The organism is Hydrogenophaga palleronii NBRC 102513 (assembly GCF_001571225.1).
Classification (GTDB): Bacteria; Pseudomonadota; Gammaproteobacteria; order Burkholderiales; family Burkholderiaceae_C; genus Hydrogenophaga; species Hydrogenophaga palleronii.
In genome coordinates this window covers 1-56,679 of sequence record NZ_BCTJ01000008.1, presented here as the reverse complement: position 1 = coordinate 56,679, position 56,679 = coordinate 1, and the positions used below count along the sequence as shown (strand labels likewise).

The 56,679-nt window shown below is 66.7% G+C and carries 51 protein-coding genes and 2 pseudogenes (1 of these 53 only partly in view); 26 read left to right on the top strand and 27 right to left on the bottom strand.

Annotation, left to right across the window (positions count from 1 at the left end; all coding sequences use genetic code 11):
- Nucleotides 1–64 carry the beginning of a UvrD-helicase domain-containing protein gene (locus HPA01S_RS08055; protein WP_066268623.1) on the bottom strand. 2,366 nt of this gene lie to the left of the window's left edge, so 64 of the gene's 2,430 nt are visible here — the first part of the coding sequence; the start codon lies at nt 62–64; its stop codon lies off the left edge, out of view.
- Nucleotides 65–308: 244 nt separating this feature from the next.
- Between HPA01S_RS08055 and HPA01S_RS08050 the strand changes: the two genes are divergently transcribed.
- On the top strand, nt 309–1,286 hold the full coding sequence (locus HPA01S_RS08050) for a GMP reductase (protein ID WP_066268620.1): 978 nt from the start codon (nt 309–311) through the stop codon (nt 1,284–1,286).
- A 258-nt stretch (nt 1,287–1,544) separates the two neighbouring features.
- Here HPA01S_RS08050 and HPA01S_RS08045 read toward each other — a convergent pair whose 3' ends face one another.
- Nucleotides 1,545–2,432, bottom strand: coding sequence for an alpha/beta hydrolase (locus HPA01S_RS08045; RefSeq protein WP_066268618.1), 888 nt, complete (start codon nt 2,430–2,432; stop codon nt 1,545–1,547).
- A gap of 116 nt (nt 2,433–2,548) precedes the next feature.
- On the opposite strand from HPA01S_RS08045, the gene HPA01S_RS08040 reads away from it, so the two are divergent.
- From HPA01S_RS08040 to HPA01S_RS08010, 7 genes are all read left to right on the top strand, one after another.
- On the top strand, nt 2,549–3,448 hold the full coding sequence (locus HPA01S_RS08040) for an NAD(P)-dependent oxidoreductase (RefSeq protein WP_066268616.1): 900 nt from the start codon (nt 2,549–2,551) through the stop codon (nt 3,446–3,448).
- Between the two features lie 156 nt (nt 3,449–3,604).
- Nucleotides 3,605–4,063, top strand: a complete 459-nt coding sequence (locus tag HPA01S_RS08035) for a hemerythrin domain-containing protein (protein WP_066268615.1) — start codon at nt 3,605–3,607, stop codon at nt 4,061–4,063.
- Nucleotides 4,064–4,107: 44 nt separating this feature from the next.
- Nucleotides 4,108–5,472 carry a putative DNA modification/repair radical SAM protein gene (locus tag HPA01S_RS08030; RefSeq protein ID WP_084360542.1) on the top strand — a complete coding sequence of 455 codons (1,365 nt, stop codon included), beginning with the start codon at nt 4,108–4,110 and terminating at the stop codon, nt 5,470–5,472.
- Nucleotides 5,473–5,483: 11 nt separating this feature from the next.
- Complete coding sequence (locus tag HPA01S_RS08025) at nt 5,484–6,977, top strand: UdgX family uracil-DNA binding protein (RefSeq protein ID WP_066268614.1); 1,494 nt, start codon at nt 5,484–5,486, stop codon at nt 6,975–6,977.
- A complete protein-coding gene (locus HPA01S_RS08020) occupies nt 6,974–9,481 on the top strand; it encodes a ligase-associated DNA damage response DEXH box helicase (protein ID WP_066268612.1) in 2,508 nt (835 codons plus the stop codon). Before HPA01S_RS08025 ends, HPA01S_RS08020 begins: the two co-directional genes overlap by 4 nt.
- Nucleotides 9,474–10,148: a ligase-associated DNA damage response endonuclease PdeM gene (gene pdeM / locus HPA01S_RS08015; protein ID WP_066268609.1), complete on the top strand. Its 675-nt coding sequence runs from the start codon at nt 9,474–9,476 to the stop codon at nt 10,146–10,148. The genes HPA01S_RS08020 and pdeM overlap by 8 nt, the downstream gene beginning before the upstream one ends.
- Before the next feature lie 84 nt (nt 10,149–10,232).
- A complete protein-coding gene (locus tag HPA01S_RS08010; protein ID WP_066268607.1) occupies nt 10,233–11,006 on the top strand; it encodes an SDR family oxidoreductase in 774 nt (257 codons plus the stop codon).
- Here the strand turns inward: HPA01S_RS08010 and HPA01S_RS08005 are convergent.
- The 7 genes from HPA01S_RS08005 to HPA01S_RS07975 form a co-directional block, all read right to left on the bottom strand.
- Nucleotides 10,979–12,007: a lysylphosphatidylglycerol synthase domain-containing protein gene (locus HPA01S_RS08005; protein ID WP_084360541.1), complete on the bottom strand. Its 1,029-nt coding sequence runs from the start codon at nt 12,005–12,007 to the stop codon at nt 10,979–10,981. The two genes, HPA01S_RS08010 and HPA01S_RS08005, sit on opposite strands and share 28 nt — an antisense overlap.
- Complete coding sequence (gene clsB, locus HPA01S_RS08000) at nt 12,004–13,224, bottom strand: cardiolipin synthase ClsB (RefSeq protein WP_066268606.1); 1,221 nt, start codon at nt 13,222–13,224, stop codon at nt 12,004–12,006. The genes HPA01S_RS08005 and clsB overlap by 4 nt, the downstream gene beginning before the upstream one ends.
- Nucleotides 13,221–13,937, bottom strand: a complete 717-nt coding sequence (locus HPA01S_RS07995; protein WP_066268604.1) for an endonuclease/exonuclease/phosphatase family protein — start codon at nt 13,935–13,937, stop codon at nt 13,221–13,223. Before HPA01S_RS07995 ends, clsB begins: the two co-directional genes overlap by 4 nt.
- 117 nt (nt 13,938–14,054) lie before the next feature.
- Nucleotides 14,055–15,317: an Hsp70 family protein gene (locus HPA01S_RS07990; protein ID WP_066268601.1), complete on the bottom strand. Its 1,263-nt coding sequence runs from the start codon at nt 15,315–15,317 to the stop codon at nt 14,055–14,057.
- Nucleotides 15,318–15,454: 137 nt separating this feature from the next.
- On the bottom strand, nt 15,455–15,886 hold the full coding sequence (locus HPA01S_RS07985; RefSeq protein ID WP_066268600.1) for an ankyrin repeat domain-containing protein: 432 nt from the start codon (nt 15,884–15,886) through the stop codon (nt 15,455–15,457).
- Nucleotides 15,887–16,025: 139 nt separating this feature from the next.
- On the bottom strand, nt 16,026–16,982 hold the full coding sequence (locus HPA01S_RS07980) for a helix-turn-helix transcriptional regulator (RefSeq protein WP_066268597.1): 957 nt from the start codon (nt 16,980–16,982) through the stop codon (nt 16,026–16,028).
- A gap of 23 nt (nt 16,983–17,005) precedes the next feature.
- Nucleotides 17,006–18,466 (bottom strand): DUF2779 domain-containing protein, encoded by a 1,461-nt coding sequence (locus tag HPA01S_RS07975; RefSeq protein WP_245638597.1) that lies wholly within the window; start codon nt 18,464–18,466, stop codon nt 17,006–17,008.
- Between the two features lie 127 nt (nt 18,467–18,593).
- On the opposite strand from HPA01S_RS07975, the gene HPA01S_RS07970 reads away from it, so the two are divergent.
- From HPA01S_RS07970 to HPA01S_RS07940, 8 genes and pseudogenes are all read left to right on the top strand, one after another.
- A complete protein-coding gene (locus HPA01S_RS07970) occupies nt 18,594–18,875 on the top strand; it encodes a DNA translocase FtsK (protein ID WP_169801513.1) in 282 nt (93 codons plus the stop codon).
- An 88-nt stretch (nt 18,876–18,963) separates the two neighbouring features.
- On the top strand, nt 18,964–20,754 hold the full coding sequence (locus HPA01S_RS07965; protein WP_066268592.1) for a GmrSD restriction endonuclease domain-containing protein: 1,791 nt from the start codon (nt 18,964–18,966) through the stop codon (nt 20,752–20,754).
- A complete protein-coding gene (locus tag HPA01S_RS07960) occupies nt 20,751–23,021 on the top strand; it encodes a DUF262 domain-containing protein (RefSeq protein WP_084360540.1) in 2,271 nt (756 codons plus the stop codon). The genes HPA01S_RS07965 and HPA01S_RS07960 overlap by 4 nt, the downstream gene beginning before the upstream one ends.
- Nucleotides 23,022–23,147: 126 nt before the next feature.
- Nucleotides 23,148–23,922, top strand: a pseudogene (locus tag HPA01S_RS07955) (IS5 family transposase).
- A gap of 165 nt (nt 23,923–24,087) precedes the next feature.
- Nucleotides 24,088–24,501 carry a hypothetical protein gene (locus tag HPA01S_RS23030; RefSeq protein ID WP_157084929.1) on the top strand — a complete coding sequence of 138 codons (414 nt, stop codon included), beginning with the start codon at nt 24,088–24,090 and terminating at the stop codon, nt 24,499–24,501.
- Between the two features lie 497 nt (nt 24,502–24,998).
- Nucleotides 24,999–26,282, top strand: coding sequence for an efflux RND transporter periplasmic adaptor subunit (locus HPA01S_RS07950; protein WP_245638596.1), 1,284 nt, complete (start codon nt 24,999–25,001; stop codon nt 26,280–26,282).
- A 70-nt stretch (nt 26,283–26,352) separates the two neighbouring features.
- Nucleotides 26,353–29,541: an efflux RND transporter permease subunit gene (locus tag HPA01S_RS07945; protein ID WP_066268590.1), complete on the top strand. Its 3,189-nt coding sequence runs from the start codon at nt 26,353–26,355 to the stop codon at nt 29,539–29,541.
- Nucleotides 29,541–30,986, top strand: a complete 1,446-nt coding sequence (locus HPA01S_RS07940) for an efflux transporter outer membrane subunit (protein WP_066268588.1) — start codon at nt 29,541–29,543, stop codon at nt 30,984–30,986. Before HPA01S_RS07945 ends, HPA01S_RS07940 begins: the two co-directional genes overlap by 1 nt.
- A gap of 28 nt (nt 30,987–31,014) precedes the next feature.
- On the opposite strand, the gene HPA01S_RS07935 is transcribed toward HPA01S_RS07940, so the two are convergent.
- The 4 genes from HPA01S_RS07935 to orn form a co-directional block, all read right to left on the bottom strand.
- Complete coding sequence (locus HPA01S_RS07935) at nt 31,015–31,644, bottom strand: LysE family translocator (RefSeq protein ID WP_066268587.1); 630 nt, start codon at nt 31,642–31,644, stop codon at nt 31,015–31,017.
- Between the two features lie 187 nt (nt 31,645–31,831).
- Entirely contained in the window at nt 31,832–33,793 is a 1,962-nt protein-coding gene (locus tag HPA01S_RS07930; RefSeq protein ID WP_084360538.1) for a DEAD/DEAH box helicase, read from the bottom strand.
- 341 nt (nt 33,794–34,134) lie between these two features.
- The gene (locus HPA01S_RS07925; protein WP_066268584.1) at nt 34,135–35,721 is read right to left on the bottom strand and encodes an inorganic phosphate transporter; all 1,587 of its coding nucleotides are present in this window, start codon (nt 35,719–35,721) and stop codon (nt 34,135–34,137) included.
- Nucleotides 35,722–35,815: 94 nt separating this feature from the next.
- A complete protein-coding gene (orn, locus tag HPA01S_RS07920) occupies nt 35,816–36,415 on the bottom strand; it encodes an oligoribonuclease (RefSeq protein ID WP_066268583.1) in 600 nt (199 codons plus the stop codon).
- Nucleotides 36,416–36,498: 83 nt separating this feature from the next.
- Here orn and HPA01S_RS07915 point away from each other — a divergent pair, with 83 nt between their 5' ends.
- The 3 genes from HPA01S_RS07915 to rsgA are packed head-to-tail and all read left to right on the top strand — an operon-like array spanning nt 36,499 to nt 39,032.
- Nucleotides 36,499–37,761 (top strand): M48 family metallopeptidase, encoded by a 1,263-nt coding sequence (locus HPA01S_RS07915; RefSeq protein ID WP_066268582.1) that lies wholly within the window; start codon nt 36,499–36,501, stop codon nt 37,759–37,761.
- A gap of 12 nt (nt 37,762–37,773) precedes the next feature.
- Nucleotides 37,774–38,094 (top strand): 4a-hydroxytetrahydrobiopterin dehydratase, encoded by a 321-nt coding sequence (locus HPA01S_RS07910; protein ID WP_066268581.1) that lies wholly within the window; start codon nt 37,774–37,776, stop codon nt 38,092–38,094.
- The gene (rsgA, locus tag HPA01S_RS07905; protein WP_066268580.1) at nt 38,094–39,032 is read left to right on the top strand and encodes a ribosome small subunit-dependent GTPase A; all 939 of its coding nucleotides are present in this window, start codon (nt 38,094–38,096) and stop codon (nt 39,030–39,032) included. The genes HPA01S_RS07910 and rsgA overlap by 1 nt, the downstream gene beginning before the upstream one ends.
- A 136-nt stretch (nt 39,033–39,168) precedes the next feature.
- Here the strand turns inward: rsgA and HPA01S_RS07900 are convergent, their stop codons facing one another.
- The 6 genes from HPA01S_RS07900 to rpsP form a co-directional block, all read right to left on the bottom strand.
- The gene (locus HPA01S_RS07900) at nt 39,169–40,098 is read right to left on the bottom strand and encodes a CobD/CbiB family protein (protein WP_066268576.1); all 930 of its coding nucleotides are present in this window, start codon (nt 40,096–40,098) and stop codon (nt 39,169–39,171) included.
- Nucleotides 40,099–40,178: 80 nt separating this feature from the next.
- On the bottom strand, nt 40,179–40,862 hold the full coding sequence (locus tag HPA01S_RS07895) for a CoA pyrophosphatase (protein WP_066268575.1): 684 nt from the start codon (nt 40,860–40,862) through the stop codon (nt 40,179–40,181).
- A gap of 158 nt (nt 40,863–41,020) precedes the next feature.
- Nucleotides 41,021–41,377 carry a 50S ribosomal protein L19 gene (rplS, locus tag HPA01S_RS07890; RefSeq protein WP_066268749.1) on the bottom strand — a complete coding sequence of 119 codons (357 nt, stop codon included), beginning with the start codon at nt 41,375–41,377 and terminating at the stop codon, nt 41,021–41,023.
- Nucleotides 41,378–41,509: 132 nt separating this feature from the next.
- Complete coding sequence (gene trmD / locus HPA01S_RS07885) at nt 41,510–42,286, bottom strand: tRNA (guanosine(37)-N1)-methyltransferase TrmD (RefSeq protein WP_066268574.1); 777 nt, start codon at nt 42,284–42,286, stop codon at nt 41,510–41,512.
- A 188-nt stretch (nt 42,287–42,474) separates the two neighbouring features.
- Nucleotides 42,475–43,080: a ribosome maturation factor RimM gene (rimM, locus tag HPA01S_RS07880; protein ID WP_370670985.1), complete on the bottom strand. Its 606-nt coding sequence runs from the start codon at nt 43,078–43,080 to the stop codon at nt 42,475–42,477.
- A gap of 13 nt (nt 43,081–43,093) precedes the next feature.
- Complete coding sequence (gene rpsP, locus HPA01S_RS07875) at nt 43,094–43,354, bottom strand: 30S ribosomal protein S16 (protein WP_066268570.1); 261 nt, start codon at nt 43,352–43,354, stop codon at nt 43,094–43,096.
- 176 nt (nt 43,355–43,530) lie between these two features.
- On the opposite strand from rpsP, the gene HPA01S_RS07870 reads away from it, so the two are divergent.
- The gene (locus HPA01S_RS07870) at nt 43,531–44,061 is read left to right on the top strand and encodes a GNAT family N-acetyltransferase (RefSeq protein WP_066268569.1); all 531 of its coding nucleotides are present in this window, start codon (nt 43,531–43,533) and stop codon (nt 44,059–44,061) included.
- On the top strand, nt 44,058–44,516 hold the full coding sequence (locus HPA01S_RS07865) for a TM2 domain-containing protein (RefSeq protein ID WP_066268568.1): 459 nt from the start codon (nt 44,058–44,060) through the stop codon (nt 44,514–44,516). Before HPA01S_RS07870 ends, HPA01S_RS07865 begins: the two co-directional genes overlap by 4 nt.
- Before the next feature lie 117 nt (nt 44,517–44,633).
- On the opposite strand, the gene HPA01S_RS07860 is transcribed toward HPA01S_RS07865, so the two are convergent.
- From HPA01S_RS07860 to HPA01S_RS07835, 6 genes are read right to left on the bottom strand one after another with little or no spacing between them, the layout of a single operon-like run.
- Complete coding sequence (locus HPA01S_RS07860; protein WP_066268566.1) at nt 44,634–45,590, bottom strand: AEC family transporter; 957 nt, start codon at nt 45,588–45,590, stop codon at nt 44,634–44,636.
- 30 nt (nt 45,591–45,620) lie between these two features.
- The gene (locus HPA01S_RS07855; RefSeq protein WP_066268564.1) at nt 45,621–46,172 is read right to left on the bottom strand and encodes a DUF3299 domain-containing protein; all 552 of its coding nucleotides are present in this window, start codon (nt 46,170–46,172) and stop codon (nt 45,621–45,623) included.
- A 28-nt stretch (nt 46,173–46,200) separates the two neighbouring features.
- Nucleotides 46,201–46,455, bottom strand: coding sequence for a hypothetical protein (locus HPA01S_RS07850; RefSeq protein WP_066268562.1), 255 nt, complete (start codon nt 46,453–46,455; stop codon nt 46,201–46,203).
- A 5-nt stretch (nt 46,456–46,460) separates the two neighbouring features.
- Entirely contained in the window at nt 46,461–47,684 is a 1,224-nt protein-coding gene (locus tag HPA01S_RS07845) for an FtsX-like permease family protein (protein WP_066268558.1), read from the bottom strand.
- Complete coding sequence (locus tag HPA01S_RS07840; RefSeq protein WP_066268556.1) at nt 47,681–48,340, bottom strand: ABC transporter ATP-binding protein; 660 nt, start codon at nt 48,338–48,340, stop codon at nt 47,681–47,683. The genes HPA01S_RS07845 and HPA01S_RS07840 overlap by 4 nt, the downstream gene beginning before the upstream one ends.
- Nucleotides 48,337–48,837 carry a hypothetical protein gene (locus tag HPA01S_RS07835; RefSeq protein ID WP_084360536.1) on the bottom strand — a complete coding sequence of 167 codons (501 nt, stop codon included), beginning with the start codon at nt 48,835–48,837 and terminating at the stop codon, nt 48,337–48,339. The genes HPA01S_RS07840 and HPA01S_RS07835 overlap by 4 nt, the downstream gene beginning before the upstream one ends.
- A 189-nt stretch (nt 48,838–49,026) precedes the next feature.
- Here HPA01S_RS07835 and HPA01S_RS07830 point away from each other — a divergent pair.
- The 5 genes and pseudogenes from HPA01S_RS07830 to HPA01S_RS07810 form a co-directional block, all read left to right on the top strand.
- Nucleotides 49,027–49,725: pseudogene (locus HPA01S_RS07830) on the top strand (metal ABC transporter ATP-binding protein); the annotation flags it as partial.
- Nucleotides 49,722–50,588, top strand: a complete 867-nt coding sequence (locus tag HPA01S_RS07825; protein ID WP_066268555.1) for a metal ABC transporter permease — start codon at nt 49,722–49,724, stop codon at nt 50,586–50,588. The pseudogene HPA01S_RS07830 and the gene HPA01S_RS07825, both read left to right, overlap by 4 nt.
- A 17-nt stretch (nt 50,589–50,605) precedes the next feature.
- The gene (locus tag HPA01S_RS07820; protein WP_066268554.1) at nt 50,606–51,577 is read left to right on the top strand and encodes a metal ABC transporter substrate-binding protein; all 972 of its coding nucleotides are present in this window, start codon (nt 50,606–50,608) and stop codon (nt 51,575–51,577) included.
- A 117-nt stretch (nt 51,578–51,694) separates the two neighbouring features.
- On the top strand, nt 51,695–52,567 hold the full coding sequence (locus tag HPA01S_RS07815; protein WP_066268552.1) for an EamA family transporter: 873 nt from the start codon (nt 51,695–51,697) through the stop codon (nt 52,565–52,567).
- A 161-nt stretch (nt 52,568–52,728) separates the two neighbouring features.
- Nucleotides 52,729–54,909, top strand: coding sequence for a M66 family metalloprotease (locus HPA01S_RS07810; protein ID WP_157084927.1), 2,181 nt, complete (start codon nt 52,729–52,731; stop codon nt 54,907–54,909).
- Between the two features lie 69 nt (nt 54,910–54,978).
- On the opposite strand, the gene msrA is transcribed toward HPA01S_RS07810, so the two are convergent.
- Nucleotides 54,979–55,515, bottom strand: coding sequence for a peptide-methionine (S)-S-oxide reductase MsrA (gene msrA, locus HPA01S_RS07805; RefSeq protein ID WP_066268549.1), 537 nt, complete (start codon nt 55,513–55,515; stop codon nt 54,979–54,981).
- Between the two features lie 49 nt (nt 55,516–55,564).
- Nucleotides 55,565–56,446 (bottom strand): LysR family transcriptional regulator, encoded by an 882-nt coding sequence (locus HPA01S_RS07800; protein WP_066268547.1) that lies wholly within the window; start codon nt 56,444–56,446, stop codon nt 55,565–55,567.
- Nucleotides 56,447–56,679: the final 233 nt, after the last annotated feature.

Here is a 56,679-nt window from a genome sequence, read left to right as displayed (position 1 = left end):
GTTCGGCATTGAGGCCCGCGAGCAGCGGGGAGGACGGCGGGGCAACGGGATCTTCAAACAACATGCAGCGATTGTAGAAAGCGCCCCGGCCGCCCGGTTTTTATACGGGCATGCGTATACACCTCATAAAAAAGGGACTTGGGCGCGGTACCGGTTCGTGCCGGCGTGCATGGCTACAATCGGGCACCGGGCCCAAGCTTCTTGCGCCCGGTTTCTTTTTGGCCACGGCAATACTGCCCGGCGCCAGAGAACCGGCCAGACCAAGCGCTCACCTGTTCAACAACAGCTTTCTGGAGCTTGGTAATCAAATGGAAATCTTCGACTACGACAACATCCTGCTGCTGCCGCGCAAGTGCCGCGTGGAAAGCCGCTCGGAATGCGACGCCGGTGTGGAACTGGGCGGGCGCAAGTTCCGCCTGCCCGTGGTGCCGGCCAACATGAAGACGGTGGTGGACGAATCGATCTGCCTCTGGCTGGCGCAGAACGGTTACTTCTACGTGATGCACCGCTTCGACCTGGACAACGTGCAGTTCGTGCGCGACATGCACGCCAAGGGCGTGTTCGCCTCGATCTCGCTCGGCGTGAAGGCCCCCGACTACGCCACGGTGGACACGCTGGTGGCCGCGGGCCTGGTGCCCGAGTACATCACCATCGACATCGCGCACGGCCATGCCGACAGCGTGAAGAACATGATCGGCTACCTCAAGGACAAGCTGCCGGCTTCGTTCGTGATTGCCGGCAACGTGGCCACGCCCGAAGCGGTGATCGACCTGGAGAACTGGGGCGCGGACGCGACCAAGGTGGGCGTGGGCCCGGGCAAGGTCTGCATCACCAAGCTCAAGACCGGTTTCGGCACGGGCGGCTGGCAGCTCTCGGCGCTGAAGTGGTGCGCGCGCGTGGCCACCAAGCCCATCATTGCCGACGGCGGCATCCGCAGCCATGGCGACATCGCCAAGAGCATCCGCTTCGGCGCGTCGATGGTGATGATCGGTTCGCTGTTCGCCGGCCACGAGGAATCGCCCGGCCTGACGGTGGAAGAAAACGGCCAGCGCTTCAAGGAGTACTACGGCTCGGCCAGCGACTTCAACAAGGGCGAGTACAAGCACGTTGAAGGCAAGCGCATCCTCGAACCGATCAAGGGCAAGCTGGCGGACACGCTGATCGAGATGGAGCAGGACGTGCAGAGCTCGATCAGCTATTCCGGCGGCACCAAGCTGATGGACGTGCGCAAGGTGAACTACGTGATCCTGGGTGGCGACAACGCGGGTGAACACCTGCTGATGTGATTTGGCCTAGTGCGGGGCGTTTCGCACGCCCTGCTTTCGCGGACCCATGAGCGCACGGCGCTCTGCTCCGCGAATGTCCCCCGGTGGCTGGTGCTCGCACACCACCGACCGAGCGCCCACAAGGTCATCGGTGATCGGGGTGGCCGGCGCAGCGGCATAAATGAGGAGAACCGGCTCAGCCGGTTCGGGGGACAGCCGCGGAGCCGGTCGCCCGGGTCGCCGATGGCCGGTCCCGTCGGAGCAAGCCCAAACAAAAAACTAGATACCCAGAAGCGACCGCACCATCTTGTGCAGCCGCTGCCGCGGGTCGGCCAACGCGTCGACGATGCTGAAGTGGTTCAGCCCCTTGAGGCCTTCGCAAACCGGCACCACGTCCGTGCCCCAGGACTGCTGGATCAGGCGGTTATGGCGCAGGAACTCGCTGCTTTCATCGGCCCCCACCACGGCGCTCAACTCGCCACGGCCTTCGCGCAAACGCGGTGCCGGCAGGCGCGCCGGGCTGGCCCGGGACACGTCCGCGGGCGTGAGGTGCAGCGACGTCTGCACCGACGGCGTGTGCATCACCGGCTCCAGGTCGTACAGGCCCGACATGCCCAGGGCATTCTTCACCAGCGACAGCGGCAGGTCGTCCCCCACCAGCGACCAGTCGCAGGCCAGCATCATGCTCGCCAGGTGCCCACCCGCCGAATGCCCCACCACCGTGATGCGCTGCGGGTCACCGCCGTGCGCGCCGATGTGGCGGTACACCCAGGCCAGCGCCTGCACCATCTGCAGCGTGATCTGCGGCACCGTCACCGCCGGGCACAGCGCGTAGTTCGGCAGCACCACACAAGCACCGCGCTGCACGAACGGCGGCGCGATGAAGGAATGGTCGGCCTTGTCCAGGCTGCGCCACCAGCCGCCATGGATGAACACCAGCACCGGCGCGGGCGGCTTGCCCGCCTTGCGCGGCGCGGGAAAGATGTCCAGCGTTTCACCCTCGCCATGGCCGTAGCGCACGTCGAGCAGGCTCCGGCCGTTGGCGCGTGCGGCTGCCGAGTCGCGCGCCCAGCGGTCGAAGTGCGACTGGAATTCCGGCACGCGAGCGCGGTTGTTGTGCTCGACTTCGAGCCAGGCGGGATCGAGGTTGGGGCTGGTGTGTTTCATCGGGCGCATTGTGTCACGGGGTTTTTGCGGGCCGCTCACAACCGCCGGCGGCAGCAGGCACGTATGCTCCCGACATCGACTGCCGCCCCATACAGATACACAGACCCCCGACACCCGTGAACACCAGCAACACCACTCCCCTGCCCCAACGCATCGCCGTGCTCGGCATCGGCATGATGGGTTTCCCGATGGCGCGCCGCCTGTGCGAAGCCGGCTGCGCGGTCAACGTGTGGAACCGCTCGCGCAGCAAGGCAGAACGCCTGCTGTCCTTCGGCGCCACGGTGGCCGACACCCCGGGCGAGGCCGTGGCCGATGCCGACCTGGTGATCCTGCTGCTGGAACACGGTGGCATCGTGCAGGACGTGTTGTTCGAGCAAGGTGCGGCCGCCGCACTGCGGCCCGGCACGCTGGTGGTGGACATGTCCTCGATCCAGCCGCGCGAAGCACGCGAACACGCGGCCCGCCTCGAAGCGCAGGGCCAGCGTCACCTGGACGCGCCGGTCTCCGGCGGCACGGTGGGCGCCGAGCAAGGCACGCTGGCCATCATGGCCGGCGGTGCACAGGCCGATTTCGAGCGCGCGCGCCCGGTGCTGGAGCTGCTCGGCAAACCGGTGCACGTGGGACCACACGGCACCGGCCAGCTCACCAAATTGGCCAACCAGATGATCGTGGGCATCACCATCGGCGCGGTGGCCGAGGCGCTGCTGCTGTGCGAAAAAGGCGGCGCCGACATGGCGCGCGTCAAGCAGGCCATCAGCGGTGGCTTTGCCGACAGCCGCATCCTGCAGGTGCACGGCCAGCGCATGGTCGAGCGCGACTTCACCAAACGCGCCGCCATCACGGTGCAGCTCAAGGACATGCGCAACGCACTCGGCACCGCGCAGGAGATCGGCTTCGACGCGCCCATCACCGGCCTGTTCGAACAACTCTTTGCCGACGCCACCGAACACGGCCTGGCCGACCTCGACCACTCGGCCCTGTTCGTCGAACTCGCACGCCGCAACGGCATGCAGTGAACGCGCGGCACTGAGGGCGGCTCGCACTGTCGGACATTTCCGACGCGGCAGCGAGCGCCCTCCTACGCCGCGCGCGGCATGTGGCCTGCATCATGAGACCCTGAGCCGGCGCCACCCACGGCGCCTCGTTTCAAGGCCCCCACGATGGACCGACACATGACCGACAACATCTACGAAGCCCTGCGCGAAAGCCACGAAATCCAACGTTCCCTGTGCCGCAAACTGCTGCGCGCCAAACCCGCCGGCGATGACCGCCAGGCTTTGTTCACCGCATTGCGCATCGAGCTGGCCGCGCACGCCGCGGCCGAAGAGCGCTTTCTCTACGCCCCGATGCTGATGGACGACATGGGGCTGGATTCGTCGCGCCACGCGCTGGCAGAGCACCACACCATGGACGAGATGGTGGAAAAACTGCAGTCGCTCGAGACCAGCGGCGACGCCTGGCTGGAGCACGCGAAGAAACTCTCGGAGAAGGTGCACCACCACCTGCGCGAAGAAGAAAAGAAGTTCTTCCAGGTCTCGGGAAAAATCCTCACCGACACGCAGAAGCACCGCCTGGCCCTGCGCTACCGGCGCGACTACGCGCGCATGCAGAAGAAGCTGGAGGCCGCGTAAGGGCAAAGGCAGGGCTGCTGCAAAATACTGTATATACTTACAGTGTGAGCCCGGTAGCCCGCAAGATCCGTATCCTCGCGGACGCCGCCAAGTACGACGCGTCCTGCGCCTCCAGCGGTGGCACGCGCCGCGACTCTCTCGACCGCCAGGGCCTGGGCTCCAACGAGGGCATGGGCATCTGCCACAGCTACGCGCCCGATGGCCGCTGCATCTCGCTGCTGAAAATCCTGCTCACCAACTGGTGCCTGTACGATTGCCTGTACTGCGTCAACCGCGTCTCCAGCGACGTCGAGCGGGCGCGCTTCACGGTGGAAGAGGTGGTCAACCTCACGCTCGACTTCTACCGCCGCAACCTGATCGAAGGCCTGTTCCTCAGCTCGGGCATCATCCGCTCGCCCGACTACACCATGGAGCAGATGGTGGAGGTGGCGCGCCAGCTGCGTGAGGTGCACGGCTTTCGTGGCTACATCCACCTCAAGACCATCCCTGACGCCGACGAGGCCCTGCTCGCGCGCGCCGGTCGCCACGCCGACCGGTTGAGCATCAACATCGAGCTGCCCAGCCAAGCCGCACTGGACGCACTGGCGCCGGAGAAGAACGGCCAGCAGATCCGCCAGAGCATGGCGCGCATGCGCCTCAAGCTGGACGAAGCGCGCGAGCAGAAGAGCCAAGCCTTGCAGATCCGCTCGCTGCCCGGCCAGCAGGGCACCGGCGCCGTGCCGCCGCGGTTTGCGCCGGCCGGCCAGAGCACGCAGATGATCGTTGGCGCCGACGACTCGGACGACCGCAGCATCCTGCAGACCAGCGCCGGGCTCTACGCGGGGTACCGCCTCAAGCGCGTGTATTACTCGGCCTTCAGCCCGATCCCGCACGCCAGCGCGCGCCTGCCCGGCCAGGCCGCACCGCTGGTGCGTGAACACCGGCTCTACCAGGCCGACTGGCTGATGCGCTTCTACGGTTTCGACGCCGCCGAACTGGTGTTGCCCGGCGGCATGTTGTCGATGGACATGGACCCCAAACTCGCCTGGGCGCTGGCCCACCCCGAGCTGTTCCCGGTGGACGTCAACCGCGCACCGCGCGAAACCCTGCTGCGCGTGCCCGGCCTGGGCGTGCACTCGGTGCAGCGCCTGCTGCACGCGCGCCGCGTGCGCGTGCTGCGCCACGCCGACATGGAACGCCTGGGCACGGCCGGTCGCAAGGCACTCGACTTCGTGCACCTGCCCGACCACCGGCCCGGTGCCGTGCGGCTGGGTACCACGCAGACCGCCGCGCTGCGCCCACGGCAACGTGCGCCCTTCGCGGCCCGCGCGGTGCAACAACATCAAGCCGATCTGTTCGACACGCCCCCAACCACGCCCATCATCACGCAACACAACGCGGTGCTGGCCGGCGTGGCGGCCGGGCACTGAGCCACATCGCCATGCGCTGGCGGGTGCAGCACCAGGCCGACGATGTGCAGGTGGCGCTGCGCGCGCTCTCGGCCCTGCTGGCCTGCGGCGCCGCGCCTGGCGAGGTGTTGTGGAGCGGCGGCGCGGGCGGTGAGGCGCAGGCCGATCTGCTGGAAGCCTTGGCACCCGCCCCCACCATCGCGCCACCCGAAGAAGCCCCGCCGCTGCACGCCCTGCGCCGCCTGCCCGCCGGCTTCATCAGCCTGGCCGAAGCGGTGCTGATGCATGCCGACCCGCAGCGCTTCCAGCGCCTGCACGCCTACGCACTCGATGTGGCGGCCGAACCGCAGCGCTGGCAAGACGCACTGGACCCGCGCCGGCTGGCGCTCGAAGGGCTGGCGCGCGAGGTGCGGCGCGAGATCCACAAGATGCACGCCTTCGTGCGCTTCCGGCCGCTGCAGGACGCCGTGGATGACAACGCGGCAGACAGCGTGCAATACGTCGCCTGGTTCGAGCCCGAGCACCACATCGTGCGCGCCGCCGTTCCCCTGTTCGAGCGCCGCTTTGCCAGCATGCGCTGGGCCATCCTCACGCCGCGCCTGTGCGCTCACTGGAACGGCAGCGACGGCCTGCGCTTCTCGCCCGGCGTGGACCGCTCGAAGGCGCCACCACCCGATGCCGGCGAAGCGCTCTGGCTCGATTACTACCGCAGCATCTTCAACCCGGCGCGGCTCAAGGTCTCGGCCATGCTGCGCGAGATGCCGCGGCGCTACTGGCCCAACCTGCCCGAGGCGAGCACCATCACCGGCCTCATCCAGTCCGCGCCCGAACGCAGCGCGCGCATGCAGCAGGCCGTGGCCGCACCGCTGCGCCGCATGCCGACCGCACAGCCCGCAACGCCCTCACGCTCTCCACAAAGTGCGGCCGAACGGCTGGCCGACCTGGGCCGGCGCGCGCGCCATTGTTCGGACTGCACGCTGGCCGCCCACGCCACCCAGATGGTGTGGGGCCAGGGGCCGGTGGGCGCGCCGCTGATGATCGTGGGCGAACAGCCGGATGACCAGGAAGACCTGGCGGGCCGCCCTTTCGTGGGCCCGGCAGGCCAGTTGCTGCGCGAGGCCCTGGCCGAACTCGGCTGGCCTGTCGAGCGGCTCTACCTCACCAACGCGGTCAAACACTTCCGCTTCGAACCGCGTGGCAAGCGCCGCATCCACAAGACCCCGGGCCAGCGCGAAGCCCTGGCCTGCCAGCAGTGGCTGGAGGCAGAGGTCCGCCTGGTCGCGCCGCAGGCATTGCTGGCGCTGGGCGCCACCGCCGCCGCCAGCCTGCTCGGGCGGCCGGTCAGCGTGCAGGACAGCCTGGGCCAGTGGTGGCCACGCGCCGACGGCCTGCCGGTCTGGGTGGTGCACCACCCGGCGGCGGTGCTGCGGCACGCCGAATCCGGCGCACCCACATACGGCGACTGGGTGCAGGCCCTGCGGCCGGCGATGCAGCCGCCGCTGCACCTGAAAGAACCCGCCGGGTGAGCACCACGCCGCGCAAGGCCGACGCCGCACTGCTGGCGTGGTTCACCACCCGGGGCTGGACCGCCGCGCCGTTCCAGCGCGCGGTGTGGCGGCATTGGTTGCGTGGCGAATCGGGCCTGCTGGTCACGCCCACCGGCAGCGGCAAGACCCTGGCAGCCTTTGGTGGTGCGCTGCTCGAAGGGCTGCGCGAGGCCGGCACATCCACCACCAAAACCAACACCACGAACACCGGCAAAAAAACAGGCACGAAAGAAAAGCCCGCCCGCCTGCGCCTGTTGTGGATCACGCCGCTGCGCGCGCTCGCCAGCGACACCCAATACGCGCTGCAACACGCCGTGGCCTCACTCGGCCTGCCATGGACGGTGGCCAAACGCACGGGAGACGCGTCCTCGCGCGACCGCCGCCTGGCGCGCCAGGGCCAGGCCGAGGTGCTGGTGATCACACCCGAATCGCTGGCGCTGTTGCTGTCCTACCCCGAGACCGCCGGCCTGCTCAGCGGCCTGCGCGGCGTGGTGGTGGACGAGTGGCACGAACTGCTCGACAACAAACGCGGCGTGCTGCTGCAGCTCGGGCTGGCGCGCCTGCGTGCGCTGGCACCGGCCGCGGTCACCTGGGGCCTGTCGGCCACGCTGGGCAACCTGGAGGAAGCGCGCGACGCGCTGCTGCCGCACCGGCCGGGCGCGCCCATCGTGCGCCAGGCCCGCGCGCGCAGCACCACCATCAAGACCCTGCTGCCCGCGCCGGGCGAACGTTTCCCCTGGGCCGGCAACCTCGGCCTGTCGCAGCTGGACCGCGTGAGCCAGCTCATCGCCGGCACACGCAGCGCCATCCTGTTCACCAACACCCGCGCCCAGGCCGAGCTGTGGCACCGCGCGCTGGCCTCTATCTGGCTGGAGCCACCCGAAACCCTGTCCCTGCACCACGGCTCGCTCGACACCGCGCTGCGCCAAGCCGCCGAACAAGGCCTGCGCGACGGCACGGTGCGCTGCGTGGTGGCCACCTCCAGCCTCGACCTGGGCGTGGACTTTCCCAGTGTCGATCTGGTGCTGCAGGTCGGCAGCCCGAAAGGCGTGGCGCGCCTGCTGCAGCGCGCCGGCCGCGCCGGCCACCGGCCCGGCGCGGCCAGCACCATCCACTGCGTGCCGACGCACGCCATGGAACTCGCGGAGTACGCGGCCGCGCGCCGCGCCATCGAGGCCGGCCGCATCGAAGCGCGCACACCACCGCGCCTGTCGCTAGACGTGTTGTCGCAGCACTGCGTCACGCTGGCGCTGGGTGGCGGCTTCGAGGCCGATGCCCTGCTGGCCGAGGTGCGTGGCACCCACGCGTTTGCGGCCCTGAGTGACAGCGCCTGGGCAGCCGTGTTGCGCTTCATCGAACACGGCGGCCAGGCGCTGGAGCACTACCCCGATTTCCACCGCGTGCAACGCGACGACGCCGGCATCTACCGCGTGCCGAGCCGGCGCATCGCGCTGCACCACCGCCTGTCCATCGGCACCATCAGCGCCGACGGCGCCATGCAGGTGCGCTTCCTGCGGGGCGCCTCGCTCGGCTCGGTGGAAGAAAGCTTCATCAGCCGCCTGCGCCCGCACGACCGTTTCCAGTTCGCCGGCCGCACGCTGGAGCTGGTGACGGTGGACAACATGACGGCCTATGTGCGCAAGGCCAGCGGCATCAGCGCCAACGTGCCGCGCTGGCAGGGTGGCCGCCTGTCCCTTTCCACCGAGCTGGGCGCCGGCGTGGAAGCGGCGCTGAGCGGCCCGCGCGACAGCCCCGAGCTGCGCGCGCTCGCACCGCTGCTCGATCTGCAAGCCCGCCTCTCGGCCCTGCCGACGCCGCAAAGCCTGCTGGTGGAAACCGTGCACGCGCGCGGCGGGCGCCACGGTGGTTCGCTGTTCGTGTACCCCTTCGCCGGCCGCGCGGTGCACGAAGGCATGGCCGCGCTGTTCGCGCTGCGCTGGGGCCGGCTGGCGCCCAACACCTTCGTCTACGCGGTCAACGACCACGGCTTCGTGCTCAGCGCACAACAGGCGCTGGCCGCGCTGGACGCGCCCACTCTGCAAGGCCTGCTCTCGCCCGAGGGCCTCATGGCCGACCTGCAGGAAAGCCTGAACCTGAGCGAGATGGCACGGCGCCAGTTCCGCGAGATCGCACGCGTGGCCGGCATGCTCACGCCCTCGCTGCCGGGCGCGGCCCAGCGCAGCCAGCGCCAGCTGCAAGCCTCCAGTGGCCTGCTGTACGACGTGCTGCGGCGCTACGACCCGACGCACCTGCTGCTGGCGCAGGCCGAGCGCGAGGTGTTCGAGCAGCAGATGGACGTGTCGGCCCTCTCGGCCACGCTGGCGCGCTGCGCCGCACGCCGGCTCGACCTGCAACAACCGCCCACGCTCACGCCCCTGGCCTTCCCGCTCTGGGCCGAAGCGGTGCGCGGCGAACTCAGCACCGAAGACTGGACCACCCGCGTGCGCCGCGCGGCCGAACAACTGCAGGCCCGCCATGGCTGAACACATCGGCATCGAACTGGCCGGTGAGCCGCTGCATCTGTACGCCGACCGCGCGCTCTACTGGCCGGCGCGCCAGCGCCTGCTGGTGGCCGACGTGCACCTGGGCAAGGACGACGCCTTCCGCAGCGCCGGCATCGCCCTGCCCCGCGGTGGCGCCGCGCACGACCTGGCGCGCCTGAGCGCGCTGCTGCAGCACAGTGGCGCACGCGGTTTGTGGTTCCTGGGCGATCTGCTGCACGGCGCGCACACAGACAGCGGCTGGCGCGACGCCTGGACGGCCTTCCTGGCACGCCACGCCGGGCTGGAACTGCTGCTGATCGAAGGCAACCACGACCGCACGGCGGCGCGGGCCGGCCTGGGCATTGCACGCCAGGCGCAGGCGGTGGAAGACGGACCCTTCGTGTTCGACCACATGCCGCGCGCCACGCAGGCGAGCGATGGGCTCATGGGTGTCTGCGGCCATGTGCATCCGGTGGTGAGCGTGCCCGGTTTCCGTGGCCGCTTCCCGGCGTTCGTGGTGCAGCAAGGGCAGCTGATCCTGCCCGCCTTCTCGCGCTTCACCGGCGGTGTGCGGCCACCACGCGCACAGGCGCGTTACGCCTGCATGGGTGAACACCTGCTGGCGCTGGGGCCGGGCAGCGAGGCCGCCCGAGCGTTGCACAGGTGACCGGCCCCGCCGGGCACGCCGATTACCATGGGCCTGCACCTTCCACCCACGCCCCCTCACAGGGCACACACACGAGGAACGCACATGGCATCTGCTCCATCTGAACCATCCACACGGGTTGCACTGGTCACCGGCGCGGGCAGCGGCATCGGCCGCGCCGTCGCCCAGGGTTTGTTGCAGGACGGCTTTCACGTCGTGCTCACCGGCCGCCGGCCCGAGCCGCTGGCCGAGCTGGCCGCCGCCGCACAGGCCGCCGGCCAGCAGGCCAGCGCAATCCCGGCCGACGTGCGCGACGAGCACAGCGTGCAGGCCCTGTTCGACACCATCGAGCAGCGCTTCGGCCGGCTCGACGTGCTGTTCAACAACGCCGGCGTGAACGCCCCCGCGGTGCCGATGGACGAGCTGCCGGTGGAACGCTGGAAGGACGTGATCGACACCAACGTCACCGGCGTCTTCCTCTGCGCACGCGCCGCCTTCGGCCTGATGAAGCGGCAGAACCCGCAGGGCGGACGCATCATCAACAACGGATCGATTTCGGCCCACGCGCCGCGTCCTTTCAGTTGCCCCTACACCGCGAGCAAACACGCGGTGCTGGGCCTGACCAAGACCATCGCGCTCGATGGCCGTGAGCACAACATCGCCTGCGGCCAGATCGACATCGGCAACGCGCTCACCGAGCTGTCTTCGCGCATGACCCAGGGCGTGCGCCAGGCCAACGGCAGCATGGCCACCGAACCCATGATGGACGTGTTGCACGTGGCCGAGGCCGTGCGCTACATGGCCGGGCTGCCGCTCTCGACCAATGTGCTCAACATGACGGTGATGGCCAGTCAGATGCCCTTCGTGGGCCGCGGCTGAAGCCTGGCGCGCGGCGCCTCACGTGCACCGTCTTGCGCGCCGGTTGTCGCAACCATTGCGGCACCACCACCCCGGCGCGCCACCGCTTCGCTCCACAGGTAGGCCGGCAAAGCCAGCATCAGTGGCAGCAGGTAATAGGCTGCGCGGTAGGCCAGCACCACCGCCAGCACCTCGGTGGCTGGCACCGTGCCGCTGAGGGTGGCGACGAACACCGCCTCCAGCACGCCCAGGCCGGCCGGCACGTGGGTGATGACGCCGGCCACCGCCGCCATCAGCAACGCACCCAGCACCACCGCATAAGCCACATGGCCGTCGAACAGCACCCAGACGATGCTGGCAATGAGCAGCCAGCTCGCGCCGCCGGTGGTCAGTTGCAGCAGCGCCAGGCGGCCACCCGGCAAGGGCAGTGCGTGGCTGCGCCAGCGCAGCGTGCGTTCTTTCGAGCGCGCGCACAACACCAGATACATCAGGGCCAGCGCCAGCATCACGGCACCGATGGCGCGCAGGCTGCCGTCGCCGGGCAACCAGTCGCTGGCCGGCAGGCGCGGTGGTGACCACAGCAGCACCGCACCGGCCACCCACAGGTAACCCAGCCAGTTGGTCGCCATGCTCAGCGCGATCACCTTGGCCACGGTGGCCGCCTGCAGGCCCCAGCGCGTGTACAGGCGCAGGCGCATCGCAAAGCCGCCCACCAGCGCACCGAAGTTGAGGTTGAAGGCGTAGCTGATGGCCGCGGTGCCCAGCGTGCGCGGCACCGAGAGGCCATGCTGCGTGAGCCGGCGGCCCACCAGGTCAAAACCCGCGTACACCGCATAGCTCAGCACCGCAATGGCCACGGCCAGCGCCAGCCGTTGCACCGGCATCTGCTGCAGCGAAGCCCACACCGCCGGCCACTCCACCGTGCGCGCCTGCTGCGCCACCAGCGCCAGCACCAGGGCCGCCAGCGCCCAGGGCGCGATGCGTTTCGCCCAAAGCCAGATGCGTTGGGCGCGTGGGCTCATGCCTGGGTGTCCAGGGTGTCGATGGTCAGCGGCACCACGCGCGGCGCGCGTGGCGTGGTCTGGCGCGTCCAGTCGGGGAAACGGCGCAGCGCATGGAACACCACCATGCTGCGCACCGCGATCCAGGCCGAGCGCAGGCGCCCCGGCGTGGGCAGCTCCACGCGCTGGCAGCAGCTTTGCAGCAGCGTGTCGATGTGCTCGCGCAAGTGGCGGGCAAAGACCTCGTCGCGCACCACCACGTTGGCCTCCAGGTTCAGGCTCAGGCTGGTCGGGTCGAGGTTGCTGGAGCCGACCGTGGCCCAGCGGTCGTCCACTACCGCCACCTTGCCGTGCAGCGGGCGCTCGGTGTATTCGTGGATGCGCACGCCGGCGCGCATCAGGTGCTGGTACAGCAGCTCGCTGGCGCGCTTCACCCACACCATGTCGGGCTCTCCCTGCAGCAGCAGATCCACCTGCACACCGCGGCGCGCGGCGCGGCGCAGATCGCGCAGGAAGCGGTAGCCGGGAAAGAAGTAGGCGTTGGCGATCACGATGCGGTGCTGCGCGCTGCGGATGGCGGCGCGGTAGTGGCGCTCGATGTCGCTGCGGTGCTGGTGGTTGTCGCGCGTGACGAAGGCGGCCAGCGCGCCGTCGTCGAGCAGCGTGGCTTCGCCCTTGCGTTGCTGGCGGAGGCGCCAGCGCTGCAGCCACTGGCCGCGTGCCGGCTCCGGTGCATCCAGGTTGGCGCGGCAGAAAGCCTGGATCTGGCCCACCAGCGGGCCTTGCACCTCCACCGCGTAATCCTGCTTGGCCTGGGCGCCGAACTCGGCCAGGTGGTCGATGGAGTAATTGATGCCGCCGACGAAGGCGCGCTGGCCGTCCACCACCACCAGCTTGTGGTGCATGCGGCGCAGCAGGTTCACACGCGTGCCCAGCACGCGCTGCGCTGGCTCGAAGGCGCGCAGCTGCACGCCGGCTTCCAGCAGCGGCTGGGTGAACGAGGGCGGCAGGTCGGGTGAGCCCCAGCCGTCCACCAGCACATGCACCCGCGCGCCGCGTTGCGCGGCGCTCAGCAGCGCGGCGTGCAGGCCGCGGCCCACCTTGTCGTCGAACAGGATGAAGGTTTCCAGCAGCACTTCTTTTTCGGCCGCGGCGATGGCTTCGAACACACGCGGGTAATAAGCCTCACCGTTTTCAAGCAGGGTGATGTGGTTGCCGGGCACCCAATGCGAGTTCATTCGGAGGCCTCCAGGGCGATGTCGGCCGCCAGCGGCGCGTGGTCTGACAACTGCGCCCAGGGGCGGCGCGGCAGCGGCACCGGCAGGGCCATGGCCACGCCGCGCACGTAGATGCGGTCGAGCCGCAGCACGGGCCAGCCGGCAGGAAAACTGCGCGCGTGGTGGCCGTGGCTCAGGCGGAACACCTCGCGCACGCCGCTGGGCGCCAGCAGTTCGTCGGCGCGCTGGCGCCAGTCGTTGAAATCACCCGCGAGCACCAGCGGCGCGTGTTCGGGCACGTGGCGGCTGACGATGTCGCAGATCTGCGCCAGTTGCAGGCGGCGGTGTTTTTCGCGCAGGCCGAGGTGGGTGCACATCACGTGCAGCTCGGGCCCGTCGGGCACGGCCAGCACGCAGTGCAGCAGGCCACGCGGTTCGGCGCCGGGCACGGAGAGGTCGTGGTTTTCATCGTGCAGCACCGGGTAACGCGAGAGCACGGCGTTGCCGTGGTCCTGCCCTTCGGCCACGGCGTTGCGGCCGTAGGCGTGCTGCGGCCAGATCTGGTCGGCCAGGTATTCGTACTGCGCGGCGCTGGGGCCGCTGCCGCCCTGCACTTCCTGCAGGAACACGACGTCGCTGCGCACGGCGCGCACCGCGTGGCGCAAACCTTCCAGCACGGAGCGGCTGTTGAACACGTCGTAACCCTTGTGGATGTTCACTGTCAAAACCTGCATGGACCATGCTAGGCCTGCGCCGCCAGGCGCCTTTGTCAGACAACACCGCGATCACGCGCGGGCGGTGGTGCCGACCGCACCGACGACGCCCGCCACCTTCCGCCCTCTCGCCGTTGTTCAGGCGCGCGAGTAAGCCAACCCCGAGGCCACGCCGCCGAACAGATCACCTTCCACCAGCGGCACGCCCTTGAACTCGGCTTGCAGCGCGCGCTGGAACGGCAGCAGGGCCGAAGAACCGCCGGTGAGGTAGATCGCGTCCAGCGACGCGTTGCCCAGCTCGGCGCGTTGCACGCATTCGCGCGCACAGGCCACGGTGCGTGCCAGCAGCGCCTCCAGGTGCTGCGCCATGTCGGCCGGGGCCAGCTGGGCCGCCAGGTCGCGCTCCACGCCCGACAGGTCCACCGTGGTGTCGGTGTCCTGCAGTGAGCAGCGGATCTTGGCCTGCTCCACCTCGTGGGCAATGCGGTGGCCGTCGCGCTGCGCCAGCACACGCATCAGGCGTTCGTGCAGGCGCACGTCGCTGTAGTTGCTGCGCAGGTTCTGCGCCTGGGCAATGGCGCGCGGCAGGTAGAGCCACTGGATCAGGTGCCAGGTGGACAAATCCATGAACACGCGGTTGGGCACCTCGCGCCCCTGCGGGCCGTGGTGGCGGTAACCCAGCAGCGGCATCACCTGGCCCAGGCTCAGGCGCTGGTCGAAGTCGGTGCCGCCGATGTGCACGCCGGTGGTGGCCAGCACGTCGGCACTGCGGTCGGCCAGCAGCATGCGCTGCGGGCCCAGGCGCACCACGGTGAAATCCGACGTGCCGCCGCCCAGGTCAACCACCAGCACCAGGCTTTCGCGCGTGAGGCGGCGCTCGTGGTCGAGCGCGGCCGCAATCGGCTCGAACTGGAAAGACACGTCTGCAAAGCCCACGGCCTGCGCCGCGTCTTGCAGCGACTGCTGGGCCTGGGCATCGCGCGCCGGGTCGTCGTCCACAAAGTGCACCGGCCGCCCCATCACCACGCGGGTGGGCGCAGCACCCAACACCTGCGCGGCGCGCTCGCGCAACTCGTTGAGGAAAATTTCCACGATCTGCTGGAAGCTGATCTGCTGGTGGTTCACCACCGTGGATTCGTTCAGCAGAGGGCTGCCCAGCAGGCTCTTGAGCGAACGCAGCAGGCGCCCCTCGGTGCCGCCGAGGTACTGGCCCACGGCGTCGCGCCCGAAGTGCGTGCACCGGTCTTCGGCGTTGAAGAACACCGCCGTCGGCATGGCCGTGGCCTCACCCTCCAGCGGAATCAGCCGCGAGGTGCCACCGCCCGGCGCGGCCCAGGACATGGCGGAGTTGGACGTGCCGAAATCAATGCCGAGCATGCCGGCGGGCGGCGAGGATTGCATGGGGAACCAGAAGGGAGAGAAACGGGGTGGGCACGGCGGGTGCGCAGGCCGGGCGGCGAGCGGGCGCCGTGGCCGACGATGAGGACCGGGGATTCTGCCACCGAGCCGTAACGGTGGCGGGCCGGTGCCTCAGCCCGTCAAGCGCCCTTGGCCGTCGGTGCGGGAGCAGATGCAGGTGCCTTGCGCTCCCAATCCTTCAGCGTCTGCTGCAGGCGGTTCTTGGCATCGGCATGGCTGGCGCGGAACACATGCGCCAGGCGCTTCTTCAAGGCCTCATCGGGCGGTGGTGCGCCCAGCGCCTTGAGCCGGTCGATCACCATCATCACCACCTGAAAACTGCCCGAGTGCACCGCCATGTACAGCGGCGTGCGCCCCGCGACGCTGACCGCACCGTCCGCCACGTCGAGCACATTGGCGCCGCGCTCCAGCATGTACTTCAAAACCCCGGCCTTGCCCTCCGCGCAAGCCCAGTGCAGCGGCACCAGGCCGCCTTCAAGGCGCGCATTGAAATCGGCATCGGGCGCGGTCAACAGCTCCGGGGCCAGGGGCCAGCCGGAGGCTTTGATCATTTGTTGGGTTTTCCAGTCGGGCACTTGGGTTCTTTGCGGCAGTCAGTGGAAGACCGAGTGTACGCAGGGGTGCAGCGTCTCCACCCGTGCACCGGTCCAGCAGCCGCGGCCCCAATGCTCAGCCCGTGCGCAGCGGATTTCACACAGGCCGCTTCAACACCGAGTGAACCGAATCACCGAACCCACGCAGCCACCAGTCGAGCATGCTGCTGTCCACCAGAGTGGCGGAGACCAGATAGTCATCGCCTTCCTCTACAACGCGCTGGTCGACTGACAGTGGCGTTTCCAGCAAGTGATGCCCCGCATCTTTGTCAATCTTGAAGGTCAGCTGTATGCGCTCTCCGCTTCCGAAGCCAAAACGACCATCGTTGTCGTACTGGCTCAGGTCGAACTCCTCGGGTGGATCAAAGCGAAAACTGCTTGCCCGCGCCGAGCGCATGCGGTGCACCGCAAGGCTTCGTTCGTTGTCGTACCCCTCAAAGCGACAGACCAGGTACATGCGTGGACCTTGTTGCGCCAGTCCCAGTGGCATCACCCGATGGTGCGCGGCGTTGCCGTTGGCGTTCTTGTAATCCACATCAAGCCACAGGTTTTCATACAGCGCGTGGCTCACCTGCTCGAGAACGCCTGGCGCGATGGTGGGCGGCAGCAAGGGTTGGCTGGTGCTGACCACCCGAACCTTCTTGAGCCAAGCGCTTTCAATGGATTTGTCACCGGCATCACCCAGCTTTTCGCGCGCCTGCACAAAAAACCCCCGAAGGGAGCTCATCAACCGAGGAGGAAGCAAGGCATGCAACTGCTGCTCTGCCAGCGTGAGCAACAAGCTCTCCTGCGCACTCAGGCCGGGCAGACTCAATCCCTTGGCGCCCTCTTTCCAGCTGTACCGAAATGGTTTTCTGCTGTCGTCCCGGTCAAGTTCGAAGTACTCCGACAAGGTCTCCAGCTGGCGCTGTACGGTGCGCACATCGCGCTCGAATCCGGCATCTGCCAGTTGCTGCTGCAACTCCGCGGCGGTGACAGTACGGCCTCTGGGTATGCGGCGCAGCATCTCAATCGCCATTTGCAGCGTCTCCAGGCTTTCTGGGCGTTTTGGCATGGGTCTACAGTCCTCCGCCCGAGTCAAGCGTGCCCATTGAAAACCTGCCACAACCTGACCATCGCGTAGGTGTCAAGCTGGCAATAAGCCAGCAGTTGGCGCCTGATGATCTCGACACGCTCCAAGCTTGTTACCGGGTGAATGGCTTCCAGATAAGCGTCCATGGCCATGCCGCCGTCCTGTACGCCCGCCAGGTCGCTGTAGCGCAATGCAGGCACCGCGGCCGGCAGCACGGCCTTGATACTCCAACTGCCCTTCTGCGAGGGGTGGTAATAACGCTCACGTGCGATGGGCAGCAAGTCCACCACACGGTCAACGATAGCCAGCAACGGAGCCGCATGTTCAGGGAAACGCAACGCCAACTCTCGCAACCGGCTTTTCTCAAAACCAGCGTTGTAGGCAAAGATGGGCCAGGCACGGTCGCCACAATCGGCAACAAGGGCCATGGCAAGCCGGCGTGACGGATCCTCACCATCCAGCGTCAGGAAATCCCCATGCAAAACCTCACCGTTCTCCATCAAGGTGTGCAGGCTGTACTGGAACGGTATCTGCTGATAGGGACGCGTTCCAGCCCAGATGGGAACCGCGAACTGGATGGTTTCAAAGTCCAGAAACTGCGCGGGCAAAGGATGCGCAGCAAGGTCTTCGGCCGCGCCTGTTGAGTCGAAGTAAACGGTGTCCGTCAAGGTGTGGTGCTTCACCCGTTGCTGCACTGGGTTGAGCAGATCATCAGGTACGTCGCGCATGTCGGTGATTTGACGGGCATCAAGCGCCTGCTTGAGCCGAGCACCCCGCCGCGGAAGCCAATGAATCGGATAGGTGGCCTGCGACTCATGCTGGTTGCAATGCCCGTAAAAACCGCATTCGAACGGATCATCACAATGCGGGCCCACCGCCATCTCTGGAGCCTGATCGAGAGCAGACACGGTCTGCGCACGATCAATCCAGCACTTGACCTCTTCTTCACGCGCCAACGCCTCCTGCGTCAGATCGTTCTCATGCAGAAGACCTCTGTAATCACCGCCTCCCGGGTACGTCCACGAACTGTCGATACAAGCCACGGCAACGCCTGACAGCCGAACGCCCGCAGTCCGTGCAACGTAGGCTTGCACCGCCACATCATCGCAGTGGTAAGGCTTGACTCTGGTGGACGATTTCACCTCCACCATGCGCCATTCAAGCGGCTGCTCGCCAGACGGCAGCATCACGTCGGCAAAGGCAAGCGCACCACCGGCAGCGAAGCCCGCCTCAAACACCGGCTGCTGCGCCTGAAGCAAGTCGGACGTGTGCTGAATCGCCGCTGCGAATCCTTGTCCTTCAACGTCCACCATGACGGCTTCACCCATCGGGTCGTAAAGGCGCCGCGCGATTTCACCAACGTGGTGTCCGGCTTCAAACCGCGCCTCTGCAGCTGTCGACTCGATGCGCAACGCTGGGCGATGAATTTCCAGCCAGAACCGTTTCGGGCATTGGCGCAGAGCCATCAACTTCGATTTAGAGAAGTTCCGCATTGTTTTCCTGAAACTTGAACACCTCGCCAGTATGGGATGGGTTGCGACACATGGTGTCGCACACATCGGCAAACTGGTGCACTTTCACACAAGGGCAATCATGGAAATCAAAAAAAACACAGCGACGGTTGATCTGCAAAAAACCTCAACCTACACAGCAGCCCTCCAGGTCGTCGCAAGAGAGCAGCAGGCAAGCATCAGCCTTATTCAACGCAGACTCAAGCTTCAATACAGCGTCGCCCTGAAACTCGTCAACCGGATGGTTCAGGAGGGGGTGATTGCGGACACAGCGGAGGACTCGGGAAATCGCGCAATCTTCTGGAGCGACGCACGATTTCAAGCATTTTTTAATCAGCAATGTACTCAACGGTCGGTCGAGTAGCATTGCTTCAGCTCCTGTGCGGCGCCCCATATCTCTTCATGAAGCCATACAACGGCCTGGTTTCACTGTTCGTATTCCCCACAATGCCATGCAATCCAACAACCTGACACTGCGCGCAATAGACGACCTGAAGGACGAAATTTTTCGTGTGCCCTCCTACCAACGGGGTTACCGCTGGACGCCCGAACAAGTCACGGCGCTGTTAGACGATGTGCAGGAGTTCGTTTCTTCACCAGAATGGACCCCCTCCAGTTTCTATTGCCTTCAGCCTGTCGTGGTGTCGAAGAATTCAGGGGTGGGCAGGGAGCTCATTGATGGGCAGCAACGCCTCACCACGCTGTACTTGATTTTGAATTTCTTCAACAGCCGTTATGTAGAAAGCGGGCAAAGGCGACATTTCACGCTGCATTACGCGACACGCGAGGACAGTGCAGCCTATCTACAGGATCCCAGTGCACAACGGAAAGACGACAACATCGATTTTTTCCACATTCACGAGAGTCACCTGGCGATTGCAAGGTGGTTTGCCAACGAAAACCTGGACTTGGCCAAACTTGAGTCAGCATTCCGAAAGCAAGTGAAGGTGATCTGGTACGAAGTATCAGACCAGGTCAAGCCGGTCGATGTCTTCGCCCGTCTCAATATGGGGAAAATTCCTCTGACCAGCGCTGAGCTCGTCAAGGCGCTGTTCCTGCGTGCGCGCAACTTCGAGGGTGACGACACCAAGTCCCTTCAAGCAAACCAGTTGCGCATCGCCCAAGAATGGGACCATATCGAGCGGCGTCTGCAAGACGATGCGTTCTGGTACTTCCTGAGCAATGCCAACGTCGCCTCCAACCGAATCGAACTCGTGTTGCGACTGCGTGCCGAGGAAGTGAAGTCTGGTGACGCCCTGGAACGGGACAACCCCAACACCTTTGTTTTTTTTGCGTTCAACGATTTGCTTTCGCGTCCTGACGTTGACGTGCTGAACGAGTGGGAACACGTGAAGCGCATCTTCCTGCAGCTCGATGAGTGGTTTTCAGACCACCTGCTCTATCACCTCATCGGATTTCGCATTTTTCAGCTACGTGATCACGCGAGAAACATCTTCCAGATTCAGCACTTGTCGAACGCCTGCTCGTCCAAGACCATGTTCCGAGAACGTTTGAAGTCCGACATTTTCAAACAGATCTTCTCGGCAAAGGGCTCTCACGCGCACGGTGTTGCCACGCCAGCAGAGCAGATTCAAAACACCCTGTCGGACCTCGTCTATGGGTCCGAATCTAAAGTCGTGCGAAACGTGCTGCTGTTGTTCAATGTGGTGTCGTTGGTGCAAGCCTCGAGCGCACGGTTCCCGTTCAACCTCTTCAAGACCGAAGAATGGGACATCGAACACATCCACTCGGTAACTTCCGAGATGCCCGATCGAGTGGATTTGCAGAAACAGTGGCTCAACAACTTCATTGAGCACCTGCGCTCCGACCCAGACAACGCACTGCGGATCAGGGCGGTTCAGATCGTGGACGCGGAAAAGCTGGATTCACAAGCGTTCAGCAAACTCTTCGGCGAAATCGTGTCGCACTACGGGCGGGAAGGCGAAACGGGTAGAGGCACCGATCCAACGGCTGACCATGGTCTGGGCAATCTGACGCTGCTGGACGCTGCCACCAACCGCAGTTACAAGAATGCCATTTTTCCGATCAAGCGCAAGAAGTTGTTTGGTCTGGACAAACGAGGACAGTTTGTTCCGCTCTGCACGAAAAATGCATTCATGAAGTACTACAGCGAAGACATCGACAAGATGTTGTTCTGGACCAAGGAAGACTCTCATGCCCACCTCACGGCCATGATCGACACATTCACACGCTTTTTTGCCGGCCAAGAGGTTCACCCATGACGACATCCGCCTCCCCAGAAAACAGGTTGTCGCTTGCAAGCTTGATTTCCGGTCTCGATTGGATCGAAATCCCCATCATCCAGCGGGACTATGCCCAGGGCCGTCCAGAAGCGGGCGACATTCGTTCAATTTTTCTGGCCTCACTGAAGACAGCCTTGCAACGCAGCACACCTCACGCATTGGACCTGGACTTCGTGTACGGCAGTGTGATTCGCTCCGAGAACCGCAGAGAGCTTGGAACTCTGTCGGTACTGGACGGACAGCAACGCCTGACGACATTGTTTCTGTTGCACTGGTATCTCGCTCTGCGAGACGGACAGCAAGCGCACTTTCAGACGCTGTTCTTGGCACCAGAAAGGCGCAGCAAATTCCGGTACGCCACGCGAATCAGCTCCACCGAATTCTTCAATGCCTTGGTGCGCCAGCATGAAAATGTTCCCTTGGCGTCCATCGACGCACAGGGGACTTCGCTCTCGGCCTCGTTGACGGATGGGCAATGGTTCTTCTCCAGTTGGAAGAAAGACCCCACGGTGGATTCTTGCCTGACGATGCTGGACGCCATTCATCAGGCTTTCAAGGACGAAGATGGGCTCTACCGTCGTTTGGTTGACGCAGACGCACCACCCATCACCTTTCACTTTCTGGAGTTGACCAACTTCGATTTGTCTGACGACCTGTACATCAAGATGAACGCGCGGGGCAAGCCACTGACCGCCTTTGAGAACTTCAAAGCCTGGCTGGTGACAAGGGAAAAGACGGGCAATGCCGCCGGGATCGATGAAAAGATGGACATGCAGTGGATGCACTTCTTCTGGTTGCAGGCACGCGCGGCGCCCGAGTCACGCCAGGAAAAGAACGTGCAGGATTCGACCCCGACGAGCGCACCGCACGACGCGATGTTCCTTCGGTTCTTGTACCTGATCGCACTGTTCGAGGCATGCGAACGGTTTGAACCAACCAAAGGCCGGCCTGAAGAAAAAGCGCAACAGGCGGACTGGATCAAACGGCTGCAGGAGGCCCATGAATACGTCTCTCTGCGGGCGTTTGAAGAGCGGTCAGCCTATGCGGTCGACACTGTGCGCTCGATGGAGATCCTGCTGGACTACTTCTGCGGCAACCCCGACCCGTCGGACCTCGCGGTGCTGCAACGCTGCTTGTCGCCGAAGGCCCGTGTCGACGACCTTGCCAAGCTCTATGCCGTGCTGTGCTTCCAGCGCGCAACATGGCAACAAACAGACGTGGATGCGGTCAACGAAGCGCGTCGTCGTTGGCAACGGGTGACCGGAAACCTGATCAACAACTCTCACTTCCAACTGGACACGTTGCCCAGCAGCGTGCGTGGACTGAAGTCTCTGGCTCTGCACGCAATGGCCCTGTACGAAGAAATCTCGTCCGAGTCGCATCCCTCGGGCTTGTCGCAAGAGCAGTTCAAAGAGGAACAAGACAAAGCGGCGTTGATTCTTGGCGATGAACGCTGGGGTCCGGTGCTGCAACAGGTGGAGCGGCACAGCTATCTTCAAGGGCGTGTCGGTTTTTTGCTCGAGTTCAGCACGCCGACAGAGAGCACGGAGCCGCAACTTGAACGTTTTTTCCGTTACGCACGCAGCACAGAGATCTTGCTCAGCGACGAAGTGCTGCTCTCCACAGAGTTCCTGCTGCAGCGCGCATTGCTGTCCTTGCAAGACTACAGAATCCCGAGTGGCAAGTACCTTTCCTTTTGTGCGCCACTCAACGGGTCTTTCCGCGAACGGGATGAGAACTGGCTGAAGGTCGTCAAAAAACCGGTGTTCAAGTTACTTCTAGACCGTCTGGGGGACGATGTAGAAAACTCGTTGCGTGAGCTTGTGGGTGCGGCCATTCAGAGTTGCTCAGACTGGCGAGCGCATGTGATCGCCGATCCTGAGCTCATTGGATTCTGCAAAGCACACTACCTGACGATGCAGCGCGAGGGGCCGGGCGACGGAACGATCTTCCTGCTTGAGAAGTCGACCACGAACGGCTACTACGTGGAGTTGCAGTCTTACGCCCTTTATCTAAAGCTAAAGAGCATGGACGCGAGCGCACCTCAGTCGTTGCCAGGCCGCCCGAGTTACGAGTTCGCCCGCCACGGTGATTTGCCCGCATTGAAAATTTTAGAAGAGCCTCAACTGACCATCACATTCGACGGCGAGTGGCGTTGCACGCAGAACGATCAGCCTCGTGACATGCCGGAGTGGCTCCTCACCATGACTCACGCACATTCCGCGGGCTCAAGCACGCCGGTTTGATTGGCCGTGCCAAGCGCCCACGGTGCTTGGCGCCAATCTTGGGGCCATGTCGGGTATGAACTCGTTCCGTTAGGGACGGTCTGCACAACCTCGGCCCCACATTGCCTAGTGTGAGACATTGCCGAGATGAAGCAAATGAGCCTTGGCGAGAGCGGATACGAGCGCAAGACCTAGAGGACGCGCAAGCGCGAGTTCCTCGATGAGATGAACTTGGTGGTGCCGTGGGCCGAGCTGGTCTCGCTGATTGCCCCCGGCGTTTGCAGTGCAGACGATGCTGCGCATCCACTTTCTTCAAGAGTGGTTCCACCTGTCGGACCCGGCGATGGAAGAAGCGCTGTACGACACGCCGATGTTTCGCGAATTCAGTGGGCTGGACTCGACCAAGAACAGCAGTGGCGAGTGCGCCCCCGAGATGCACCAGACCAAGAAGGGCAATCAATGGCACTTCGGCATGAAGGTGCACATTGGCGTGGATGCAGACTCGGGGCTGGTGCTCAGCGTGGTGGGCACGGCGGCCAACGTGAATGACGTGACGAAGGCCAGCGCACTGGTGCATGGAGAGGAGAGCGATGTGTTCGCTGACGCGGGCTACCAGGGTGTTGCCAAGCGTGAAGAGACGCAGAACATCGAAGTCAACTGGCATGTGGCCATGCGCCCGGGCAAGCGCCGTGCGCTGGACAAGGCCACGCCGATGGGCGCTGTGCTCGACCAGCTCGAACACGTAAAGGCGAGCATCCGCGCCAAGGTGGAGCACCCGTTCCGGGTTATCAAGTGCCAGTTCGGGCATGTGAGGGTGCGCTATAGCGGCTTGACGAAGAACACCGCGCAGTTGCACACGCTGTTCGCATTGAGCAATCTGTGGATGGTGCGGCGAACGCTCTTAACAGAGGCCCGAGGATGAGTGCGCCCAAAGCGCCCCGAGGTACCGGCAAGAGGCCGAAAATCGGCCCCGAAATCTCCCGAATCGCGCCGCGGCTGTCGCTATCTGAAACATCGCGCATTAACGCCTATTGCTGTGAGTGTTGTGCAGACCGTCCCTAGCTTAAAATCCAACAAGGAGAATACATTGATCACCCTTGATACTCGCATATCGAATTTTCTATCCAGCGTTGCGTTTTTTACAGACCTTGATGTTCAACGCGCAGTTTGGGTTGATGGCGCCAAAGGGGTTACATCGGTGATTTGCCCCAGCGAATTGTATTGCCAATTTTTTGATGACAACGACATCGATGACTTTATTGACAATGAGATGTCGACGGCTGCCATCACCGATTCTCAGAAGATGGCAATTCGTACTTTCCGAGACAAATTGAATGAGTTTGACATAGCATTCGATGACCCAATGAACCCGAAAACAGACGCTGAATTGATTGAAACCAAGGAGTGGGCGGACATACGAAAGCTCGCCGAACTAACGCTTGAAAAATTCGGGAAAACTGCGGATTCCTGGAACCACCTACGACCGTCCAACCGAGTTTGATCAATTCGTTAAAAAGCATCCATGAACCGAGCTTTTGAGTGAGTTCGCGGGGTCGAAGAAAGCAATTAAATATCCGCTTCGATAGCCAGCGACCCCGGCTGCGCGCAGCGGTATCGGCAAAGGCCCCATCTCCAACCGGAAGCCTCACGGCTTGATGACTGCCGCAGTACCGTCTGCTCCAGAAACAGTCGGCGCAGATCATGGGAGTCAACCACGCCGTGCTGATCGAAGCTGCGAAGGCCTTGACTTCGACGGCCCCAAATATCACTGCGATCTGCAGCCGGCGCACCACACTGGGTCGCGCTAAACCACAGCAACCACAAAGCCCGCCCGCGCCAGCAGCCCCGCCGCGTGAAAAACCACCCGCGCCAGCCGCTGGCAAGTGCCGCTTTGCGCCACAGACCGTTATGTAAGGTCACAATGCGCGCTGTTCGCAGTGAACTCCCCCCACGAATGCTGCTCTGAAATCCATGCCATCGACACCCAGCCCACGCCTCATGCCCGCCCCGTCCGCCATCGAGCGCTGCGCGCACTCTGCCCCTCGACGGGCCCGGCGCGGTGCCAGTGGTCTGGCGGTGGCGCTGGCTGTGCTGGCCCTGGTGGCGGCCTGCGGTGGCAAGGACGGTGCGGCCAAGCCGGCGCCCACGCCGCCCTCGGTGGGCTACATCACGGTGACGACGCAGGCCCAGGGCCTGCACACCGAGCTGGCGGGGCGCACCCGGCCTTCGCAGAGCGCGGAGGTGCGGCCCCAGGTGTCGGGCATTTTGCAGAAGCGCCTGTTCACCGAGGGCTCGCAGGTGAAGGCCGGCCAGCCGCTGTACCAGATTGACGCCCGCATGCTGGAGGCTTCGGTCAGCAGCGCCACGGCGGCGCTTGCCAAGGCGCGTGCCTCGGCCCAGACCACCAAGGCCAACGCGGCACGCAATACGGAGCTGGTGAAGATCGACGCCATCAGCCGCCAAGCCTACGACGAGAGCCAGGCACAGGCTGCGCAGTCGGCGGCCGACGTGGCAGTGGCGCAGGCGGCGCTGGACAACGCACGCATCAACCTGCAGTTCAGCCGCATCTCGGCACCCATCAGCGGGCAGACCGACCTGTCGGCCGTGCTCACCGGTTCTCTGGTGACGGCCAACCAGACCCAGGCGCTGACCACCATCAACCAGATCGACCCGATCTTTGTTGACATCACCCAGTCCAGCGCCGAGCTGCTGGAGCTGCGCCGCCAGTGGCAGGCCGGCATTTTCGGCAAGGTGGAGGCCAGCGGCGCGAAGGTGAAGCTGATCCTGGAAGACGGCAGCGCCTACAACCACACCGGCACGCTGCAGTTCACCGGCGCCACCGTGGGCCAGAGCACCGGCGCCATCACCCTGCGCGCGGCTTTCCCCAACCCCGAGCGCCTGCTGATGCCCGGCATGTATGTGCGTGCGCAGCTGTCCACCGGCGAATCGGCGCAGGCCATCGTGCTGCCGCAGCAGGCGGTGCAGCGCGACCCGGCGGGCAACCCCAGCGTGCAGTTGCTCAATGCAGAGAACAAGATCGAGAAGCGCCCGGTGAAGCTGGGCCAGGCGCTCGGCTCGCGCTGGCTGGTGCTTGACGGCGTGAAGCCGGGCGACCGCGTGATGGTGGACGGTTACCAGAAGGCCCGCGTGGGCCAGACCGTGACACCGCAGGAAATGCGCATGGAAGGTGGGCGCGTGGTGAACGCGCAGGCACCCTCCACGGCGAATGCCGCCGCGCCCGGCACCGCCGGACAGACCCCGGCAGCCGCCGCCACCCCTTGAAGCGGGCGCCGGGCCGGCTCATGCCGAGCGGCCCGGGTTCCTGAGCAACCCCACTCCACACCGCTGCACCATGGCCGAGTTTTTCATCCACCGTCCCGTCTTTGCCTGGGTGCTGTCCATCGTGGTCATGCTGGCGGGCGCCATGTCGATCTTCACGCTGCCGCTGGAGCAGTACCCCGACATCGCGCCGCCCCGCGTGTCGCTCAACGCCATCTACACCGGCGCCTCGGCCGAGACCGTGGCCGACTCGGTGACGCAGGTGATCGAGCAGCAGCTCAAGGGCATCGACAACGTGCTCTACATGAGCTCCACCAGCGATTCCGCCGGCCGCTCGCGCACCCAGCTCACCTTTGCCCCGGGCACCGACATCGACGTGGCCCAGGTGCAGGTGCAGAACAAGCTGCAGACCGCCATGAACCGGCTGCCCGACGCGGTGAAGAGCCGCGGCGTGTTCGTGAACAAAGGCGGCCAGGACAACCTGATGACCTATGTGTTCACCTCGCCCGATCCGTCGGTGACGCAGGTGGCGATTGGTGACTACCTCAGCAGCAACGTGGTGGACGTGATCTCCCGCCTGGACGGCGTGGGCGATGTCACCGTGTACGGCACCAGCTACGCCATGCGCATCTGGATGGACCCGGCCAAGCTGCAGCAGTACGCGCTGATGCCGTCGGACATCATCTCGGCGCTCAACTCGCAGAACGCCCAGGTGTCGGCGGGCCAGCTGGGTGCGCTGCCGGCGGTGAAAGACCAGATGCTCAACGCCACCATCACGGCGCGCACCAAGCTCAAGACGCCCGAGGAGTTCCGCAACATCGTGCTCAAGGCGGCCAACGACGGCTCGGTGGTCACCATCGGTGACGTGGCGCGGGTGGAGCTGGACGGCGACAACCTCACCGTGAAATCGCGCCTGAACAACCAGCCCGGCGCCGGCATCGGCATCGTGCTGGCCGACGGCGCCAACGCCATGTCGGTGGCCAATGCGATCAACGCCAAGATGGCCGAGCTCGCGCCCTTCTTCCCCGACGGCATCACCGGCGTGATCAGCTCGGACACCACGCCGTACGTGAGGGCGTCGATCAAGGAGGTGGCCATCACCTTGCTGGAAGCGCTGCTGCTGGTGGTGATCGTGATCTTCGTGTTCCTGCAGAACCTGCGCGCCACGCTGATCCCAGCCATCGCCGTGCCGGTCGTGCTGCTGGGCACCTTCGGCGTGCTCTCGGTGATGGGGTACTCCATCAACATGTTGACCATGTTTGCCATGGTGTTGGCCATCGGGCTGCTGGTGGACGACGCCATCGTGGTGGTGGAAAACGTCGAGCGCGTGATGCACGAGGAAGGCCTGTCGGCCAAGGAAGCCACGAGCAAGTCGATGAAGGAAATCACCCCGGCACTGATCGGTATCGGCCTCACGCTGTCGGCGGTGTTCATCCCGATGGCCTTCTTCTCCGGCTCGGTGGGCGTGATCTACCGCCAGTTCTCGGTGGCCATCGTATCGGCCATGGCGTTCTCGGTGATGGTGGCGCTGACGCTCACACCGGCCCTGTGCGCCACCATCCTCAAGCCCATGAACCACCTGCACGGGCGCGAGCAGCGCAAGGGTTTTCTGGGCCTGGTGGACCGTTTCTTCGTCTGGTTCAACGACCGCTTCGACCGCACCTCCAGGGGTTACCAGGGCATCGTCGGCAAGCTGCTGGTGCGCAGCAAACGCGTGATGCTGGCCTTTGTGCTGGTCATCGGCGTCGTGGTGCTGCTGTTCAACAAACTGCCCACCTCGTTCCTGCCGGTGGAAGACCAGGGTTTCATCACCGCCAGCGTGACCATGCCGGCCGGTTCGTCCGATGCGCAGCTGGAGGTGGTGCTGCAGGACATCACGCAGTACTTCATCGCCCAGCCCGATGTGCTGCGCGTGAACTCGCTCGCCGGCAACAGCGGCAACCAGAGCTCGGGCATCATCTTCGTGCGCCTCAAGCCCTGGGACGAGCGGCCCGACCAGGCGCAGAGTGCCGAAGCCATTTCGCGCAAGGCCACCCGGGATCTGGCCAGCATTCGCTCGGCCCGCATCTTCGTGAACATGCCGGCCGCGGTGCGTGGCCTGGGGTCGGACGCCGGCGTGAACTTCATGCTCAAGGACATCAACGGCCTGGGCTACGAAGCCTTGAAAGCCGCCAAGGACCGCGTGATCGAACTGGCCACCAAGCACCCCTCGCTGACCAACATGCGCACCAACAACTTCGACGACACATCGGAGCTCAAGGTGGTGGTGGACGACCGCAAGGCCGCCGCACTGGGCCTGGCGATCAACGACATCAACAGCGTGCTCTCCAGCGCCATGGGCGGCGCCTACGTGAACGACTTCGTGCACAACGGCCGCGTCAAACGCGTCTACGTGCAGGGCGACGCGCCCTACCGCATGCTGCCGCAGGACATCGGCCAATGGACGGTGCGCAACAACGCCGGGCAGATGATTCCGTTCTCTGCCTTCACCACCAGCCACTGGACCAGCAGCGCGCCCCAGCTGCTGCGCTACAACGGCACGCCGTCGATGGAGATGCTGGCCAACACCGCACCCGGCGTGAGCTCGGGCGCGGCGATGCGCGCGGTGGAAGAAATCATGGCGGAGATGCCGGTGGGCATCGGCTACGAATGGACGGGCGCTTCGCTGCAAGAGCGCCAGTCGGGCTCGCAGGCGCCGCTGCTGTACGCCATCTCCATCCTGTTCGTGTTCCTCTGCCTGGCCGCGCTGTACGAAAGCTGGAGCGTGCCGTTCTCGGTCATGCTGGCCGTGCCGCTGGGTGTGGTGGGCGCGCTGCTCGCCACCTACTTCCGGGGCATGTCGAACGACGTGTACTTCCAGGTGGGTCTGTTGACCACGGTGGGGCTGGCGTCGAAGAACGCCATCCTGATCGTGGAGTTTGCGGTGCAGCTGCAAGAGAAGGGCCTGAGCATCTTCGACGCCACGGTGCAGGCCGTGCGCCGGCGCTTGCGCCCGATCCTGATGACCTCGCTGGCCTTCGGCTTCGGCGTGCTGCCGCTGGCCCTGGGCACCGGCCCGGGCGCGGCCAGCCGCCAGGCCATCGGCACCGCCGTGCTGGGCGGCACCATGCTCTCCACCGCGCTCGGCCTGTTCTTCGTGCCGGTGTTCTTCCTGCTGGTGCGCAGCTGGGTCATGAAGGACAAACGCGGCGCCCACGCCGAACAAACCGCCACCGCCGCACATGGTGGTGCCCACCCCGTGTCCGCACAAGGAGAAGCCTGATGCCGCGCCCGCACGCTGCCCGCATTGAGCGCCGCTGGACCGCCATCGCCGCCGCGGCGGTCACCGCCCTGGCCCTGGGCGCCTGCGCCCAGCTGCCGCCCGTACAACCGGATGTGCAAGGCGTGGTCGCCCCCACCCTGGGCCAGCCCCTGCCGGTGGCCGAGACCCGCCCGGCAGCGCTGACCGACGCCCAGGCCCTGGCCTGGGTGCAGCACCCCGGCCTGCGGCAGACGGTGGCACAGGCGCTCAGCCACAACCGCGACCTGCGTGTGGCGGTGCTCAACATCGACCGCGCACGCGCGCAGTACGGCATCACCAGCGCCGCGCAGTTGCCCACCGTGGCCGCCGCCGGCCAGGGCAGCCGCAGCCGCACCGCGGCCGACCTGTCCAGCGCCGGCGTGTCCAGCGTGAGCAGCCAGTACACCGCGCAACTCGCCATCACCAGCTTCGAGCTTGACCTCTGGGGCCGTGTGCGCAACCTCAACGAGGCCGCGTTGCAGCAGTTCCTGCAGTCCGAGGTGAACCAGCAGAGCGTGCGCATCACGCTGGTGGCCGACGTCACCAACGCGTGGCTCAACCTGGCCGCCGACCAGGCGCGCCTGAAGCTGGCGCAGGACACCCTGGCCGGGCGCGAAAAGGCTTATCAGCTGACCGAGCGCATCCACGCGCTCGGCGCCACCTCGGGCCTGGTGCTGGCGCAGAACCGCAGCACGGTGGAAACCGCGCGCGGCGACGTGGCGGCCTTCACCGCCCAGGTGGCCAAGGACCGCAACGCGCTAGACCTGCTGGTGGGCAGCGGCCTCAACCCCGACTGGCTGCCAACCGCCGACACCTTGCGCGGCGAACCGGCGCAGGCGCCCGCGGCCCTGCTGGTGCTGCCGGCGGAACTGCCGTCCAGTCTGCTGCTGGCGCGGCCCGACGTGCGCGCGAGCGAGTACAACCTGCGCGCCCTGTCGGCCAACGTAGCAGCGGCGCGTGCCGCCCTCTTCCCCACCATCAGCCTGACCACCAGCGTGGGCACCGGCAGCCGCGAGCTGGACAACCTGTTCGCCAGCGGCAACGGCACCTGGAGCTTTGTGCCGCAGATCCGCTGGCCGATCTTTGACGGCGGCAGCGCCCGCGCCGCGGTGGACGTGGCACAGGCCAACCGCGAGATCGCCGTCAACCAGTACGAGAAGGCGATCCAGACCGCCTTCCGCGAAGCCTCCGATGCGTTGGCCGAACGCACCCAGTGGCAGGCCCGCCTGGACGCCCAGGAGGCGGTGGTGGCGGCGAACGCGCAGGCGTTCGAGTTGTCCGAGGCGCGCTTCACCGCCGGCGTGGACAACTACCTCACCGTGCTCGACGCACAACGCAGCCTGTACGCCGCGCAACAGGTGCTGATCGCGCTGCGCCTGTCGGAACAGGCCAACCGCATCGCGCTCTGGAAGGTGCTGGGCGGCTGAGTTTTCTGCTGGGTTTTTCTGGCCGCGTTCAGCGGCTGGTCGCCAGCAACCGCACCGCCAGCCCGGCGAACACCGCCGCGGCCAGCCGGTTCAACACCGTCTGCGCGCGCGCCGAGCGCAACAGGCGTTCGCCCAACACGCCGGCCAGCAAGGCGATGCTGCCGAAGGCCAGCAGGGTGGACAGCACGAACAAGGCACCCAGCAGCACGATCTGTACACCCACCGGGCCGGCCGAGGGCTCCACGAACTGCGGCAGGAACGCGAGGAAGAACAGCACCACCTTCGGGTTGGTGAGGTTCATCACGATGCCCTTGAGGAACAGGCTGCGCGCCGATGCGGCAGGCTGCGCGGCCTGGCTGCCCAGGGCCTCGGCGGGCGCGCGCCAGGCCTGCCAGGCGAGGTACAGCAAGTAGGCGGCGCCCACCAGCTTGAGCACCACGAACGCCCCGGGCGAAGCGGCAAACACGGCAGCCAGCCCCAGGGCTACTGCTGCCGTGTGCACGCACAGGCCGGCGCACAGGCCCAGCATCACGATCAACCCGGCGCGGCACCCGCGCGAGACCGACTGCATCAATACAAAGAGGTTGTCGGGGCCGGGCGTGAAGCCCAGCAGCAAGGCGACCGTGAAGAAACTGAGTGCGGTGTCGAGAGACAACATGGGCGGAAGCGGTGTGGCGGGGAGAAGGTGCGGGCGAACGGGCTGCCAGCATAGCGAAGTGCGTGGCTGGACTCGACCCAGCAACCGAGCGCCCAAAACAAAGCCCCTCGCGCCGAAGCGGGAGGGGCTTGAACCCGGGGTGAGCCGGGTTGTGGTTCAAGGCCGGCCCTGCTCAGGACCGGACCGCTCAACGCGGGCTGCGGCGGGCGACCGGACGGGCCGGGCCACCTTCGCTGCGGCGCGGGGCGAATTCGCCACCGCGCATGGCGCCGCGCTCGGCGTTGCCACGGTCGCTGAAGCCACCGCGGTCACCGGCGCCGGCCGGGCGGCTGTCGCTGCGGCCGAAGCTGGAGAAACCACCGGGGCGGGCGGACGGTGCACCGCGGTCGCCGAAACCACGGCTGGCCGGGCGCGTGTCCTGGCGGTAGCCGCCATGGTCACGTTGCTCGAAGCGGTTGTCCGAACGGTTGTCGAAGCGACCTTCGTGGCGCGGCTGCGGTTCGGCACGGCCTTCGAAGCGCGGGTCAAAACGCGTTTCGGGGCGGCTGTGGTCAACGCGCGGAGCGTCGAAGCGGCCTTCCGGGCGGCCTTCAAAACGCGGGCCACGCGGTGCGGGGCCACGGGCGTTGAAGTTGCTGCGGTCGGCGTAGTTGCGGTCACCACCGAAACGGTCGCCGCCGCCACCACCGAAGCGGTCACCACGGCCGGCCGGGCGGCCGCGGCCACCAAACTCGGGCTGCGGTGCGCGCTGGCGCGGCTCCAGGCCAGGCACGGTTTCGACGCCGATGCGCTGGCGCGTGTAGGCCTCGATGTCACCGATCTTGCGGCGATCGCGGAACTCGGCAAACGTGACGGCCAGGCCGTCGCGGCCGGCACGGCCGGTGCGGCCGATGCGGTGGGTGTAGTCCTCGGCCTTCATCGGCAGGCCGAAGTTGAACACGTGGGTGATGGTGGGCACGTCGATGCCGCGCGCCGCCACGTCGGTGGCCACGAGGAACTGCGTCTGGCCGTTGCGCAGCGCCATCAGGCGGCGGTTGCGCATGCCCTGGTTCAGCGCGCCGTGCAGCGCAACGGCGGCAAAGCCGGCTTGCTGCAGGTCGCTGGCGAGGCCGTCGCATTCGATCTGCGTGCTGCAGAACACCACCGCCTGGTTGATGGTGGTGTCGCGCAGCCAGTGGTCGAGCAGCTTGCGCTTGTGGTCGGCGTTGTCGGCCCAGAACAGCACTTGCTTGATGTTGGCGTGTTGCTCTTGCGGCGAGTCGATCTGCACCTTCTGCACGTGCTTGCCGTTGTCGTGCATCACGCGCATGGCGAGCTGCTGGATGCGCGGCGCGAAGGTCGCGCTGAACATCATGGTCTGGCGGCGCTGGCTGGTCAGGTCGTTGACTTCGGCGAGGTCGTCCGAGAAGCCCAGGTCGAGCATGCGGTCGGCTTCGTCGACGACCAGGAACTGCACCTGGTCGAGCTTGAGCTGTTGCGAGCGTTGCAGGTCGAGCAGGCGGCCGGGCGTGGCAACCACGAGGTCGGCGTTCTGCAGGCGGGCGATCTGCAGCTGGTAAGGCATGCCGCCGACCACGTTGGCGATGCGCAGGCCACGGCAGTGGCGCACGAGGTCGATGGCGTCGTTGGCCACCTGCTGCGCGAGTTCACGCGTCGGGCACAGGATCAGGGCGCCGGGGGTGGCGGCCTTGAAGTTGCGCGGGCTGGTGGGGTCCTTGCGCTTGGGCGCCTTAGGCGGTGCTTCGCCACGGGCCAGGGCGTCGGCCACGGCTTGTTCGCGCTCGGCACGTTCCTTGGCGTCGGCCTCGGCGCGTTGCTGCAGCAGGGTGTGCAGCACGGGCAGCAGGAAGGCGGCGGTCTTGCCGCTGCCGGTCTGGCTGGAAACCATCAGGTCGGCAAAACGCTGTTCACCCTCGGCCACCATGGCCTTGGGGATCACGTTCTTCTGCACGCCGGTGGGCTGCACATAGCCGAGGTCGGCACAGGCTTGCACCAGCTCGGGCGCCAGGCCCAGCAGTTCAAAACCGTTCGGGCCCGCAGGCACAACGGCCTCGGCTTCAGCGGCGATGGGGGTGGAGGTGTCTGCTTCCGTGTCGGCAGACTGGGTTTCGGGCGAGAAATCGCCGCGGGCTTCAAAAGAGTCGCTCATGTTCGTCCATGCGCCACAGTAAAGGCGCAATTGATTGAAAACAAACGCTATGGGGACGGCCGACCTGAAAAGGTGGCAGCTCCGTGGCGTCGGATTCGTTCGTGGTTACAAAACATCAACCATCAAACGATCGACGCGCCATGGGTCACAAAAGGAAAGCGTGACGCCGGGAGCGAAGACCCCATCCGCTGAAGTGGGAACGGGTTCCTGGTGGAACCGAACCAACCGGGTGTTCGGGGGGCCTGGTGTGTGAGGCAGATGCACAAATCATCGCAGTTGCCTGCGAAGCCCGCGATTATGGCACAGATTCAGGGAAAACCCGAGTCTTTACACCACCCCACTCAGCCCAGCACCGCCCGAACGATGTAAAACAGCACGGCCGCGAGCACCGCGGTGGCGGGCACGGTGATGATCCAGGCGGCGACGATGCGCAGCACCGCCGAGCGTTTCACCAGCTCTTTCTTGTAGGCCTTCTTCAGCGCCTTCTGCTCCTTCTTCCCGAACACCGCGCCCTCGGTGGCCTCGTGCGCCTTGGCGCGGCGCTTCATGTCGGCCAGCATGCGCTTCTTCTCGTGCACCTCGGCGGCCTCGAAGCGGTTCAGGTAGGCCTCGACCTCATGGCGGTCGGCGCCCTGATGGCCGGCGAACACCACCGCCTCCATCTTGGTGTAGTTCACCTTCAGCAGTTCGCGCAGGAAGCCGACACCGAACACCGCGCCGATGGTGACGTGGGTGGTGGAGATCGGCATACCCATCTGGGTGGCAGCGATCACGGTGATGGTGGTGGCCATGGCGATCGCGTAGGCCCGCATGTTGTCGAGCTCGGTGATCTCCTTGCCCACGGTGCGGATCAGGCGCCCGCCGTAGAGGGCCAGGCCCACCGCCAGGCCGAGCGCGCCGATGACCATGATCCACATCGGGGTCGCCGCGCGCGTGGCAATGGCACCGGCCTGCACCGCTTCGTAGATGGCCGCCAGCGGGCCGATGGCGTTGGACACGTCACTCGCGCCGTGCGCAAAACTCAGCAGCGCGGCCGAGCAGACCAGCGGCCAGGTGAACAGGCGGTTCACACCGTCCTTGCTGTTGCTCTGCCGCATGGCCATGCGCGCAATCGGCTTGCGCACCAGCCACCACACCACCAGCGCGGCGACCAGGCCGATCAGCATGGCAGCCCAGGCTTTCACATGCACCAGCTGGCCCAGGCCCTTGAGCAGCATGTAGGTGGTGTAGGCCCAGACCATCAGGCCGATCAGCAAGGGCACGATGCGGCTGGCGGCATCGGTCTTTTCGCTGCGGTAGGTGACGCTGCGCTTGATCATGTAGAGGAAGGCCGCGGCCATCGCGCAGCCCGCCAGTGGCGACACCACCCAGCTCATGACGATGGCGCCGATCATGTTCCAGTTCACCATGTCCCAGCCGCCGGCCGCGATGCCCGCGCCCAGCACCGCGCCGATGATGGAGTGGGTGGTCGACACCGGCGCACGCAGCGCGGTGGCAAGGTTGAGCCAGAGCGCGCCGGCCAGCAGCGCCGAGAACATGACCCAGGCGAACAGCGAGGGATCGGTGATGCTGTCGGGCTGGATGATGCCGCCCTTGATGGTGCCGACCACGTCGCCACCAGCCACGATGGCGCCCAGCGTCTCGAAGACCGCGGCTACCACGATGGCCCAGCCCATGGTCATGGCACCCGAGCCCACCGCCGGGCCCATGTTGTTGGCAACGTCGTTGGCACCGACGTTCATGGCCATGTAGGCGCCCACCGCCGCGGCCACGATCAGCAGCCAGATGGCCGAACTGGTCAGGCCTGTGGTGGACGCGCCGGTGGCCGCGGCATACAGAGCCACCACCAGCAGGAACGAGAGCGCGGCGCCGAGTTGCAGCGCCTCCTTGTGCTTCAGAAGGAAGCGAGCACGGGATTTTTTTGTCATGCGAACATCACTTGAATGTCACGATTTTGACATGCAACAAACGTGGAAACGCCGCGCGCGCCGGGCCTGCGGCCCGCGCGACGCGGTCCGGTGCTCAGCGAAGGAAGTGGGTGCGGTAGTGCTCGAGCTCGTCGATGGACTCGTGCACGTCGGCCAGCGCGGTGTGCTTCTGGTGCTTCTTGAACGACTCGTAGACCTCGGGCCGCCAGCGCTTGGCGAGTTCCTTGAGCGTGCTCACGTCCAGGCAGCGGTAGTGGAAATAAGCCTCCAGCTTGGGCATGTACTTCACCAGGAAACGGCGGTCCTGGCTGATGGTGTTGCCGCACATGGGCGAACCATTCTTCGGCACGTACTTGCCGATGAAGGCCAGCAGTTCGGCCTGTGCGGCCTCTTCGTCGACCGTGCTGGCCTTGACCTTGTCGATCAGGCCGCTGCGGCCGTGGGTGCCCTTGTTCCAGGCGTCCATCGCACCCAGCACGGCATCACTCTGGTGGACCACGATCACCGGGCCTTCGATGCGCGGCGTGAGCTGCGGGCCGGTGATCACCACCGCGATCTCCAGCAGGCGCTCTTTCTCGGGGTCGAGGCCGCTCATCTCGCAGTCGAGCCAGACCAGGTTCTGGTCGCTCTTGGCCAGGGTGGGGGTGTCGGTGGCGGCGGCGTTCGCCGGGGCCGGGGGGTTGGCAGAAGTCATGGCGGGCATTCTCGCCGATCCGCCGCAGCGGGCCGCCGCCCCCTCGGCGCGCGCGGCAGGCGGTCTTCGATAGACTCGCCCCCATGGACACCGCTTCCCTTGCTTTCACCGCCCTCTTCTGCGCCCTGCTGGTGCTGGGCCTGGTCGTGCGCACCGTGCTCTCCAGCCGCCAGATCCGCCACGTGGCGCGCCACCGCGGTGCGGTGCCGGCGGCGTTCAGCGACACCATTTCGCTCGAAGCGCACCAGAAGGCCGCCAACTACACCATCACCAAGACCCGCTACGGCCTGCTGGAAACCGCCATCGACGCCGCCTTGCTGCTGGGCTGGACCCTGCTCGGCGGCCTGGACTGGTTGAACCAGACCCTGCTGGACGCGCTGGGCGGCGGCATGCTGCAACAGCTCGCCCTGCTGGCCGCGTTTGTCGCCATCGGCGGTCTGATCACCCTGCCGCTGGGCTGGTACGCCACCTTCCGCATCGAGGAGCGCTTCGGCTTCAACAAGATGACGCTCTCGCTCTGGCTCGCCGACCTGTTCAAGGGCTCGCTGGTGGGCGCGCTGATCGGCCTGCCGATCGCCGCCCTGGTGCTGTGGCTGATGGGTGCCGCCGGCCCGGCCTGGTGGATCTGGGCATGGGGCGTGTGGATGGCCTTCAACCTGCTGGCCCTGGTGCTGTACCCGACCCTGATCGCGCCGCTGTTCAACAAGTTCGAGCCCCTGGCCGACGAAACCCTGAAGACCCGCGTGAACGCGCTGATGCAGCGCTGCGGCTTTGCCGCCAAGGGCCTGTTCGTCATGGACGGCAGCAAACGCAGCGCCCACGCCAACGCCTACTTCACCGGCTTCGGCGCGGCCAAGCGCGTGGTGTTCTTCGACACCTTGCTCAAGCAACTCAGCCCGGACGAGATCGACGCCGTGCTGGCGCACGAACTCGGCCACTACCAGCGCCGCCACATCCTCAAGCGCATCGTGCTGATGTTCGCACTGAGCCTGGCGGGCTTCGCCCTGCTGGGCTGGGTCTCGAACCAGGCCTGGTTCTTCAGCGGCCTGGGTGTCACGCCCTCGATGGACACGCCCAACGACGCCCTGGCCCTGCTGCTGTTCATGATGACCGTGCCGCTGCTGACGTACTTCCTCTCGCCGCTCATGGCACAACTCTCGCGCAAACACGAGTTCGAGGCCGACGCCTACGCGGTGGACCACACCAGCGGGCCCGACCTGGCCAGCGCCCTGCTCAAGCTCTACAAGGACAACGCCAGCACGCTCACGCCCGACCCGGTGTACGCGCGCTTCTACTACTCCCACCCACCGGCCAGCGAACGGCTCGCGCGCCTGCAAACTGCCTGAGGCGAACCCGATATGAACCCGATCCACCAGAACCGCCGCGCTCTCTCGGCCACCGAAATCGTGACCCAGCTCACCCAGCTCAACGGCGACGCCGCCCAGGGCTGGAAGCTGATCGACGGCGCGCTGGAGAAGACCTACAGCTTCACCAACTTCCACGAGACCATGGCCTTCGTCAACGCGCTGGCCTGGATCGCGCACCGCGAAGACCACCACCCCGACCTGGCGCTGGGCTACAGCCGCTGCACGGTGCGCTTCAACACGCACGACGTGAACGGCATCTCGGTCAGCGACTTCCACTGCGCGGCTGCGGTGGACACTTTGCAGAAGGCCTGATGGCCGACCTCCTACCCGGCCTGGTGGTGGCCGCACACGGTCGCCACTGTCTGGTCGAAAGCGCCGACGGCCAGCGCCGCATTTGCCACCCGCGCGGCAAGAAGAATGCGGTGGTGGTGGGCGACCGCGTGCAATGGCAGGCGACCGGCGACGAAGGCAGCATCGAACGCGTGGACACGCGGCGCAACCTGTTCTACCGCCAGGACGAACTGCGCACCAAATCCTTCGCCGCCAACCTCGACCAGGTGCTGGTGCTGGTGGCGGCCGACCCCGAATTCTCCGAGAGCCAGCTCACGCGCGCGCTGATCGCGGCGCAGGCCGAAGGCATCGCCGTGCTGATCGTGCTCAACAAGAGCGACCTGCAACCCGCCTTCGACCGCGCCTGGGCACGCCTCGAACCCTACCGCCGCATGGGCTGCACCGTGTTGCCGCTGTGCCTGACCGCCAGCGACGGCGGCGCGCACGGGCTCGATGTGCTGCAGCAGCACCTGGCGAACAGGAACACCCTGGTGCTCGGCCCTTCGGGGGTCGGCAAGAGCACGTTAGTGAACCGGCTGGTGCCGGAGGCGCGGGCACAGACCGGCGAGATTTCGCGCGCACTCAACTCGGGCAAACACACCACCACCAGCACCACCTGGTACTGGGTGGACGCCGAGCGGCGCACGGCCTTGATCGACTCACCGGGTTTCCAGGAATTCGGCCTCAACCACATCGAACCGATGCAACTGGCCCACCTGATGCCAGACCTGAACGCCACGCTGGGCCACTGCCGCTTCTACAACTGCACCCACCTGCACGAACCGGGCTGTGCGGTGGTGGCGCATGTGCAAAGCGGCGAGCCGGACCAGGCGGAAGACGATCCGCTGGCGATCAGCGAGAACCGCTACCGGCTGTACAGCGAGTTGTTCGCGGAACTGTCGGACAAACGCAGGTATTAGGGGAGCCCCCCCGCGCCGCGCTTGCAGCGCGTCACCCCCTCAAGGGGGCAACACCTGCGGCCCGGCGGAGCCGGTGCCGCGGTGTTTCTGGTTGGGGTGCTTTCGCGCCGGCTGGCTTTGGTGGGCCGCCTGTCGATCAAAGCCCGGCCAGCGTGAGCAGGGCCAGCAGCAGCATCCACAACACCACCGCACGCCACACCAGGCCGACCACACTGCTCAGGTGGGCGAGTTGCGGCTCGGGCCGGTTGCCGGGGTCGCCGTCTTCGGGCAGCGTGAGGCCATCGGGTTGCGGCGCCAGGCGCACGTTGATCGCACCCGAGGTGGCGGCCAGCACCACGCCGTCGCTGCCGGGCGCAAACCGCTCGGCGTCGCCGCGCCAGCTGGCCACGGCTTCTTCAAAGTTGCCGACCACGGCAAAACCCAGGGCGGTCAAACGCGCCGGCACCCAGTCCACCAGGCCCCAGCCGCGGCTCGCCGCATGCTGCAGCGCCGGGCTGGGCGTGCCGTCAGGGCGCGCGCGCCAGTTGCGCGACAGGTACTCGGCCAGGCGGTAGAACACCGCGCCCGAAGGGCCCAGGCCAATGGCCCAGAACACGACGAAGCACACCAGCACACCGAACACGTGGCGGTGCGCGGCCAGCACCGACTGTTCGATCACCTGGCGCAGCAATTCGGCACGCGGCAGGCTGGAGGCGTCCACGCGCAACCAGCGCGCCAGCTTCTCGCGCGCCAGCATGTCGTCGCCCACGTCGAGCGCCTGCCGGATCTCGCTGAAGTGGTGGCTGAACTGGCGAAAGCCCAGGGTCACGTACAGGATGCCCACGGTCCACACGAAACCCAGCACCGAGCTGAAGCGCCACAACCCCCAGAAAACCAGGCCGGACACCAGCGCAGGCACACCCACCGCGAGCACCCAGGCGACCCAGCCGTGCGATGACTGACCGGCGTCCAGATTGCGCCGCACGGTGCGGGCCCAGCCGCGCAAGGCGCCGTGAACGGGGTTGTCATAAGCAAGCGGACGCGCCTGCTCCAGCAGCAAGGCAATGAGGATGGCGAAAAAACTCATGGCGCCATCATAGTGGCGTCGTGCAACAGGCTCTACACAGCGGCCCTGTTGCCACCGGGCGGTGGCGTGCACCCGCTGCGTTACGCGCTCAACAGCCGGTAGAAGTTGCGCAGCATGCCGGCGGTGGCGCCCCAGATGAAGCGCTCGCGGTCGCCGTCCAGGTAGGGCATGGAGTACCACTCGCGCACCGCGCCTTCAAAGTCCATCGCATGGCGGCGGTGGTGCAGCGGGTTCATCAGGTAGGTCAGCGGCACCTCGAACACATCGGCCACCTCGTCCGGGTTGGGCATCAGCTCGAAGCCGGGCTGCACCAGGCCCACCACTGGTGTCACGGTGAAGGACGTGCCGGTCACGTACACCGGCAGGGTGCCCAGCACCTCGACGCGCTCGGACGTCAGGCCGATCTCCTCCCGCGCTTCGCGCAGCGCGGCGGCGGTGGCGTCGGCGTCTTCCGGGTCGATCTTGCCGCCGGGCAAGGCGATCTGGCCCGAGTGGGTGGACAGGTGGGTGGCGCGCTGGGTCAGGATCAGCGTCAGTTCCTCGCGCATCACCAGCGGCAGCAGCACGGCGGCCTCGGCCGGCGCGCGGTCGGCAAACTTGCGTTCCCGGAGCAGCTCGGGCGTCCACACCGGCGGGTGGGCGAACAGGTGGCGCAGGCCATCGGGGGTCAGGCGTTGCGCCTGTGCGGGTCGCAGGAACTCATCTTCGTCGTGGGCCACGATGGGCACGAGACGCGGATCAAAAGCGGGCAGGATCTGGGTCATGTGGCAGCGAGCATACCGAGATGCCCGGTGGCCTGCCGTCGCGCAGGGCTCCAACCCTGCGGCGCCAGGGTGCTGAATGCCTGGCGCCAGACGCAAAAAAGCCGCTCCGAAGAGCGGCTTTTTGGGGGAGGCCAGGGAGCGGGACGGGCCCGCCCGCCTTACGCGCCCAGCTTTTCCTTGATGCGGGCCGACTTGCCGCTGCGCTCACGCAGGTAGTACAGCTTGGCGCGACGCACAGCACCACGGCGCTTGACTTCGATCTTGGCGATCAGCGGGGAGTACAGCGGGAACGTACGTTCCACGCCTTCGCCGTTGGAGATCTTGCGCACGATGAAGCTGGAGTTCAGGCCGCGGTTGCGACGGGCCACCACCACGCCTTCGTAGGCCTGCACACGCTTGCGCGTGCCTTCGATCACGTTGACGCTGACGATCACGGTGTCGCCAGGGGCGAACGGCGGGATGACTTTGCCGAGGCGAGCAATTTCTTCTTGCTCAAGGGTCTGGATGAGGTTCATGTTTTCCTGTTCGTCGATCATGCCCGCGCTGCACTAAAGGCCGCGAATCCGGCAGGGGCCCTGTCCAAACCTTCGCAGGTTTGCGGGCTGGCCCGGTCACGGCGGCCGGTCAGAGGATCGAAAAGCCCTGGATTATAGCAATCCCCGCGCGCGCAGGAAACGCTGGTCGGCCGCATCGAGCAAACCCTGCTCCCGCGCGCGCTGCAGCAGCTCGGGCCGCTGGCGTGCCGTGAGCAACAAGCTCTGCTCGCGCCGGTGGCGCGCAATGCGCTCGTGGTGCCCGCCGAGCAGCACCTCCGGCACCGGCATGGGCCCGGCCGGCCCCTGCCAGACCTCGGGCCGCGTGTGGTGCGGGCTGTCGAGCAGGCCGTCGAGCGCCGGGTTGAAGCTGTCCTGCTGGTGGCTGCCCTGGTCGTTCAGCACGCCGGGCTGCAAGCGCGCCACCGCGTCCAGCAAGGCCATGGCAGCGATCTCACCGCCCGAGAGCACGAAGTCGCCCAGGCTGATCTGCACATCCACGCAGGCGTCGATGAAACGCTGGTCGATGCCTTCGTACCGGCCGCACAACAACACCGCACCCTGGCTCTGCGACCAGCGCTCCACGCTGGCGTGCTGCAAGGTTTGTCCGATGGGGGAAAACAGCACCACCGGCGCGCGTGCTTCGTCCGGCTCGGCACGTTCTGCGCGCACCGCCTGCAGGCACAACCACAGCGGCTCGGCCATCATGACCATGCCCGGGCCACCGCCGAAGGGCCGGTCGTCCACCCGGCGGTAGTTGCCCTCGGCGAAATCGCGCGGATTCCACAGGCGCACGTCAACCAGTCCACCCTCGAACGCGCGGCGGTTGATGCCGTGTTGCAGGAAGGGCGTGAACAGCTCGGGAAACAGGGTGATGACGTCGAAGCGCATGGGGAGGATTGTGCCCCCCTGCGCCGCTGACGCGGCCTCCCCCAGGGGGCCAACGCCTGTGGCCCGGCAAAGCCGGTTCCACGGCGTTTGCTGGATCTGAGCTCGGCGCGCAGGGGCGTTTTCCAGGAGCGACGACGATCCGGCTACGCCGGTCGAAGACGCCGCACCAGCGGCGCAGGGGGGGCTATCTAGTAATCTTTTTGCCAGTCGGCCGTGATGCGGCGCTGGGCTTTGTCAACTTCGTCGATGTAGGCGGCGACAAAGGGAATCATGCGTTCGGCGATCCGTTCGGCGCCGTCCACGCTCTCGCTGTACTCCAGCACCAGCACCGAGGTCGGGCCGGTGGGCATGAGGTCACGCACCACGCCCAGGTGCTCGCCTTCCCGGTTGACCACGTCCAGGCCGATCAGGTCGACCCAGTAGTACTCGCCTTCGGGCGTGGCGGGAAACGCGCTGCGCGGCAGGTAGATGCGCACGCCTTTGAGGGCTTCGGCCGCGTTGCGGTTGTCCACGCCCTCGATCTGCGCCACCAGGCCGTCGGTGTGGGCCTTGACCTCGGACACCGCGACATCGACGCAGCCGGCAAACGCCGAGAAGCCGCGCGCGAAGCGGGCTTCGGGCGGCTGCAGGAACCACTGTGAGGAGGCAAGCAGCGCCGAGGTGTCGGCGCTGTGGGGCAGGATGCGGACCCAGCCCTTGATGCCCCACGCGTCCTGTATGCGGCCCAGCTCAACGGCATCGTCAGGCAGGGACGACGCCTTGAAGGCGCCGGACGCGGGGTTGTTCACCGGAATCGCGATGCGACGATCAGGCTGCGACGGGCTTGGCGGCAGCGTGCTGCTTGACCAGGCGTTGCACCGTGTCGGACGGGGCGGCGCCCACACCGGTCCAGTAGGTCAGGCGGTCGAGTTCGAGGCGCAGGGGCTCTTCACCACCGCGGGCCAGCGGGTTGTAGAAACCGATGCGCTCGATGAAACGGCCATCACGGCGGTTGCGCTTGTCGGCAACGACGATGTTGTAGAAAGGACGGGCTTTGGAGCCGCCGCGGGAGAGTCGAATGACGACCATGATTTATCCTTCGGGTGGAGAGGTACCAACATCGGTACTTCACTGGATCTTGCGACCCGCTTATCTGCAGCGCTTGAGACACACGACTGACCACCCGGCCAGCGAAACGCCACAAAACCCGCGATTATAGCCATTCGCCGGTTTTGACTCCCTCCCCCCTTGCTCCCCCTGTGCTCATGCCTTTGATAAGACCCAGCCGCGACGAAGACCTCGACGCCATCACCCGCATCTACGGCCACCATGTGTCACACGGCACCGGCACCTTCGAGACCACCCCGCCCAGCCTGGCCGAAATGACCAGTCGCCGCGCCGACGTGCTGGCCAAGGGCCTGCCCTGGCTGGTGGCGGAAGACGCCGGCCAGGTGCTGGGTTTTGCCTACGGCAACTGGTTCAAGCCGCGCCCGGCCTACCGTTTTTCGGTTGAGGATTCGATCTATCTGGACCCGGCCGCACACGGCAAGGGCATGGGGCGTGCGTTGCTGGCCGAGCTGCTGACGGCGCTGGAGCGCAGCGGCACGCGCAAGGTGATGGCGGTGATCGGCGATTCCGCCAACGCCGGTTCGATCGGCCTGCACAAGGCCCTGGGCTTCGAGCCGGTTGGCGTGGTGCAGTCCTGCGGCTGGAAGTTCGACCGCTGGCTGGACATCGTGCTGATGCAGAAAACCCTGGGCGCTGGCGACAGCACGCCCGCCGAAAGCGCCGCATGACCCAGTTGCCCAAGAACAAGACGCTGGCGGTCTGGCTGGCACTCATCGGTGGTGTGCTCGGCCTGCACCGCTTCTACCTGCGCGGCCTGGGCGACTGGATCGGCTGGCTGCACCCCTTCCCCGCGGCGCTGGGCTGGTACGGCGTGGAGCGCGTGCTCACCTACGGCCAGGACGACAAGCTGTCGTGGGTGCTGATTCCGCTGCTGGGCATGACGATCGCGGCGAGTTGCCTCACGGCCATCGTCTATGCCCTGATGGACCGCGAGAAATGGAACCGCCAGTTCAACCCGGCGCTGCCCGCCGACGCGCTGCCCGGCAGCACCAACTGGCTGACCATCGCCGCCCTGGTGTTTGCGCTGCTGCTGGGCACGGTGGCCCTGATGGGCAGCCTGGCCTTCGGCTTCCAGCGCTACTTCGAATACCAGGTCGAAGAAGCGCGCAAGATCAGCCAATAACTGGCTCACCCCCGCGCCACGCTGGCGCGCGTCACCCCCGCAAGGGGGCAACACCTGCGGACCGGCTGAGCCGGACCCGCGGTGTTCTGAGCGGCAGGCGACCCCGACTCTCGGGCTTCAGCCCAGCACCGACATCAACAGCATCACGAAGCTGAGCGTGAACAGCGCCAGCACGGTCGACAGGCCCATGCTGGCCGTCGTCACTTCCTGCGCCACGCTGTAGCGCTGCGCGAACAGGAACACGTTGGCCCCCACCGGCAGCGCGGCCGCCACCACCAGCACTGTCAGCGGCAGACCGGTGATGCCCAGGGCCCAGGCCGACAGGCCCACCATCGCCGGCAACACCAGGTTCTTCGACAGGCTCACGCACAAGGCTTGGCGCAGGTGGCCCTGCATGGAGGTGTTCGCCAGCGTCACACCCACCAGCACCAGGGAGATCGGACCGAAGGCACTGCCAAGCAACTGCAGCGGCTTGTCCACCACCAGCGGCAGCGCCAGGCCGGTCTGCGCAAACAGCAGGCCGCACAGGATGGGCAGGGGCACCGGGTGGATCAGCGCACCCTTGAACGCCGACCACGCCGTGGCCAGCACGTGCGGCACACGCTCACCACCGGCGCGAGCCTCGCGCGCCACCGCCAGTTCCAGCACGATGGAGCCCACCGTGAGCAGGATCAGCGCGTGCACCGACACCAGCGTCAGCAGCGTCACCTGGCCTTCCTTGCCATAGGCCAACTCCACCAGCGTGATGCCGATCATCACCATGTTGGAGAAGGTGCCGGCCAGCGCCAGCACCACGCTGCCGCGGTTGAAACCACGCCAGACGATGGACACCGCCAGCAGCGTCAGTGCCGCGATGAAGTACGCCAGCACCGGCTTCAGGTCCACATCGTGGATCTGCACCGTGCTCATGGTGCGGAACAAGAGCGCCGGGATCAGCAGCATGAAGACCAGGTTGGACAGGTCCTTGATGCCGGCATCGCGTATCCACCGTTTGCGCCCGGCCAGGTAACCGAGGGCGATCAGCAGGAAGACCGGGGTGAGGGAGACGACGACGGGATGGGCGAGGATGTTCACCCGGCGATGGTATCGCCAGGCCGCGCCCGCTCAATCCACGCCGACGGCGCCGGTGATGCGGTAGTACAGGCCGTAGGGATCGTTGTCGAGCACGTGGAAAGTGCCCTCGACCACCACCGCCTCCAGCTTGTACTTCACCGGTTTGCTGGTGCGCACCTCCACCATGCTCTCGGGGCCACCCGGCGTGCAGAAGCCGCAGGTCAACGGCACCGAAGCAAGCAGGAAATGGCGCTGGCTCTCACCCGGCTCCAGCGGCATCATGAAGCCCTGCAGGCGCAGCTTCTTCTGGTTCAGCGCAGCCACCGGCGCGGGGTACACCGGCACGATGCGCTTCTTCTCCACCTTGGTGGTGATGTCGGTCAGCGTGGACCAGGCCACCACGTCATCGCGCTTGCTCAGCGGTGCGAACGGGCTCAGCGGACTGTGCACACCCGCGCCCTGCCCGTGCGGCACGCCCGCGGGCTGCGTGGCCGTGGTACCCGGCGGCACCGGCGAACTCAGGGTCTGCGCCGCGGCGCTGCTGCCCCACAAGGCAAGGCCCAGCACGACACACACGGAGGGGATGGAAAACGTGGAGCGCATTGGAAGTCTCGGGCGAAGAACGTGGTACTCAGTGCGCGTGGCGCATGCCGCAGTATTTGCCCAGGGCCAGGCCCTTGCAAGCGGCGGTGAGTTCCTGCATGCAAACCTTTTCGCCCTTGCCCGCCTCCAGGCACTTGGCCGCGCCTTCGTGCGCGGCGGCCATGGCGCGGTGGCGGCCGATGTCTTCCTTGGTCTCCTTGTCGGAGTGCTGCGCCAGCGCGGCGGTGGACAAGCACAGGGTGGCGGCAGCGAACAGGGACAGCAGCGGTTTTTTCTTCAGCATGGTGATTACCTCGAATTCAAGAGTTGAGTGACATCGACGCGGTAGGCGCTGGCGGCGGGCAACAAGGCCGCCACCACCGCCACCCCCACGGCCAGCACGGGCAGCCAGATTTCTCCGGGCACCCACTGCCAGCCGGTGATGGCCAGCAAATGCCGGGCCATCAACATTTCTCCCATCAGCGCGGTCAGGCCGTGCGCGGCCAGCAGGCCGATGGCACAGGCCAGCAGCGCCAGCCACAGGGCTTCGCACAGCAGCAGCGTGGCCACGCGCACGGGCGGCGCGCCGAGCATGCGCAGCATGGCCAGGTCGGCACGGCGCTCGCGCACCGCGCTCCAGAGCGCGATGAACACCGACAGCCCCGCCACCACCACCAGCACCGCGGCCAGCGCGCGCAGCACCTGCGTGCCCACGCCCACCATGCTCAGCAGGCGCGTGATTTCCACCGCCGGCGCGGCAGCCTGCAGCTCGGTGCCCTGGTTGATGAAGCGTGGAAAACTCACCGCCGCCAGCGGCGTGCGGTAACGGATCAGGGCCAGCGTGATCTCGCGTTCGGCGGCCAGCGCCTCGGCCAGTTCCGCGCGCTCTGCCGCGTCCATGTTCGCGCCGGCGTGCATGTCGTCGTGCACCTGCCAGACGGATTCGGTGGCGGTCAACACCAGGCGGTCGAGCACGCAACCGCAGGGGTTCAACACACCGGTCACGGTGTAGGGCGTGTCGCCATGCGCGGCCCCGCCCACACCCAGGCCGTGGGCGCCTTCAAAGGCCTGGCCGATCTGCAGCCCGGTGCGCGCCGCCACCTGCGCGCCCAGCACCGCCTGCAGCGGCGCCTGCCACAACGCACCTTGCGCCAATGTGGCGCCGTAGTGCGCCGGGTAAGCGTGCGTGGTGCCGACGATGCGAAAACCGTTCAGGTTGTCGCCCAGGCTGAGCGGAATCAGCTGCGCCACCTGCGGGTGTGCGGCCAGCTTCTCCGCCTCGGCCAGCGGGATGTTGCCGGGTGGCACGTCGAGGTGGAACACGCCGGCCAGGATGAGCTGCATCGGGCTGCCCTTGGCGCCGACCACCACGTCGATGCCGGCGAGGTCGCGCTCGAAGGCGCGGTCCACCTGGTCGCGCGCGATCAGCACAAAGGCCATCGACGCCAGGCCGAGCGACAGCAACAGCAGGTTGAGCGCACTCGCCAGCGGGCGCGACCACAGGTAGCGCCAGGACAGGGACAACACGTTCATGCCACGCGCTCCGGCGACACGGCCGCAAACGCCAGTTGCTGCGCCTGTGGCAAGGCGTCGCGCACGCGGGCGTCGTGCGTGGCGATCACCAGCGTGGCATCCAGCGTCGCGGCGGTCTGGCGCAGCAAGGCCAGGGCCTCGGCGCAGGCGGTGTCGTCCAGGCTGGCCGTGGGCTCATCGGCCAGGATCACGCGCGGCTGCAGCAGCACGGCGCGCGCCAGCGCCACACGCTGCGCCTGCCCGCCCGAGAGTTGTGAAGGCCGGCGCGCCGCCAGCGCGCCCAGGCCCAGCGCATCGAGCGTGCGGTGGATGCCGGCCCGGTCCACCGGCCGACCCGCGGCGAAGTGCGCCAGCGCCAGGTTGTCGGCCACGCTGAGTGCCTCGCTCAGGTGCAGGCGCTGCGGCAGAAACCCGATGTTCCGGGCGCGCCAGGCGTCGCGCGCGGGGCCGCGCAAGGCGCCGACCGACTGGCCCGCCACCACGATCTCGCCCGCGCCCGGTGTGAGCAGGCCGGCGGCCAGCGCCAGCCAGGTCGACTTGCCGCTGCCCGACGGCCCACGCAGCAGCAGCGTGCCGCCCTGCGCCACCGACACGTCGCCCATCTGCAGGGCGCCGTGGCCGGCATGGGCATACGCCAGGCCGCGCGACTCGATCACGCCGCCGGCTCCAGGCAATCCACGCAGGTGCCGTGCACCGCCACCTCCAGCCGCGTGCCCTGGTGGCCGAGCCGTGCCAGCGCGCTGAACACGTCCTGCGCCAGGGTCTGCGTGGCCGCGCTGGCGTCGGCCACACGCAACTGGCGGTGGCAGGCCTCGCACTCGAACAGCGGCACGTCACCCGACGCCCGGCTGCTGACCTCGGGTGGCGCCAGGCTGAAGCGCCAGGTGCGCGCCTCGTCGTCGGTCTGGCGCTGCAGCACACCACACACCGCCAGGCGGTCGAGCAGGCGGTAGAGCGTGACGCGGTTGATGTCCAGGCCCCGTGCGGTGAGCGCGTTGAGCGCCTGCGCGTGCGTCAGCCCGCCGTGCGGCTGGGCCAGGAACAGGCCGAGCACGGCGCGCGTGGCCAGCGTGCGGCGCAGGCCGGCGGCTTCCAGCCGGGTCTGGATGTGGGGTGGCACGGCCACCGGTTCTTTGGTCTGGCGTGGCGACATGGCTGGGCCTTTTATAAATGCAACTATGTTGCGTTAATATCCGCGTTATCGCAATTCAGTTGCAATATCTTAGCTGCAATCTTTCCCGTGTCAGACCTCCACCCCCCAACCCGCGCGGCCGCCCCGGCCGCCATCGAGCTGCACGACCTCACGCTGGGCTACGAGCGCCACCCCGCCGTGCACCACCTCTCGCTCACGCTGCCACCGGGCGCGCTGGTGGCGGTGGTCGGGCCCAACGGCGCCGGCAAATCGACCTTGCTCAAAGCCCTGGCCGGCCAGCTCAAACCGCTGGGTGGGCGCATTCACGGCCTGGCCGACTCGCAGCGCGTGGCCTGCCTGCCGCAACACAGCGGCATCGACCGCAGCTTTCCGATTTGTGTGCAGGAGCTGGCCCTGCTCGGCCTGTGGCACGAGGTGGGCGCGCTCGGGCGCTACAGCGCGGCACACCGCCAGGCCTGCCATGCGGCGCTGGCCGAGGTCGGCCTGCTGGGTTTCGAGCGCCGCGCCATCGGCACGCTCTCGGGCGGCCAGTTGCAGCGCGCCCTGTTCGCGCGCCTGATCCTGCAGGACGCGCCGGTGGTGCTGCTGGACGAACCCTTCGCCGCCATCGACCAGCGCACCACCCGCGACCTGCTCGGGCTGCTGCTCCGATGGCACGCGCAGGGCAAAACGGTGATCGCGGTGCTGCACGACCTGGCCCAGGTGCGCGAACACTTCCCGCACACCCTGCTGCTGGCGCGCGAGCCTGTGGCCTGGGGTGCCACGGCCGAGGTGTTGACGGCCGAACACTGGACCCGCGCCCTGCGCCTGCAGGAACCCTTTGACGACGCGGCCGAGGCCTGCGAGGCCACGGCCTCAGCACACGCGGCGCAAGGGGTCCCGGCATGAACGCGCTCTGGCTCGACCCCTTCCTCGAATTCGGCTTCATGCAGCGCGCGCTGCTGGGCTGCGTGCTGCTGTCGGTGAGCGCCGCACCGGTCGGCGTGTTCCTGATGCTGCGCCGCATGAGCCTGACCGGCGACGCCATGGCCCACGCCATCCTGCCGGGCGCGGCGCTCGGTTACCTGGTGGCCGGCCTGTCGCTGGGCGCGATGACGGTGGGCGGCATCGCCGCCGGCCTGGCGGTGGCCGTGGGCTCGGGCCTGGTGGCGCGCCACACGGTGCTGCGCGAAGACACCAGCCTGGCCGCCTTCTACCTGCTCTCGCTCGCGCTCGGCGTGTTGATCGTCTCGACCCGCGGCAACAGCGTGGACCTGCTGCACGTGCTGTTCGGCACCGTGCTGGCGCTGGACAACGCCGCGCTGGCGCTGCTCGGCGGCATTGCCCTGGTGACCTTGCTGACCTTGCGCGTGCTGTACCGCCCGCTGGTGCTGGAGTGCCTGGACCCGGGCTTTCTGCGTGGCAACAGCCGCTGGAGCGCGGCCGCGCACTTCGGTTTTCTGGCGCTGCTGGTGATCAACCTGGTGGCCGGCTTCCATGCCCTGGGCACGCTGATGGCGGTCGGGATGATGGTGCTGCCCGCCGCCACCGCGCGCTTCTGGGTGCGCCGCCTGCTGCCGATGCTGGCCTGCGCCGTGGCCCTGGCCATGCTCGCCAGCGCATGCGGCCTGCTGGTCTCGTACCACGCCGACTGGCCCACCAGCCCGGTGATCGTGCTCTGCCTGGGCGCGATGTTGCTGTTCTCGATGCTGTTCGCGCCACACGGCCTGCTGCGCCACAAGCGCCCCGCCTTTTCCCATCTCAAAGCCTGACCCAACCAAGGACCACCATGACACACACCCCTGCCTTCCTGCCCCGCCGCCAGGCCACCCTCGCCGCCCTCGCGCTGGGCCTGGCCGCCATCACCCCGTCGCTGCACGCGCAGGCGCCGCTGCGCGCGGTGGCCAGCTTCAGCATCCTGGGTGACATCGTGAAAGAAGTCGGCGGCGACCACGTGGCGGTGGAGGTGCTGGTCGGCCCCGGTGCCGACGCGCACGTGTTCCAGCCCACGCCGGCCCATGCCCGCCTGGTGAGCCAGGCGCAGGTGGTGTTCGCCAACGGCCTGGGCTTCGAGGGCTGGCTGAGCCGCCTGTTCAAGACCTCGGCCTACAAGGGCCGGCAGGTGGTGGTGAGCCAGGGCATCCAGCCGCTCAAGAGCGAGGCCGATCACGATCACGATCACGATCACGATCACGACGACCACAAGAAGGGCCATGGTCACAGCCACGGCGAAACCGACCCGCACGCCTGGCAGAGCGTGGCCAACGTGAAGGTGTACACGCGCAACATCGCCAAGGCCCTGTGCGAGGCCGACGCCTCCCACTGCGATCTCTACAACCGCAACGCACGCGCCTACGAGGTGAAGCTCACCGAACTCGACGCTGAGCTCCGCGCCGCCTGGGCGCCGGTGCCCGTGGCGCAGCGCAAGGTGATCACCTCGCACGACGCCTTTGGCTACTACGCCCGCGACCACCAGGTGCGTTTTCTCGCGCCGCAGGGCGTGAGCACCGAGAGCGAGGCCTCGGCCAAGGGCGTGGCGCAGCTGGTGCGGCAGATCCGCCAGGAGCAGATCAAGGCGCTGTTCGTCGAGAGCATTTCGGACCCGCGCCTGATCGAACAGATCGCACGCGAAACCGGCGTCAAACCCTCGGGCGCGCTCTATTCCGATTCGCTCTCCGCCGCCGGTGGCGCCGCCCCGAGCTACGTCGAACTGATGCGCTTCAACACCCGCGCCCTCACCGCCGCCGTGCGCGGGCAGTGAACGCCGTCCCTGGCGACGGCGCTCGAACGCCGCCATCGCACAGGGGCATGCCCAATGCGACAGCGAACGGGTGAGGCCGCTGGCTACACTGCCGGTCTCCCCGCTTCGGACCGCACCGTGCCACTCACCCACCTGCTCCTCGCCCTTTCGGTGGTGTTCGTCTGGGGCACGAACTTCGTGGTGATCCGCTGGGGCCTGGACGGCCTGCCGCCCTTCCTGTTCGCCACCCTGCGTTTCGCCTTCTCGGCCCTGCCCTGGCTGCTGTTCATCCCGCGCCCCACCGCCCCCTGGCGCAAGGTGGCGGCGTTCGGCGTGCTGCTCGGGGTGGGCCAGTTCGGCCTGCTGTTCCTGGCCATGCGCAGCAGCATCTCGCCCGGCCTGGCCTCGCTGGTGGTGCAGTTGCAGGTGTTCTTCACCATCGGCCTGTCGATCTGGCTGATGGGCGAGCGGGTGCGTGGCTTCCAGGTGCTGGGCCTGTTGCTGGCGCTGGCCGGCCTGGGCGTGATCGCCGGCCACCTCGATGCCTCGGTCACGCTGCTGGGCATGGGCCTGGTGCTGAGCGCGGCCTTCTTCTGGTCGCTCGCCAACCTGGTGGTGAAGTCGCTCGGGCCGGTGAACATGCTGCACTTCATGGTCTGGAGCAGCGTGTTCGCGGTGCCGCCGCTGTTTGCGCTGTCGTGGCTGGTGGAAGGCCCGCAGGCCATCGGCGCCGGCCTGCAACACGCCGGCCCGCTGGTCTGGGCCAGCGTGCTGTGGCAGGCGGTGGGCAACACCTTGTACGGCTACGGCGTGTGGAACTGGCTGCTGGCACGCCACCCGGCCGCCACGGTGACGCCACTGGCGCTGCTGATCCCGGTGTTCGGCATGGGCGCCTCGGCTCTGTCGCTGGGCGAATCGCTGCCCGGCTGGAAACTGGGCGCGGCGGCGCTGGTGTTGCTGGGCCTGGCGGTGATCGTGTTGTGGCCCCGCTGGCGGGCGGCACGGCCTTGACGCCGGGTTGAGGCTGCACGAACACCCTGCCCAACCGGGCGATTTACCGCCTATGCAGTAATTTCCACCTCCCATGAAGTACTTTTGACCTGCGATCTGTTCGCTGTCGGCCGACTTGTCACAAATTGTTAGCATCCCGACCATCGCAAGGAGGTGAAACGATGGCTTTCAATCTTTCGGACAAGGTGACGCCCACCCGGGCTTTCGTTTTGAGTTGCCTGGCGGTGTCCATGCTGGCGGCCTGCGGCGGCGGTGGGAACGGCGGAGCGTCCAGCGTGGCAAGCGCTGGCGCCTCACTCCGGGACGCCGGAACGCCGTCGGCCACGGGCGAGGAAATTCCCGACCCGGATACCGCACCGCCAGCGCCAGCGCCCATCCCTCGGGCCCCGGTTCCGGCACCACCCCCTCCCGCACCACCCCCTCCCGTTCAGGGCGGCTCCACGCTGACCCTCAGCGGCGTCGAACTCGCGCAGACGCACGTGGTGCCGCCAGAGGGCCGGCAGATGCAGTCGCCGAACGACGTCACCAACAACCGCTTCAAGACGCTCACGCTCATCGGCCAGCGCAGCGCCCTGCTGATGCTGGTGCCCTCGGGCGGCAGCGGTGCTCCGCAGGTGCGCGCCACCCTGGCAGGCGGCCGGGAGCTGGGCCCGCTGACGATGGACGACCCCTCGAAGCTGCCCGGCACCGACGGCGGCAACCGCAAGTACTCGACCACCCACTACAGCGCCACCTTGCCGGCGGAATGGGTCCAGCCCGGCACGGTGCTGCAGGTCTCGCGCACCGGCACCAACACGGTGTCCGTGCCGCTCACGGTGTCTCGCCCGGTGGCCGCGGTCCTGCGGACATGGCCGCTCTTCCTGTACGGCGCCAGGCCGGACACCTCCCGTGCCATTCACGACATGGCCGCGCACTCCACCGCTGGCGTGAGCTGGGACCGGGAGTACCTGCAACGCATGCCGTTCTCCTCGTTCATGCCCCGGACCGCCGGCACGATGGAGTTCGGCCTGCTTCCGTCCCAGCCCGCGAACGACGAGAACAACTGCCGCCCTGCCGTGGCATTCCAGAACCGCGAGCAGATGCAGACCACCGCCGGACACGACGGCTTTTACGTGATGAACCAGGCGCTGCGCTGGGGCGAGGTGCTGCGCACCACCGCCACCGCCAACCACGAAGACACGATGCATGTCGGGTACTGGATGCCCCTGGAGTTGCTCGCCAACGGCCAGCAGATCACCAGCCAGGGAGGTGGCTTGGCCACCACCGGGTGGATGCGCGGCTCAGGCTCGTCGGACGACTTTGCGGGCACCTTCTTCCACGAGCTGGGCCATGGCTGGGGCATCAGCCACACCGCCGGCATGTACAACGACGGCGACTACCCCTACGTCAACGGCAGCCAGGCCGGCTCGGCCTGGGCGTATGACGCGGACCGCAAGCTGTTCCTCTCCCCCTTGCGCGAAGCAAACGCCACGACCTGCCGCGGCACCCTGGCCGGCGACGGCCTCTGCTACAAGAACGACCCCATGAACAGCGGCCAGTCGCCGCTGGACGACAAGCAGTTCAAATGGGGCACGTTCTCCGACTACAGCATGGCCATCATGCAGAACACCACCCACGTCCGGATGAGCGCCCAGTACGACCCGACGTTCCCCGGCAGGATCAAGCAGTGGGATGAGGCGACCCGGAGTTTCGTGGCCTACAAGAACGACACCCGCTGGCAGGCGCTGTACACGCAGATGCAGTGGGACCAGCGCGTCGTGAGCATCCTCGGTTCCGTCTCCCACTTCAACGTGACACCGGACGCCAGCCGCATCTTCATTGGCAAGCCCGGCACCGGCAACCTGCCGCGCCTGTTCGATCCGGCACTCCAGAGTGACATGGACTATCTGAAGAACAACGTGCACCGGGCGAACAACAGCAACTACTGCACGGCGGACAACGGCTGCGACTACACCTTGCAGATCACGTTTGCAGACAACAGCGTGAAGCGCGTCCTGCTGCCCGTCGGCCACAGCCCGTCGAACGCGAGCGCGGCCAACATCGCTGCCACGAAGAACCCGTTGGCGGGCGCGAGCTTTGCGCGTTACGCCGTCAACCTGCCGGCCTCGGGCAGTGCCATCGTCGGTGTGAAGCTGTTCAACACCCCCATGGGGCGCAACCCGAGTTACACCGCCATCGACGCATCGCTGCTGGGCACGCCCACCTACCCGCTGATGAACCAGTGGACGACGGCCGATGGCGTCATGGGCGGCGCAGGGGGGCTGGCGGGAGCGGGCACACCGGTCGCCCCCGACCTGAGCCAATGCCAGGCGAGTGCCAGGCAATACGTGCCGGCGTCCTGACGCGAGGCTTGACGAAAAAACGGCGCCTGCGGGGCGCCGTTTTGCATGGCAGGCTTCAGCAGCTGCGCCTTATTTCGCCAGCCGCGCAAAGGTCTTGCGGAACTTCGCCACCTTGGGCGCGGCCACCGCCATGCAGTAACCCTGGTGCGGGTTGCGCTCGAAGAAATCCTGGTGGTAGGCCTCGGCCGGCCAGTAGTTGTCCAGCGGCTCCAGCTCGGTGACGATGGGGCGGCCAAAGGCATCGTCCTGCGTCAGCTCGTCGATCAGCGCCTGCGCCACCTGCTGCTGCTCGGGCGTGGTGAAGTAGATGCCGCTGCGGTACTGCGTGCCCACGTCGTTGCCCTGGCGGTTCAGCGTGGTCGGGTCGTGCACGGCAAAAAAGATTTCCAGGATCTCGCGCGTGCCGATCTTCGACGGGTCGTACTCCAGCCGCACCACCTCGTTGTGCCCGGTGGTGCCGGTGCACACGTCCTCGTAGCTCGGGTTCTGCACCTGGCCATTGCTGTAGCCCGACTCCACATCGGTCACGCCGGTCACTTCCTTGTAAACCGACTCGGTGCACCAGAAGCAGCCACCGCCCAACACCAGCACTTGTTTGTCGCTCATCGCACTCCTCCTGAACATCGGGCACAAGCCCACAGGCCGTTGACTGTAATCATTGCGCGGCCGCTCGCACAGCACCCAGGAATGCCCCCAGCGCGGCCTGGTCTCTGTCGGTCTTCCAGAGGCAATGGGTTTCGTAGGCCGGCGTGTCGCCCTCCAGCGGCACGAACACCGCACCCGGCAGGCCGGCCTGTTGCAACGCGGCCGGCACCAGGGCCACACCCAGGCCCTGCGCCACCAGCGAGACCACGCTGAGCCAGTGGCGCAACTCGTAACGGTTCTCGGGCGAGAAGCCGGCGTCGGCGCACAGGCCCAGGATGCGCTCGTGGTAGTCGGGCGACACGGCGCGCGAGATGACGGCAAACGGCTCACCCTGCAGCTTCACCAGCGGCAGCCACTTGCGCCGCGCCAGCGCATGCGCCGCCGGCAGGCAGGCCACGAAGGGCTGGCTGGACACCAGGATCTGCGAAAACCCGGCGGGCACGCGCGTGGTGTGCACGAAGCCGAGGTCGAGCCGCTGGTGCATGAGGTCGATCAGCTGGTCGCTCGAACTCATCTCGCGCAGCACCAGCCGCAGGCGCGGGTGCTCGGCGGCAAAGCCTTTCAGGATCTGCGGCAGGCCGCGGTACAGCACGGTGCCCGCAAAGCCGATCTGCAGGCTGCCCACCAGGCCCTGCGACACCTCGCGTGCCTCCCGCGCGGCCAGGCCGGCCTGCTGCAGCAGCGAGCGCGCCGCCGGCACGAAGGCCTGCCCGGCCGCGGTGAGCTGCACGCCGCGGCTGTTGCGGGTGAACAGCTGCGCGCCCACCGAGGCCTCCAGCTGCTGGATGTTGAGCGAGAGCGGCGGCTGGGTGATCGACAGGCGCTGGGCTGCGCGGCCGAAGTGCAGCTCTTCGGCCAGCACCAGGAAATAACGCAGGTGGCGGAACTCCATGAATCTTTTATCTGTATCGATGCATACGGGAACGATATTAGACAGGTATTCATGAGGCGCCGACAATCGCGCCCACGACACCCCCCATACCGGAGACACCGATGAGCACCCATGCCAAAGCCCGCTTCAACTGGGAAGACCCCTTCCACCTCAGCCAGCAACTCACCGACGACGAACGCCAGGTGCAGGATGCCGCCCGCGCCTACTGCCAGGAGCAGCTGCTGCCACGCGTG

What these genes read in the sequence shown, in the direction of transcription:
- HPA01S_RS07910 (WP_066268581.1), top strand. Translation starts at nt 37,774, where the DNA reads ATGAACCCGATCCACCAGAACCGCCGCGCTCTCTCGGCCACCGAAATC.
- HPA01S_RS07820 (WP_066268554.1), top strand. Translation starts at nt 50,606, where the DNA reads ATGACACACACCCCTGCCTTCCTGCCCCGCCGCCAGGCCACCCTCGCC.
- HPA01S_RS08025 (WP_066268614.1), top strand. Translation starts at nt 5,484, where the DNA reads ATGCGCTGGCGGGTGCAGCACCAGGCCGACGATGTGCAGGTGGCGCTG.
- HPA01S_RS07865 (WP_066268568.1), top strand. Translation starts at nt 44,058, where the DNA reads ATGACCCAGTTGCCCAAGAACAAGACGCTGGCGGTCTGGCTGGCACTC.
- HPA01S_RS07945 (WP_066268590.1), top strand. Translation starts at nt 26,353, where the DNA reads ATGGCCGAGTTTTTCATCCACCGTCCCGTCTTTGCCTGGGTGCTGTCC.
- HPA01S_RS07965 (WP_066268592.1), top strand. Translation starts at nt 18,964, where the DNA reads ATGCAATCCAACAACCTGACACTGCGCGCAATAGACGACCTGAAGGAC.
- HPA01S_RS07960 (WP_084360540.1), top strand. Translation starts at nt 20,751, where the DNA reads ATGACGACATCCGCCTCCCCAGAAAACAGGTTGTCGCTTGCAAGCTTG.
- HPA01S_RS07990 (WP_066268601.1), bottom strand. Translation starts at nt 15,317, where the DNA reads ATGCAATCCTCGCCGCCCGCCGGCATGCTCGGCATTGATTTCGGCACG.
- orn (WP_066268583.1), bottom strand. Translation starts at nt 36,415, where the DNA reads ATGACTTCTGCCAACCCCCCGGCCCCGGCGAACGCCGCCGCCACCGAC.
- HPA01S_RS07825 (WP_066268555.1), top strand. Translation starts at nt 49,722, where the DNA reads ATGAACGCGCTCTGGCTCGACCCCTTCCTCGAATTCGGCTTCATGCAG.
- HPA01S_RS08005 (WP_084360541.1), bottom strand. Translation starts at nt 12,007, where the DNA reads ATGAGCCCACGCGCCCAACGCATCTGGCTTTGGGCGAAACGCATCGCG.
- HPA01S_RS07900 (WP_066268576.1), bottom strand. Translation starts at nt 40,098, where the DNA reads ATGAGTTTTTTCGCCATCCTCATTGCCTTGCTGCTGGAGCAGGCGCGT.
- HPA01S_RS08035 (WP_066268615.1), top strand. Translation starts at nt 3,605, where the DNA reads ATGACCGACAACATCTACGAAGCCCTGCGCGAAAGCCACGAAATCCAA.
- HPA01S_RS07975 (WP_245638597.1), bottom strand. Translation starts at nt 18,466, where the DNA reads ATGGCTCTGCGCCAATGCCCGAAACGGTTCTGGCTGGAAATTCATCGC.
- clsB (WP_066268606.1), bottom strand. Translation starts at nt 13,224, where the DNA reads ATGAACTCGCATTGGGTGCCCGGCAACCACATCACCCTGCTTGAAAAC.
- HPA01S_RS07855 (WP_066268564.1), bottom strand. Translation starts at nt 46,172, where the DNA reads ATGCGCTCCACGTTTTCCATCCCCTCCGTGTGTGTCGTGCTGGGCCTT.
- HPA01S_RS07985 (WP_066268600.1), bottom strand. Translation starts at nt 15,886, where the DNA reads ATGATCAAAGCCTCCGGCTGGCCCCTGGCCCCGGAGCTGTTGACCGCG.
- HPA01S_RS08045 (WP_066268618.1), bottom strand. Translation starts at nt 2,432, where the DNA reads ATGAAACACACCAGCCCCAACCTCGATCCCGCCTGGCTCGAAGTCGAG.
- HPA01S_RS07835 (WP_084360536.1), bottom strand. Translation starts at nt 48,837, where the DNA reads ATGTCGCCACGCCAGACCAAAGAACCGGTGGCCGTGCCACCCCACATC.
- HPA01S_RS08010 (WP_066268607.1), top strand. Translation starts at nt 10,233, where the DNA reads ATGGCATCTGCTCCATCTGAACCATCCACACGGGTTGCACTGGTCACC.
- rpsP (WP_066268570.1), bottom strand. Translation starts at nt 43,354, where the DNA reads ATGGTCGTCATTCGACTCTCCCGCGGCGGCTCCAAAGCCCGTCCTTTC.
- HPA01S_RS07800 (WP_066268547.1), bottom strand. Translation starts at nt 56,446, where the DNA reads ATGGAGTTCCGCCACCTGCGTTATTTCCTGGTGCTGGCCGAAGAGCTG.
- HPA01S_RS07930 (WP_084360538.1), bottom strand. Translation starts at nt 33,793, where the DNA reads ATGAGCGACTCTTTTGAAGCCCGCGGCGATTTCTCGCCCGAAACCCAG.
- HPA01S_RS08050 (WP_066268620.1), top strand. Translation starts at nt 309, where the DNA reads ATGGAAATCTTCGACTACGACAACATCCTGCTGCTGCCGCGCAAGTGC.
- HPA01S_RS07895 (WP_066268575.1), bottom strand. Translation starts at nt 40,862, where the DNA reads ATGACCCAGATCCTGCCCGCTTTTGATCCGCGTCTCGTGCCCATCGTG.
- HPA01S_RS07870 (WP_066268569.1), top strand. Translation starts at nt 43,531, where the DNA reads ATGCCTTTGATAAGACCCAGCCGCGACGAAGACCTCGACGCCATCACC.
- HPA01S_RS07980 (WP_066268597.1), bottom strand. Translation starts at nt 16,982, where the DNA reads ATGCCAAAACGCCCAGAAAGCCTGGAGACGCTGCAAATGGCGATTGAG.
- HPA01S_RS07810 (WP_157084927.1), top strand. Translation starts at nt 52,729, where the DNA reads ATGGCTTTCAATCTTTCGGACAAGGTGACGCCCACCCGGGCTTTCGTT.
- rplS (WP_066268749.1), bottom strand. Translation starts at nt 41,377, where the DNA reads ATGAACCTCATCCAGACCCTTGAGCAAGAAGAAATTGCTCGCCTCGGC.
- HPA01S_RS07925 (WP_066268584.1), bottom strand. Translation starts at nt 35,721, where the DNA reads ATGACAAAAAAATCCCGTGCTCGCTTCCTTCTGAAGCACAAGGAGGCG.
- HPA01S_RS07950 (WP_245638596.1), top strand. Translation starts at nt 24,999, where the DNA reads ATGCCCGCCCCGTCCGCCATCGAGCGCTGCGCGCACTCTGCCCCTCGA.
- HPA01S_RS07850 (WP_066268562.1), bottom strand. Translation starts at nt 46,455, where the DNA reads ATGCTGAAGAAAAAACCGCTGCTGTCCCTGTTCGCTGCCGCCACCCTG.
- HPA01S_RS07915 (WP_066268582.1), top strand. Translation starts at nt 36,499, where the DNA reads ATGGACACCGCTTCCCTTGCTTTCACCGCCCTCTTCTGCGCCCTGCTG.
- HPA01S_RS07845 (WP_066268558.1), bottom strand. Translation starts at nt 47,684, where the DNA reads ATGAACGTGTTGTCCCTGTCCTGGCGCTACCTGTGGTCGCGCCCGCTG.
- rsgA (WP_066268580.1), top strand. Translation starts at nt 38,094, where the DNA reads ATGGCCGACCTCCTACCCGGCCTGGTGGTGGCCGCACACGGTCGCCAC.
- pdeM (WP_066268609.1), top strand. Translation starts at nt 9,474, where the DNA reads ATGGCTGAACACATCGGCATCGAACTGGCCGGTGAGCCGCTGCATCTG.
- HPA01S_RS07970 (WP_169801513.1), top strand. Translation starts at nt 18,594, where the DNA reads ATGGAAATCAAAAAAAACACAGCGACGGTTGATCTGCAAAAAACCTCA.
- trmD (WP_066268574.1), bottom strand. Translation starts at nt 42,286, where the DNA reads ATGCGCTTCGACGTCATCACCCTGTTTCCCGAGCTGTTCACGCCCTTC.
- HPA01S_RS07940 (WP_066268588.1), top strand. Translation starts at nt 29,541, where the DNA reads ATGCCGCGCCCGCACGCTGCCCGCATTGAGCGCCGCTGGACCGCCATC.
- msrA (WP_066268549.1), bottom strand. Translation starts at nt 55,515, where the DNA reads ATGAGCGACAAACAAGTGCTGGTGTTGGGCGGTGGCTGCTTCTGGTGC.
- HPA01S_RS07995 (WP_066268604.1), bottom strand. Translation starts at nt 13,937, where the DNA reads ATGCAGGTTTTGACAGTGAACATCCACAAGGGTTACGACGTGTTCAAC.
- HPA01S_RS07935 (WP_066268587.1), bottom strand. Translation starts at nt 31,644, where the DNA reads ATGTTGTCTCTCGACACCGCACTCAGTTTCTTCACGGTCGCCTTGCTG.